Source organism: Polaromonas sp. YR568 (assembly GCF_943372955.1).
In the GTDB taxonomy this organism is placed as follows: domain Bacteria; phylum Pseudomonadota; class Gammaproteobacteria; order Burkholderiales; family Burkholderiaceae_C; genus Polaromonas.
This window is the reverse complement of the sequence record NZ_CALSAL010000003.1, coordinates 226,222-282,885: the sequence shown is the minus strand read 5'-3', so window position 1 is coordinate 282,885 and position 56,664 is coordinate 226,222. Positions and strand designations below refer to the sequence as shown.

At 63.4% G+C, this 56,664-nt stretch carries 51 protein-coding genes and 1 tRNA gene (2 of these 52 cut by a window edge); 20 read left to right on the top strand and 32 right to left on the bottom strand.

Annotated features, from left to right (window positions below; genetic code table 11):
• From AAG793_RS11550 to AAG793_RS11515, 8 genes are all read right to left on the bottom strand, one after another.
• Nucleotides 1-633, bottom strand: the 5' portion of a protein-coding gene (locus AAG793_RS11550) for a tRNA-dihydrouridine synthase (RefSeq protein WP_341908358.1). The gene continues 438 nt to the left of window position 1, outside the view; the window shows 633 of its 1,071 coding nt (coding positions 1-633); it begins with the start codon at nt 631-633; the stop codon falls past the left edge of the window.
• A gap of 155 nt (nt 634-788) precedes the next feature.
• The gene (locus tag AAG793_RS11545) at nt 789-2,009 is read right to left on the bottom strand and encodes a class I SAM-dependent methyltransferase (RefSeq protein ID WP_341908356.1); all 1,221 of its coding nucleotides are present in this window, start codon (nt 2,007-2,009) and stop codon (nt 789-791) included.
• 81 nt (nt 2,010-2,090) lie between these two features.
• Nucleotides 2,091-2,789: a hypothetical protein gene (locus AAG793_RS11540; protein WP_341908354.1), complete on the bottom strand. Its 699-nt coding sequence runs from the start codon at nt 2,787-2,789 to the stop codon at nt 2,091-2,093.
• A gap of 665 nt (nt 2,790-3,454) precedes the next feature.
• Nucleotides 3,455-3,889 (bottom strand): hypothetical protein, encoded by a 435-nt coding sequence (locus tag AAG793_RS11535; protein WP_341908352.1) that lies wholly within the window; start codon nt 3,887-3,889, stop codon nt 3,455-3,457.
• Between the two features lie 121 nt (nt 3,890-4,010).
• On the bottom strand, nt 4,011-5,408 hold the full coding sequence (locus AAG793_RS11530) for an efflux transporter outer membrane subunit (protein ID WP_341908350.1): 1,398 nt from the start codon (nt 5,406-5,408) through the stop codon (nt 4,011-4,013).
• A 27-nt stretch (nt 5,409-5,435) separates the two neighbouring features.
• The gene (locus tag AAG793_RS11525) at nt 5,436-8,663 is read right to left on the bottom strand and encodes an efflux RND transporter permease subunit (protein ID WP_341908348.1); all 3,228 of its coding nucleotides are present in this window, start codon (nt 8,661-8,663) and stop codon (nt 5,436-5,438) included.
• A 29-nt stretch (nt 8,664-8,692) separates the two neighbouring features.
• Complete coding sequence (locus AAG793_RS11520; RefSeq protein ID WP_341908346.1) at nt 8,693-9,937, bottom strand: efflux RND transporter periplasmic adaptor subunit; 1,245 nt, start codon at nt 9,935-9,937, stop codon at nt 8,693-8,695.
• Between the two features lie 25 nt (nt 9,938-9,962).
• Nucleotides 9,963-10,895, bottom strand: coding sequence for an alpha/beta hydrolase (locus AAG793_RS11515; protein WP_341908344.1), 933 nt, complete (start codon nt 10,893-10,895; stop codon nt 9,963-9,965).
• A gap of 347 nt (nt 10,896-11,242) precedes the next feature.
• Between AAG793_RS11515 and AAG793_RS11510 the strand changes: the two genes are divergently transcribed.
• Nucleotides 11,243-12,283: a LysR family transcriptional regulator gene (locus AAG793_RS11510; RefSeq protein WP_341908342.1), complete on the top strand. Its 1,041-nt coding sequence runs from the start codon at nt 11,243-11,245 to the stop codon at nt 12,281-12,283.
• On the opposite strand, the gene AAG793_RS11505 is transcribed toward AAG793_RS11510, so the two are convergent.
• On the bottom strand, nt 12,269-13,213 hold the full coding sequence (locus AAG793_RS11505; RefSeq protein WP_341908340.1) for a DUF808 domain-containing protein: 945 nt from the start codon (nt 13,211-13,213) through the stop codon (nt 12,269-12,271). The genes AAG793_RS11510 and AAG793_RS11505 overlap by 15 nt on opposite strands.
• A gap of 127 nt (nt 13,214-13,340) precedes the next feature.
• Nucleotides 13,341-13,685, bottom strand: a complete 345-nt coding sequence (locus tag AAG793_RS11500) for a hypothetical protein (RefSeq protein WP_341908339.1) — start codon at nt 13,683-13,685, stop codon at nt 13,341-13,343.
• 246 nt (nt 13,686-13,931) lie between these two features.
• Here AAG793_RS11500 and AAG793_RS11495 point away from each other — a divergent pair, with 246 nt between their 5' ends.
• Nucleotides 13,932-14,096 (top strand): hypothetical protein, encoded by a 165-nt coding sequence (locus tag AAG793_RS11495; protein ID WP_341908337.1) that lies wholly within the window; start codon nt 13,932-13,934, stop codon nt 14,094-14,096.
• A gap of 642 nt (nt 14,097-14,738) precedes the next feature.
• Here AAG793_RS11495 and purH read toward each other — a convergent pair.
• From purH to dusB, 3 genes are all read right to left on the bottom strand, one after another.
• A complete protein-coding gene (gene purH, locus AAG793_RS11490) occupies nt 14,739-16,316 on the bottom strand; it encodes a bifunctional phosphoribosylaminoimidazolecarboxamide formyltransferase/IMP cyclohydrolase (protein ID WP_341908429.1) in 1,578 nt (525 codons plus the stop codon).
• A 105-nt stretch (nt 16,317-16,421) separates the two neighbouring features.
• Complete coding sequence (locus AAG793_RS11485) at nt 16,422-16,658, bottom strand: Fis family transcriptional regulator (protein WP_341908335.1); 237 nt, start codon at nt 16,656-16,658, stop codon at nt 16,422-16,424.
• On the bottom strand, nt 16,655-17,722 hold the full coding sequence (gene dusB, locus AAG793_RS11480; protein ID WP_341908333.1) for a tRNA dihydrouridine synthase DusB: 1,068 nt from the start codon (nt 17,720-17,722) through the stop codon (nt 16,655-16,657). The genes AAG793_RS11485 and dusB overlap by 4 nt, the downstream gene beginning before the upstream one ends.
• A gap of 156 nt (nt 17,723-17,878) precedes the next feature.
• Here dusB and AAG793_RS11475 point away from each other — a divergent pair, with 156 nt between their 5' ends.
• Nucleotides 17,879-18,364, top strand: a complete 486-nt coding sequence (locus AAG793_RS11475; RefSeq protein WP_341908331.1) for a YqaA family protein — start codon at nt 17,879-17,881, stop codon at nt 18,362-18,364.
• A gap of 22 nt (nt 18,365-18,386) precedes the next feature.
• Here the strand turns inward: AAG793_RS11475 and AAG793_RS11470 are convergent, their stop codons facing one another.
• The 3 genes from AAG793_RS11470 to AAG793_RS11460 form a co-directional block, all read right to left on the bottom strand.
• Nucleotides 18,387-19,133 carry an rRNA pseudouridine synthase gene (locus AAG793_RS11470; protein WP_341908329.1) on the bottom strand — a complete coding sequence of 249 codons (747 nt, stop codon included), beginning with the start codon at nt 19,131-19,133 and terminating at the stop codon, nt 18,387-18,389.
• A gap of 119 nt (nt 19,134-19,252) precedes the next feature.
• Nucleotides 19,253-20,344, bottom strand: coding sequence for a redox-regulated ATPase YchF (gene ychF / locus AAG793_RS11465; RefSeq protein ID WP_341908327.1), 1,092 nt, complete (start codon nt 20,342-20,344; stop codon nt 19,253-19,255).
• Between the two features lie 89 nt (nt 20,345-20,433).
• A complete protein-coding gene (locus tag AAG793_RS11460) occupies nt 20,434-21,318 on the bottom strand; it encodes an MOSC N-terminal beta barrel domain-containing protein (protein WP_341908325.1) in 885 nt (294 codons plus the stop codon).
• A gap of 129 nt (nt 21,319-21,447) precedes the next feature.
• Between AAG793_RS11460 and AAG793_RS11455 the strand changes: the two genes are divergently transcribed.
• The 7 genes from AAG793_RS11455 (at nt 21,448) to miaB (ending at nt 28,322) form a co-directional block, all read left to right on the top strand.
• Nucleotides 21,448-22,581, top strand: a complete 1,134-nt coding sequence (locus AAG793_RS11455) for an FAD-dependent monooxygenase (RefSeq protein WP_341908323.1) — start codon at nt 21,448-21,450, stop codon at nt 22,579-22,581.
• Between the two features lie 149 nt (nt 22,582-22,730).
• Entirely contained in the window at nt 22,731-23,429 is a 699-nt protein-coding gene (locus tag AAG793_RS11450; protein WP_341908426.1) for a DsbC family protein, read from the top strand.
• A gap of 21 nt (nt 23,430-23,450) precedes the next feature.
• Complete coding sequence (locus AAG793_RS11445; protein ID WP_341908321.1) at nt 23,451-25,307, top strand: peptidase M61; 1,857 nt, start codon at nt 23,451-23,453, stop codon at nt 25,305-25,307.
• Between the two features lie 72 nt (nt 25,308-25,379).
• On the top strand, nt 25,380-26,168 hold the full coding sequence (locus AAG793_RS11440; protein WP_341908319.1) for an enoyl-CoA hydratase: 789 nt from the start codon (nt 25,380-25,382) through the stop codon (nt 26,166-26,168).
• 50 nt (nt 26,169-26,218) lie between these two features.
• A tRNA-Met gene (locus AAG793_RS11435) sits at nt 26,219-26,295 on the top strand.
• A gap of 115 nt (nt 26,296-26,410) precedes the next feature.
• Entirely contained in the window at nt 26,411-26,878 is a 468-nt protein-coding gene (locus AAG793_RS11430) for a hypothetical protein (protein ID WP_341908317.1), read from the top strand.
• Between the two features lie 100 nt (nt 26,879-26,978).
• Entirely contained in the window at nt 26,979-28,322 is a 1,344-nt protein-coding gene (gene miaB / locus AAG793_RS11425; protein WP_341908315.1) for a tRNA (N6-isopentenyl adenosine(37)-C2)-methylthiotransferase MiaB, read from the top strand.
• 45 nt (nt 28,323-28,367) lie between these two features.
• Here the strand turns inward: miaB and AAG793_RS11420 are convergent, their stop codons facing one another.
• Entirely contained in the window at nt 28,368-29,063 is a 696-nt protein-coding gene (locus tag AAG793_RS11420) for an RraA family protein (RefSeq protein ID WP_341908314.1), read from the bottom strand.
• 28 nt (nt 29,064-29,091) lie between these two features.
• Entirely contained in the window at nt 29,092-30,069 is a 978-nt protein-coding gene (locus AAG793_RS11415) for a tripartite tricarboxylate transporter substrate binding protein (protein ID WP_341908312.1), read from the bottom strand.
• Nucleotides 30,070-30,144: 75 nt separating this feature from the next.
• Here AAG793_RS11415 and AAG793_RS11410 point away from each other — a divergent pair, with 75 nt between their 5' ends.
• On the top strand, nt 30,145-30,903 hold the full coding sequence (locus tag AAG793_RS11410; RefSeq protein WP_341908309.1) for a GntR family transcriptional regulator: 759 nt from the start codon (nt 30,145-30,147) through the stop codon (nt 30,901-30,903).
• 45 nt (nt 30,904-30,948) lie between these two features.
• Here the strand turns inward: AAG793_RS11410 and ffh are convergent, their stop codons facing one another.
• Nucleotides 30,949-32,307, bottom strand: a complete 1,359-nt coding sequence (gene ffh, locus AAG793_RS11405; RefSeq protein WP_341908307.1) for a signal recognition particle protein — start codon at nt 32,305-32,307, stop codon at nt 30,949-30,951.
• Nucleotides 32,308-32,444: 137 nt separating this feature from the next.
• On the opposite strand from ffh, the gene ccsA reads away from it, so the two are divergent.
• The 8 genes from ccsA to AAG793_RS11365 all read left to right on the top strand — a co-directional run bounded on the left by ccsA (nt 32,445) and on the right by AAG793_RS11365 (nt 42,824).
• The gene (ccsA, locus tag AAG793_RS11400) at nt 32,445-33,245 is read left to right on the top strand and encodes a cytochrome c biogenesis protein CcsA (protein ID WP_341908306.1); all 801 of its coding nucleotides are present in this window, start codon (nt 32,445-32,447) and stop codon (nt 33,243-33,245) included.
• Nucleotides 33,242-33,481: a PP0621 family protein gene (locus AAG793_RS11395; RefSeq protein ID WP_341908304.1), complete on the top strand. Its 240-nt coding sequence runs from the start codon at nt 33,242-33,244 to the stop codon at nt 33,479-33,481. The genes ccsA and AAG793_RS11395 overlap by 4 nt, the downstream gene beginning before the upstream one ends.
• Nucleotides 33,482-35,194: an ATP-binding protein gene (locus AAG793_RS11390; protein WP_341908302.1), complete on the top strand. Its 1,713-nt coding sequence runs from the start codon at nt 33,482-33,484 to the stop codon at nt 35,192-35,194.
• 10 nt (nt 35,195-35,204) lie between these two features.
• Nucleotides 35,205-36,692 (top strand): sigma-54 dependent transcriptional regulator, encoded by a 1,488-nt coding sequence (locus AAG793_RS11385; protein WP_341908300.1) that lies wholly within the window; start codon nt 35,205-35,207, stop codon nt 36,690-36,692.
• Nucleotides 36,679-37,290, top strand: coding sequence for a 1,6-anhydro-N-acetylmuramyl-L-alanine amidase AmpD (ampD, locus tag AAG793_RS11380; protein ID WP_341908298.1), 612 nt, complete (start codon nt 36,679-36,681; stop codon nt 37,288-37,290). The genes AAG793_RS11385 and ampD overlap by 14 nt, the downstream gene beginning before the upstream one ends.
• A gap of 562 nt (nt 37,291-37,852) precedes the next feature.
• The gene (locus AAG793_RS11375; protein WP_341908296.1) at nt 37,853-40,762 is read left to right on the top strand and encodes a ribonucleoside-diphosphate reductase subunit alpha; all 2,910 of its coding nucleotides are present in this window, start codon (nt 37,853-37,855) and stop codon (nt 40,760-40,762) included.
• A gap of 167 nt (nt 40,763-40,929) precedes the next feature.
• Nucleotides 40,930-42,165 carry a ribonucleotide-diphosphate reductase subunit beta gene (locus tag AAG793_RS11370; protein WP_341908294.1) on the top strand — a complete coding sequence of 412 codons (1,236 nt, stop codon included), beginning with the start codon at nt 40,930-40,932 and terminating at the stop codon, nt 42,163-42,165.
• A 221-nt stretch (nt 42,166-42,386) separates the two neighbouring features.
• Nucleotides 42,387-42,824: a histone H1-like DNA-binding protein gene (locus AAG793_RS11365; protein ID WP_341908292.1), complete on the top strand. Its 438-nt coding sequence runs from the start codon at nt 42,387-42,389 to the stop codon at nt 42,822-42,824.
• Nucleotides 42,825-42,920: 96 nt separating this feature from the next.
• Here the strand turns inward: AAG793_RS11365 and AAG793_RS11360 are convergent, their stop codons facing one another.
• From AAG793_RS11360 to AAG793_RS11330, 7 genes are all read right to left on the bottom strand, one after another.
• Nucleotides 42,921-43,823 (bottom strand): carbohydrate kinase family protein, encoded by a 903-nt coding sequence (locus AAG793_RS11360; RefSeq protein ID WP_341908290.1) that lies wholly within the window; start codon nt 43,821-43,823, stop codon nt 42,921-42,923.
• Nucleotides 43,824-43,851: 28 nt separating this feature from the next.
• Nucleotides 43,852-45,042 (bottom strand): DUF3426 domain-containing protein, encoded by a 1,191-nt coding sequence (locus AAG793_RS11355; protein WP_341908288.1) that lies wholly within the window; start codon nt 45,040-45,042, stop codon nt 43,852-43,854.
• A gap of 99 nt (nt 45,043-45,141) precedes the next feature.
• Nucleotides 45,142-46,116, bottom strand: coding sequence for a 50S ribosomal protein L11 methyltransferase (locus AAG793_RS11350; protein ID WP_341908286.1), 975 nt, complete (start codon nt 46,114-46,116; stop codon nt 45,142-45,144).
• 88 nt (nt 46,117-46,204) lie between these two features.
• Nucleotides 46,205-47,554: an acetyl-CoA carboxylase biotin carboxylase subunit gene (accC, locus tag AAG793_RS11345; protein WP_341908284.1), complete on the bottom strand. Its 1,350-nt coding sequence runs from the start codon at nt 47,552-47,554 to the stop codon at nt 46,205-46,207.
• Between the two features lie 15 nt (nt 47,555-47,569).
• Nucleotides 47,570-48,025 (bottom strand): acetyl-CoA carboxylase biotin carboxyl carrier protein, encoded by a 456-nt coding sequence (gene accB / locus AAG793_RS11340; RefSeq protein WP_341908282.1) that lies wholly within the window; start codon nt 48,023-48,025, stop codon nt 47,570-47,572.
• A 309-nt stretch (nt 48,026-48,334) separates the two neighbouring features.
• The gene (locus AAG793_RS11335; RefSeq protein ID WP_341908279.1) at nt 48,335-48,880 is read right to left on the bottom strand and encodes a TlpA disulfide reductase family protein; all 546 of its coding nucleotides are present in this window, start codon (nt 48,878-48,880) and stop codon (nt 48,335-48,337) included.
• A 1-nt stretch (nt 48,881) separates the two neighbouring features.
• Complete coding sequence (locus AAG793_RS11330) at nt 48,882-49,493, bottom strand: hypothetical protein (RefSeq protein ID WP_341908277.1); 612 nt, start codon at nt 49,491-49,493, stop codon at nt 48,882-48,884.
• A 154-nt stretch (nt 49,494-49,647) separates the two neighbouring features.
• Between AAG793_RS11330 and mpl the strand changes: the two genes are divergently transcribed.
• Nucleotides 49,648-51,087: a UDP-N-acetylmuramate:L-alanyl-gamma-D-glutamyl-meso-diaminopimelate ligase gene (gene mpl / locus AAG793_RS11325; RefSeq protein WP_341908274.1), complete on the top strand. Its 1,440-nt coding sequence runs from the start codon at nt 49,648-49,650 to the stop codon at nt 51,085-51,087.
• Between the two features lie 36 nt (nt 51,088-51,123).
• Here mpl and AAG793_RS11320 read toward each other — a convergent pair whose 3' ends face one another.
• From AAG793_RS11320 to rodA, 6 genes are all read right to left on the bottom strand, one after another.
• Complete coding sequence (locus tag AAG793_RS11320; RefSeq protein WP_341908272.1) at nt 51,124-51,435, bottom strand: hypothetical protein; 312 nt, start codon at nt 51,433-51,435, stop codon at nt 51,124-51,126.
• Between the two features lie 100 nt (nt 51,436-51,535).
• Nucleotides 51,536-52,660, bottom strand: coding sequence for a 3-deoxy-7-phosphoheptulonate synthase (locus AAG793_RS11315; RefSeq protein ID WP_341908270.1), 1,125 nt, complete (start codon nt 52,658-52,660; stop codon nt 51,536-51,538).
• A 263-nt stretch (nt 52,661-52,923) separates the two neighbouring features.
• Nucleotides 52,924-54,447, bottom strand: a complete 1,524-nt coding sequence (tldD, locus tag AAG793_RS11310) for a metalloprotease TldD (protein WP_341908268.1) — start codon at nt 54,445-54,447, stop codon at nt 52,924-52,926.
• Nucleotides 54,448-54,517: 70 nt separating this feature from the next.
• On the bottom strand, nt 54,518-54,850 hold the full coding sequence (locus tag AAG793_RS11305; protein ID WP_341908266.1) for a YegP family protein: 333 nt from the start codon (nt 54,848-54,850) through the stop codon (nt 54,518-54,520).
• Between the two features lie 142 nt (nt 54,851-54,992).
• Complete coding sequence (locus tag AAG793_RS11300) at nt 54,993-55,865, bottom strand: NAD(P)-dependent oxidoreductase (protein WP_341908265.1); 873 nt, start codon at nt 55,863-55,865, stop codon at nt 54,993-54,995.
• Nucleotides 55,862-56,664, bottom strand: the 3' portion of a protein-coding gene (rodA, locus tag AAG793_RS11295) for a rod shape-determining protein RodA (protein ID WP_341908263.1). It continues 352 nt past the right edge of the window; only the last 803 of its 1,155 coding nucleotides appear in the window; the start codon falls outside the window, past its right edge — the gene reads right to left on this strand; its stop codon occupies nt 55,862-55,864. Before rodA ends, AAG793_RS11300 begins: the two co-directional genes overlap by 4 nt.

Sequence of the window (56,664 nt, the reverse complement as noted above, 5' to 3'; positions counted from 1 at the left end):
CACCGTCCAGATCTCGCCATTGGCCACCACCGGAATCTTCACCACCGCACGGATGTCGGCAATGCGCTCCCAGTAGGCTGGAGGTCGGTAGGCCTGCGCCTTGGTACGGGCGTGTACCACCAGCTCATCGGCACCACCGCCGGCAATCGCCAGCGCACATTCTTCGGCACGCGAGTCGTCGTGGTAACCCAGACGCATCTTGGCCGACACCGGCATGTGCGCAGGCACGGCGTGGCGCACTGCGCCCACAATGGCGGCCAGCGTGTCCGGGTGATCGAGCAGCATCGCCCCACCGCCGTGGCGGTTCACCACCGCCGCCGGGCAGCCAAAGTTGAGGTCAATGCCCGCAGGCCCCAGCGCCGCCAGCCGCGCGGCGTTCTCAGCCATGCACACCGGATCAGACCCCAGCAGTTGCGCACGTACCGGCACTCCGGCAAAGGTGCGGCCGCCGTTGTGCAGCTCGGGCACGATGCGGGTGAACACGCGGTCTGGCAGCAACTGGTTGGTGATACGGATGAACTCCGACACGCAGCGGTCAATGCCGCCGACCCGCGTGAGGATGTCGCGCAGCACGAAGTCCAGCAGGCCCTCCATCGGGGCGAGCAGGACGGTGGGGCGTGATTCGGTTTGCATCAAACTAGGCAATGGACTTGATGAGCGGTCCTTGCACGTGCCATGCACTCATCACCACACCGTTCGCGCTGAGGTATCGAAGCGCTGGCCCTTGCGCATTTGCCCTTCGATACCTCAGGGCGAACGGGGTGAGATGGAAGCTTCATGGAATCAAGTCACTCAACCGCAGCCAAGCGCCACAGCGACGTCACCTCTGCCGCACGCGCCGCATGCAGGGCATCGCTCGCATCGGCCACCTTGGGGTGATGCGGCTGCGCGTCCAGCCGGTCCACCACACGCAGGCCGGCAGCATCGATGGCGGCCATCAGCCAGGCTCGCGTGCGCAGGCCCAGGTGCTCGGCAAAGTCCGACAGGATCAGCCAGCCCTCGCCTTTGGGCTCCAGGTGCGCGGCCAGACCGTTGAGGAAACCCAGCAGCATGCGGCTGTCTTCGTCGTACACCGCGTGCTCCACTGGCGAGCCGGGGCGCGCCGGCAGCCAGGGCGGGTTGCAGACGATGATGTGCGCCTTGCCTTCGGGGAACAGGTTGGCCTCGCGCACCTCCACCTGAGGAAAGCCGAGGCGTTTGAGGTTGTCACGCGCACAGGCCAACGCACGCGGGTCCTGGTCAGTCGCCACCACGCGCTGCACACCGCCGCGCAGGGCCAGCACGGCGGCCAGCACGCCGGTGCCGGTGCCGATGTCAAAACCCGTCATGTCGGTCTGGCCTTCAGGCACCGGCGCCTGCGCCACCAGATCGATGTATTCACCGCGCACGGGAGAAAACACGCCGTAATGCGGGTGAATGCGGTTGTGCGGGCCGTCTTCACCCAGCGCCGGAATCGGCACCCCCTTGCGGCGCCATTCGTGCGCGCTGATAAAGCCCATCAGTTCGCGCAGCGAGGCCACCGAAGGGCCTGCGCCATCGCCGTCGCTCTTCACCGAACCCCAGGCTTCTGCGCAGGCCTTTTTTGCATCAGGTGCGCGGCGCAGCGGGATGCTGTAGTCCGCATCAAAAGGAATCAGCACCATGCCCAGCACCCGGGCGCGATGCGCCTGGGCTTGGCGGTGCAGGTGAAAGGCTTCGGGGAAAACGGGCGCCGGTGCGGCAGGGGTTGCGCTGGCCTTGCCGGGCTCACCCGCTTTCGCATCCTTGACCCGCTTTTCGCGCTTCGGCTTGGCCGGCTTGTCCACCCGGCGGGCCAATGCCTGCAGCAAAAGGCGCGCGTTCTGGAAGTCACCGCGCCAGAGCAGCCCGGTGCCTTCGCAGGCCAGCCGGTAGGCCGTGTCGGCCGCCATGCTGTCGTCGGCAATCACCACCCGCTTGGGCGGCGGCGCCCCCCGCTCAGAGCGCCAGCGCGCAGAACGCGCCTCGCCGTCCTCCTCCCAATGCAGCATGGCAGGGGCGGAGGGAGTCGGGGCGGGGGCAACAGGTGAAACAGTCATGAAGGGCAAACACGAGGAAGAAAGCCGACTGTTTTAACAGATGTGCCCCCGCCAGGCCTCCAGCTCGCGCGCTGTGAGCGTGTATTCCGTCCGGTAGACGGCTTGCGTGACGTTCCGGGCGCCATGTGCCCCCAGCAGGCGTGTGCTCAGGGCGCCCTCGGCCAGGGCCTCGATGCTGCTCTGGCTGTACCCGGTGACCAGCACTGCCATGCCAAAGCTCGCATCGGCACCCCGAATGCGCTGCTCGTTGGTTATCGGCGGTGCGGCAGCCGCTTGCAGCAGATGAGCGCCGCCCAGCCCAAGCTGCATGGCGAGCGGCGGAAGCACCTCTTTGTTGAGCCACCGCACCAGACCGGGCTTTGAATCTGCGTCGGCATCAAAGCGGATCAGCAGGCCTGTGTGGCCCATGCCAACGCCGTAGCTAGCCTCGACGGCGCACAGCCCTCTGACCATGCCCCGATAAGACGGCATGATCTTCGAAGTCCAAGGAGACGGGTTATTCAGGCGCTGCAGGTAAGCATCCGAGACCAGCGTAGCCAGACTCTCGACCTCGTACATCACGAAATACCTGGGCTGGCCCTGAAGAGCCACCCAGCGTGAGCCACGGAGAAAGCCCGGGATGGCAAGTCTCTCAGGCAAATGCTCGTGCGTATGCCAGTCGTCATGCTCCATGATCGTGTCGGGCACGATGTCGAAAGACAGCAGCATGGTGGCTTTACCGAGGAGGGGCATTTTTTCTTACAAAGCTAGCAGTAGTACGCGCTCATCACAGTTTAGCCACGCTCGAACAGTAACCAACGACCGTACCAGCGATCAACCTCCTCAGCGGCGAAGGCACCCTTTATAAATGCATAAGCGCCTAACCTGTGTAGCACGTGTACTCGATGACCGAAAACTTTCCACCCCTCACCGTAAGGAAAAGCTCTGTGGGACCAATCTGACTGATGTTCCAAACACCATCACTCACTCGGGGCTTGCCAAGAGGGGAAAAGAACTTTGACGCCTTCATGTCGACACGTAGAGGTCCTGTTACCTGCCATTGTGGTGCAGTCACCCGAATACTACTCAGCATGTACGGACGTCCATTTGAAAAAGTAATGACGACTACTACGAGCCCATCGAATCTGAGCTCACGGACCGTGGTTTTGTAATCTCCCCAGTCTGCGGTCTCCAGAATCTGCTCCGACTCAAGCGGCGCGAACTGCCTCAACTTCGAAAATTCCCGAGGAATCGCAGCTGCATACGGTCCCACGTCGCAGTCGAACTCTTCGACAATCACCTTGCTATCGGGCGACTCCACAGGCGCGCAAGCGGATATCAGCCAAAGAAATGTGATCGGAATCAGGTAGCGACGCATATGCACTTGACGTAAAACTGCCAGAGCTACAACTCGGTCGTTATTTTGGGCTGTTTGCGCTACTCATCACACCATCACATTTGTTGGTAAATTGCGATATGAGCGCAAATCGCTCGGCTTCGGCGTTCAGAGATACAACCTTCTCCATGAACGCCACGAAATCACCCCGACCAACTTCAAAAAACGCTTTCGCCAGGCGCGTATCCGCCAGCTCCGGGCCGTCAATTGACGTGACCTCTTCGGTCGCAGAAACAAGATAAGCAATCGACTTATTCTGTGCGCGCTGGCGTTGCGACTGGTCTGGAGTGGTAGCACCGACTTCCTTAGCGAAATGGTGGCATGAGTACAGCAGTCGGATTCGAGACACTTTATCCCTAGTGAGGTTGTCCTGAGCCGGAACGGTGGGCGTTGCAAACGCGATAAAAAGGAAACAGACGATACGAAACGAGCAAGAGGTCGGATTGAGAACTGTCATACTTTTGTGAGCGTAAGGAATATTCGTATTTGCGAATCTTCTCAATGGAGCCAACTTCAGCGTACCAGCCCCGGCAGCATGGCACGAGGTAAAAATTCCCCAGCCACGCCACCGAAGCGCTCTAAGCCCAACCCCCACCCAGCGCCCGAATCAGCCCCACTGTCGCCAGATACTGCGCCGTCTTGACCTGCAGCGCCTGGCGGCGGTTTCGGAGTTCGCTGCGCTGGGCGTCCAGCAGTTCGAGTTGGCTGACGTAGCCGTTGCGGTAACGCGAATCAGACAGCAGCGTGGCGCGGGTGGCCGATGCGACTGAGCGGGACTGGGCCTCGGACTGCTCGGCCAGCAGGCGCAGGGCCGAAAGCTGGTCTTCCACGTCCTTGAAGGCGACGAGGATTTGCTCGCGGTAGTTGGCAAGGGCCACGTCCATCTCACCACTGGCGTTTTGCACACCGGCCTCGCGGCGGCCTCCGTCGAACAGCGGCAATGAAAGCAAAGCACTTATGCCCCAGACGCCGGTGGATGCCTTGAACAAGTCACTCAGCTGCGGCGCGGCAGAGCCGCCGTTGGCGGTGAGCGCGAAGGTGGGGAACCACGCAGCCTTGGCCACGCCGACGCGGGCCTGTGCGGCTTGCAGGGTGCTTTGTGCGGCCGACACATCGGGTCGGCGCACCAGTACCGTGCTGGGTACGCCGGCTGGAATGACCGGTAGCGCGGTGGCCCACTCGGTGGGTGCCACCTGAAAGTTGCTGGCCACCTCGCCCACCAGTACGGCCAGCGCGTGTTCCAGTTGGGCCCGGCGGCGATCGAGGGCCAGCGCATCGGATTCGGTCACGGCCACTTCTGTGCGCACGCGGGCCACGTCAAGCTCGGCCACGTCGCCTTCCTTGAAGCGGATTTCTGTCAGGCGCAGCGTGTTGCGGTAGGCCTGCAGGGTGTCACGCACCAGCGTGCGCTCGGCATCCAGTGCGCGCAGATTCAGATAAGTCTGTGCCACATCAGCCTGCACCAGCAGCCGGGTGCTGCGCAGCAAGGCCTCGCGCGAGTCAGCATCGAGCGATGCCGCGCTGGAGGCGAGCGAGAGCTTGCCCAACAGGTCAATCTCGTACGAGAAGTTGGCCCGGGCGCTGACTTCCGTGGCGGCCACATTGCCGGTGGTGCTGTTTTTCTGGCGCACGGCGCCAGCACTCAGGCCCACTTGCGGCAGGCGGTCGGCGTTGGTGGCGCCGGCAATGGCGCGGGCCTGCCGGAGCCGGCCTGCGGCCACCTGAATGCTGTTGTTGTTGCGGCCGGCCTGCTCGACCAGCTGGTCGAGTACCGGATCGGCAAACGCCTTCCACCATGTGCCTTGTGCCTGTGGTTGGGCTGCGGCGGTGGCAATAGGCGCACCTTCCTTGAAGGCGGCTGGTATGGCGGGCAATGCGTTGCCGTCGATGGAAGCGCTGGTGGCGCAACCGGCCAGCACCAGGGCCGCCAGCAGGGGCAGCAGCGCAGTGCGTGGCTTGTACGGTGTGTGGTTCATGGTGAACTCCTGTAACTTTGAATCTGTTTACTCATGTAGCTTGAGGGGCGCAGCGGGTTGGGCATGCGGCGCACCGCCACCGGCAAAGCCCTCAACGTGCGGCACCTCGCCATGCAGCTTGAGCGTACGGTTGCCCGTGAGGCGGCGCAGCACCACATAGAACACCGGCGTGAGGAACAAACCAAACGCGGTAACGCCAATCATTCCGAAGAACACGGCCACGCCCATGGCGTGCCGCATCTCGGCGCCTGCACCGGTCGAGAGCACCAGCGGCAGCACACCCATCACGAAAGCCAGCGAGGTCATCAGGATGGGGCGCAGGCGCAGGCGGGCGGCTTCCATGGCCGCCTGCAGCGGTGTACGGCCGGCAAACTCCAGCTCGCGCGCAAACTCCACGATCAGGATGGCGTTCTTCGCCGACAGCCCCACCAGCACAATCAAGCCGATCTGAGTGAAGATGTTGTTGTCACCCCCGGTGAACTTCACGCCCAGCATGGCGGCCAGCAGGCCCATGGGCACGATGAGCACGATGGCAATCGGCAGCGTCAGGCTTTCGTACTGCGCGGCCAGCACCAGGAACACCAGCAGCAGCGCCAGCGGGAACACCCACATCGCCGAGTTGCCAGCAATGATTTCCTGGTACGTGAGGTCCGTCCATTCGTAGCTGATGCCGGGCGGCAGCGTTTCAGCGGCGATGCGGGCCACCGCGTCTTGCGCCTGGCCAGACGAATAGCCCGGTGCAGCGCCACCGTTGATGTCGGCCGACAGAAAGCCGTTGTAGCGCATGGCACGCTCCGGGCCGAAGCTGGGGGTGACCTTCATCAGCGCGGAGAGCGGGACCATCTCGCCGGTGTTGGAACGCACCTTGAGCTGGCCGATGTCTTCCGCCCGCGCGCGGTAAGGCGCGTCGGCCTGCACACGGACCGAGTAGGTGCGGCCAAACTTGTTGAAGTCGTTGGCGTACAGACTGCCCAGATAGATCTGCATCGTGTCAAACACATCGGTGATTGGCACGCCGAGCTGGCGCGCCTTGGTGCGGTCGATGTCGGCATAGAGCTGTGGCACGTTCACCTGAAAGCTCGAAAACAGCCCCGTCAGCTCCGGCGCCTGATAGGCCTTGGCCATGAAGGCCTTGGTGGCGGCGTCGAGCGCTTCGTAGCCGAGCGATGCGCGGTCTTCCAGCTGCAGCTTGAAGCCGCCGGTGGTGCCCAGGCCCTGCACCGGGGGCGGCGGGAACATGGCAATGAAGGCTTCTTCAATGCCGCCAAACTGAGCATTCAGCTGACCCGCGATGGCGCCTGCGCTCAGGTCTTTGGTGGTGCGCTCTTCAAAAGGCTTGAGCGACACAAACACAATGCCGGAGTTCGAGCTGTTGGTGAACCCGTTGATTGACAGACCCGGAAAGGCAATCGCGTGTTCCACACCGGGCTGCTTCAGTGCGATGTCGCCAATGCGGCGGATCACGTCTTCAGTGCGGTCCAGCGTGGCGCCGTCGGGCAGCTGCGCGAAGCCAATCAGGTACTGCTTGTCCTGCCCCGGTACAAAGCCGCTGGGTACGGCCTTGAACAGGCCCGCCGTGGCCAGCACCAGCACGCCATAAACACCCAGCATGATGGCCTTGCGCGAGATGGCACGTTGCATGCCGTGGCTGTAACGCTCGGAGGCGCGGCCAAAGAAACGGTTGAAGGCGCCGAAGAAGCGGCCGAACAGCTTGTCCATGCCGCGGGTGAGTGCGTCTTTCGGTGCATCGTGGCTCTTGAGCAGCAGCGCAGCCAGTGCCGGTGAAAGCGTCAGCGAGTTGATGGCCGAGATCACGGTCGAAATCGCAATCGTCAGCGCGAACTGCTTGTAGAACTGCCCCGAAAGCCCGGTGATGAAGGCCAGCGGCACGAACACCGCAATCAGCACCAGCGCAATCGCGATGATGGGGCCCGACACCTCGCGCATGGCGCGGTAGGTGGCTTCGCGTGGACTCAGGCCCGCCTCGATGTTGCGCTCCACATTCTCGACCACCACGATGGCGTCGTCCACCACGATACCGATGGCCAGCACCAGCCCGAACAGGCTGAGCGCGTTGATGGAAAAGCCGAACAGGTGCATCACGGCAAAGGTGCCGACCACTGACACAGGCACCGCCAGCAACGGAATGATGGAGGCGCGCCAGGTCTGCAGGAACAGGATCACCACCAGCACTACCAGCGCCACGGCTTCAAAAAGCGTCGTCACCACCGCCTGAATGGATGCGCGTACGAACTGTGTGGTGTCGTACACGATGGAGTAATCCACGCCTTCAGGCATGTTTTTCTTGAGCTCGCTCATCACGGCCTGCACATCGTCAGAAATCTGGATGGCGTTGGAGCCCGGTGCCGCAAACACCGGAATGGCGACCGCCTGCTTGTTGTCGAGCAGCGAGCGCAGCGCGTAGTCAGACGCACCCAGCTCCAGCCGCGCGATGTCGCGCAGGCGGGTGACGGCGCCGCCACGTTCAGTCTTGACGATGATGTCGCCGAACTCTTCCTCGTTCTGCAAACGCCCCTGGGCGTTGATGGACAGCTGCAGGTCCACGCCCGGCAAGCCGGGCGATGCACCCACCACGCCGGCTGCGGCCTGGATGTTCTGCTCGCGGATGGCGCGCACCACGTCACCGGCAGACAGGCCGCGCTCTGCGACCTTTTGCGGGTCGAGCCAGACGCGCATGGAATAGTCACCCGAGCCGAACAGCTGCACCTGGCCCACGCCGTTGATGCGGGCCAGACGGTCCTTGACATTGAGCACACCGTAGTTGCGCAGGTAGGTCATGTCGTAGCGGTCGTTCGGCGACAGCAGGTGCACCACCATCGTGAGGTCGGGCGAGCTCTTGATGGTGGTGATGCCCAGGCGCCGCACCTCTTCAGGCAGGCGCGGCTCGGCCTGCGAGACGCGGTTCTGCACCAGCTGCTGGGCCTTGTCGGGGTCAGTGCCAAGCTTGAAGGTGACGTTGAGCGTCATGATGCCGTCGGTGGTGGCCTGGCTGCTCATGTAGAGCATGCCGTCCACGCCGTTGATGGCCTCTTCGATAGGCGTGGCCACGGTTTCGGCAATCACCTTGGGATTCGCGCCGGGGTAGTTGGCGCGCACCACCACGGTGGGCGGCACGACGTCGGGGTATTCGGCAATCGGCAGCGAGCGCAGCGCGATCAGTCCGGCGATGAACATGAGCAGCGAGAGCACGCCGGCAAAAATCGGCCGGTCGATGAAGAATTTGGAGAGATTCATGATGGTGTCATTTCAGTGTCTGGGCGTGCTCAGGACTTGGCCGCGACCTTGACGGCCTTGCCACCCAGCTCGGTCTTAGCCGACATCTCGACCATTTGCGGCGCCACCAGCGCACCAGGGCGCACGCGCTGCAGTCCGTTGACCACAATGCGTTCGTTGGCCTGCAAGCCACTCTTGACCACGCGCAGGCCATTGATGGCAGCACCCAGCGTGACCTCGCGGTACTCCGCCTTGTTGTCAGCGCCGACCACCAGCACAAACTTCTTGCTCTGGTCGGTGCCCACCGCACGCTCGTTGATCAGCAGCGCCTCGGTCTTGGTGGCCTGGCCCATGCGGACGCGCGCGAACTGACCGGGCATGAGTTGGCCGTCCTTGTTGTCGAACACGGCGCGGGCCCGCACGGTGCCGCTTCTCGCATCGACCTGGTTGTCAACCAGTTGCAGCCGGCCTTCAAACGGGGTGTCGGTGCTGGCGGCCGTGCCCATCTGTACCGGAATGCGTTCGAGCTTTCGCGCGCCGCCATCTTTACCGATATCTTTGCCAACATCCTGCAGCGCTCTGGCAATGGTCTGTTCGTCGGCGTCAAAGCTCGCATAAATCGGGCTCACCGAGACCAGGGTGGTCAGCACCGCTGCACCGGGCCCGGCGGCCACCAGATTGCCCACCGTCACCTCCAGCCGGCCCACGCGGCCCGCCACCGGCGCACGCACCTGGGTATAGCCGAGGTTCAGGCGGGCGCTTTGCAGGGCAGCCTGTGCAGCGCGCAGGTTGGCATCGGCTTCGCGCTGGCCGTTGCCGCGCTCGTCGAACTCGCGTTTGGAGATGGCCTGCTCGCTCCACAGGCGCTGCGAGCGCTCGAACTCGCCTTTGGCCTGAGTGACGCGGGCCTGCGCGGCGGCCACCTGGGCTTCGGCACGGTCCACCTCGGCGGCGTAAGGCGCCGGGTCGATGGTGAGCAGCAGGTCACCCTTCTTCACCAGCGCGCCTTCGCGGAAATGCGCCGCCTGCACCGCACCCGAGACGCGGGAGCGGATATCGACCCGCTCCACGGCTTCGAGCCGGCCCGAGAACTCGTCCCACGCCGCAACTTCACTTTGCACCACGGTGGCGACCGAGACCGGCGTGGCGGCAGGCGCGCCCCCTCCGGGCTGGGCCTGGCTTGTCGTGGTACCAAAAATCGCTATCGCACCACCACCGGCCACCACCAGCGCGGCGACCACGGCAATCAACAGGCGACGCTTAGTGGTTGGCGTCTGTAATGGAATCGTTGTCATCTGGAACTCCCTTGAAAAAACAAACTTACGAAATGGATGAAGGAACTGAAGAAGAAGCGGACGAGAAAGCTGGCGCCGCTTGTTCGGGCGTAGCCGCCATGGCTGCGAAAAATGTGCGGAACTGCTGGCGCAATTCGCCGGCCCAGGCTGGCGAGCCGCCTTTTATGCGCTGCGCGTCGGCATAGCGGCCGGGCCAGCCGGTGGGGGCAGCCAGCACCGCCTGTTGCACTGCCAGACCAGCGGCCCGCAAGCGCGCGGCGTAGGCCAGGGTTTCATCGCGCAGCGGGTCGTCCTGCGCCGTCACCAGCAAGGCTGGTGGCAGGCCTGTCAGGCGGCGCACCGTGCCCGGTGCTGCGTAGGGGTGGCCGGCATCGGCGGCGCTGGGCAGGTACTGGCGCCAGCCATTGGCCCACACGCACTCGGCCGCGCGGGCCTGCGCACAGGCCTCACGCAGCGAGGCGGTGGCCACACAGGCGTCGAGCATGGGCGACAGGAGAATCTGGCCCGAAAGCGGCACCTCCTGCCGGTCTCGCGCCATCAGCGCGATGGCAGCAGCAAGGTTGCCGCCCGCCTCTTCCCCCGCCACGACCATCGGCGCGCCGGGGCCAGCCAGCTTGTGCCTGACCTTCCAGGCCCACTGCAGCGCGGCGTAGCCGGTGTCGACGGCCTGGGGAAACGGGTGCGCCGGGGCCAACGGGTAATCCACCGACATCACCACCGCACCCGCCTGGGCCAGCAACTGCGCCACCCCTGCCCCGCTGTCGAGCGAGCCGCCGTTGAAGGTGCCGCCGTGGAAATGCAGCACCAGCGGCAGCGTGCCGCCTGACGGGCGACGGCCGTGAAAGCGTACATCCAGCGCGCGCTGCAAGGCGATCTGGATTTGTTTGTCCAGGCGCGGCACCACCGCGTCGGGCAGGACGGCCGGGTGAGCGCTTGGGCTGGAAGGACGGCTTTTCATGGGCGGTTTTCTGGGGCTGGCGATGGATGCTTGATCTTTGTTGCGGCGCAGCAGAAGATATCGGTTACGCCTCATTTAATAAATAGCCGTTTCGCTCATTCTTTATTTCACCTGTGAAACAATCATGGGCTTCGCGGGTTGGCACCGCAGAAAGTCGCTGCGGGCCAATCGCAGGCGAGTCTCAGGTTTGCCATGAGGGCAAGGTCAAGGGCGCACCGGCCATGCCCTGACAGCGCAAAGGGTTTCTGGAAGGTAAGGGGAGGAACAAGCCCCACGATTCAGGCGCCGTGGTTCAGGCCGCGCGGTTCCACGCAGATCGCAAAGATCCAATCAGTCAGGGAGTTTTCATGGACAAGTTTTCAGCCATGCAGGCGTTTGTTCGGGTGGTGGAGGCGGGCACCTTCAGCAAGGCCGCCGAATCGATGGCCATGCCCAAACCCACCATCACTCGGCTGATCCAGACACTTGAAAAGGAGCTGGACACCAAGCTGCTGAACCGCACCACGCGCAAGGTCACCGTCACGGCCGATGGCGCGGCCTATTACGAGCGCGCCAGCCAGTTGCTCAGCGAGATGGATGAGCTGGAGGCGAGCATGTCGCGCGCCAAAGCCAGCCCGCGCGGCCGGCTCAAGGTGGACATTCCGGCATCGCTCGGGCTGGCGGTCATCATCCCCGCGCTGCCGGATTTCTATGCGCGCTACCCCGACATCCAGCTGGAGCTGGGCGTGACGGACAGGCCCATCGACATCCTGGCGGAGAACGTCGATTGCGTGATCCGCGGCGGCGATCTGGTGGACCAGTCGATGGTGGCGCGACGGCTGGGCGAGTTCTATCTGATGACCTGCGCTTCACCGGCCTACCTGGCGCGGCACGGCACTCCCCAACATCCACGCGAGCTGGCCGAAAGCCACCGCATGATCCGCTACATGTCGCCGCGCAACGGCAAGCTCTACCCCATGGTGCTGCACAAGGATGGCGAGACCATTGAGGTCGAGGGCTACCACCTGCTGGCGGTGAACGATTCCAATGCCGGCGTGACCGCCGGGCTGGCCGGGCTGGGTGTGCTGCACACAGTGACGTTTCTGGTGCAGCACCACATCAGCAACGGCACGCTGGAGCCGCTGTTCCCCGGCTGGTGCAGCGAAGCCAAGCCGATCTATCTGGTGTACCCGCCGAATCGCCACCTGAGCAACAAGGTGCGCGTGTTTGTGGACTGGATTGTGGAGCTGTTCGCGCGGCACGAACTGATTCAGCAGATGTGCAGTTTGCCGAAGGCAGAGCCGGCCACAACACCGTCAGCTGCGGAGCAAGCGCAGACCGCGAAAACGGTGAAACGCCCGGCAGCAGCACCGGCGGCCTCACCCGTTCGGAGCTCAGTGGCGGCTTGAAGGCAGAAGCTTGCGGCCCCAGGTCCACAGCAGCAGAACCAGGGCGCCGGTGAGAATGCCGACCACCGCGTCCATCAGCAAAGGCAACACCGCACCGATCAGCGCGCCGCCCGCCATGCCATCGGCGCGGGCCACCAGCGCCTCGATGCCGTGGTGCAGCCATGGCACCCCGTGCGTGAGAATGCCGCCGCCCACCAGAAACATCGCTGCCGTGCCCAGCACCGAGAGCGCCTTCATTAACCAGGGGGCGACCCACAAAATGCCGTCGCCCAGCCGTTGCAACAAGGCGTTCAAGCCGCCGGAACCGGGGCGCTGGCTGAGGTAAAGCCCCGCGTCGTCAAGTTTGACAATGCCCGCCACCAGGCCATACACCCCGACCGTCATCACCAGCGCCATGCCGGACACCACTGCCGCCTGGGTGACGAAGGGACTGTCCTGCACCGTGCCCAGCGTGATGGCGATGATTTCTGCCGACAGGATGAAGTCGGTGCGCACGGCGCCTTTGATCTTGTCTTTTTCAACCGCCACCAGATCCACCGCCGGATCGGCCAGCGCCTTGACCAGCGCTTCGTGCTCAGCGGCACGCTCGTCGGCGCTGTGCATGAAGCGGTGCGCCAGCTTTTCGAAACCCTCGAAACACAGGAAGGCGCCACCGATCATCAGCAGGGGCGTCACCGCCCACGGAATGAAGACGCTGATGAGCAGGGCCGCAGGGACCAGAATCGCCTTGTTGATGAAGGAGCCTCGGGCCACCGCCCAGACCACGGGCAGCTCACGCTCGGCCTTGACGCCCGCGACCTGCTGCGCATTGAGCGCAAGGTCATCACCGAGCACGCCGGCGGTTTTCTTGGCCGCAACCTTGGACAGGACGGCCACATCGTCCAGCACCGTGGCGATGTCATCAATGAGTGCAAGAAGGCTGCTGGCCATGGGGTGGTGACGCGGAGTGCGGCAAAGTGGGGATGGGCTTGACTGTAACGAATGCGGATCAACCTGCCGCCCCCCCGGCCACCGCTCGGGCCAGTCAGCAGCAGGTTGGTGGCGAGTTAACGGTGGGTTAACGGCTGGTGAGGCGGCCAAGCACAAAGCCCAGCGCCACGGCAATGCCGACCGCTTCCATCGGACGCTCCTGCACCCATGAGCGCGACGTCTCCAGCGCTTTGGAAGGCGCCTCTGCCACCCAGCGCGTCTGGTCCGACCACTTGTCGGCCGCGCGGCTTGCGCCCATGGCCAGCTTGTCAACGGTCTGGTGGGCCACGGTGGAGACACGCTCCACCGCTGCGCGCGCGGGGTCGGCCACCTTCTCGATGCCGTCATGCAGGCTCACACCGGCTGAATCGACACCACGCTTGATGGCGCCATCGGCGTGCATTGAATTGCTGTCTGTAGAGAGTTTGTCCATGAGAGATCCTTGGTTGACGGAGGGAAACGCCTGGAGTGCTCACCGCGAAACTGCGCGGAGAGGCTGGCGACGAGGGCCTGTTCAGACCTGTTTCCACTGTAAAAGTCCCACCCGCCCGGCGCTGTGCGCCACCACACTGCCTGCCTGTAGGACAAGGCACGGCATCGGCTGACAACAAGATGCACCGAATGCTCCGACGCAGGCCCGTGCCCCTGCCGCAACATCAGGGACCCAAGGAGAAATCTCATGCCTCATTCACCCACGCGTATCCAAAACGCAACCCACAAACCGCACCGTATTCCGGTGCAGGAGCCTTCAGAGGATGGCGATCCGCTGGAGTTGCCGATTGAGCCGGATGAAGGAGTGCCGGTGATTCCGGATGATGATCGGGTGGTGAATGTGCCTTCGTGAGTTTTTTGTGTTGGATGAGAGTTCGTAGGCCTGAGGCCGGGGTGGCCCGACGGCCAGTCACTTTCTTTTGCTCCGCCAAAAGAAAGTAACCCAAATTCACGCAGTGGGGATTCGCTCACTTCGCAACGCGAAGTTACGCGAATACCAAAAGGCGACCCTGGTGCCTGCGTCCCTTCGCTGCGCTACGGGCAACCTGCGGTGCTCGGTCCAGGCGGGGTCTGGCTAAACTCGCTTCGCTCAGACAACGCCAGCCCTGATCCGCCTGAACCTCCGCTCCTCGGCGCATTCACAAGGGTTGGAGGCAGGAAAACAGAATACAAATACCGAACCCGACAAGGACACGCCATGGCGTGTCCTTGTTTGTATTGGTTTTGGGTGTTGGGGTATCCGTTCCCGCTTGCCCCGTGTGGCTGGGCCGAGCAGCGCAGATGGAGGCGGAGGGTCAGGCCGCACTTGTTTGAGCCAAAGGCGAGTTGTGCGGACTGCCGCCGTAATCGAGCAGCACAGGTTGCCCGTAGCGAAGCGGAGGGACCCATACTTCGGGTCGCCTTCTCTTTGCTTACTTTCTCTCGGCGAAGCAAGAGAAAGTGAGTCGCCCGCCGGGGCGAGTCCCAGCCTCAGGCCTCAGCAGAAAACCAGCACTCAATGCCTGAAATGCCGAACCCCACTCAACACCATCACCACCCCCCGCTCATCCGCCGCAGCAATCACCTCATCATCCCGCATGCTCCCGCCGGGCTGGATCACACAGGTCGCGCCGGCGTCCACCACCACGTCCAGACCATCGCGGAACGGGAAAAATGCGTCGCTGGCCACCGCAGAGCCCTGCAGCGTGAGGCCGGCGTTGGCGGCCTTGATGGAAGCGATACGGGCCGAGTCGATGCGGCTCATCTGACCTGCGCCCACGCCCAGCGTCATGCCCCCGGCACAGAACACGATGGCGTTGGACTTGACGTACTTCGCCACCTTCCACGCGAACAGCAGGTCCTGCAACTGCGCTGGGGTCGGCTGCAGCTTGCTGACCACCTTGATGTCGGCCAGGGCCAGTTCGTGGTTGTCGGCCGTCTGCATCAGCAGGCCTGAGCCCACGCGTTTGACGTCCATCAGGTTGCGACCCTGCTTCCACGCAGTGTCCCCACCGGGCGGCAAGTCAATCTGCAGAATGCGCACATTGACCTTGCTCTTGAACACCTCCAGCGCTTCGGGTGTGAAGGCAGGCGCCATCAGCACTTCGACAAACTGTTTGGAAATCTGCTGGGCAGCCTTCTCGTCGAGCGTGCAGTTCAGCGCGATGATGCCGCCGAAGGCCGAGGTGGGGTCGGTCTTGAAGGCCTTGCCGTAGGCTTCCAGCGCGTCGGCGCCCACCGCCACGCCGCAGGGGTTGGCGTGCTTCACGATGACGCAAGCCGGTGTTTCAAAACTCTTCACGCATTCCCACGCGGCATCGGCGTCGGCGATGTTGTTGTAGCTCAGTTCCTTGCCCTGCAGTTGTTTGGCCATCACCAACGAACCGGGGGCTGGGTACAGATCACGGTAAAGCGCCGCCTGCTGGTGCGAGTTCTCGCCGTAGCGCAGGTCCTGTACCCTCACGAAGCGGCCATTGGCCTGGCCGGGGAACAGGCTGTGGCTGCCATCGTCCTGGATGCCTGAGAGGTAATCGCTGATCGCGCCGTCGTACTGGCTGATGCGGTTGAAGGCCGCCACGGACAGGGCGAATTTGGTTTTGTCGGTCAGCTTGCCCAATGCCTTGAGTTCATCGAGTACCACAGCGTACTGGGTGGCATCGGTGAGCACGCCCACGTCCTTCCAGTTCTTGGCGGCCGAGCGCACCATGGCCGGGCCACCGATATCGATGTTCTCGATGGCGTCTTCCAAGGTGCAGCCGGGCTTGGCCACCGTGGCCTCAAAGGGGTAGAGGTTGACCACCAGCAAGTCGATGGTGTCGATCTGATGCGCCTTGAGTGCGGCCATGTGCTCGGGCACATCGCGGCGGGCCAGCAGGCCGCCGTGCACTTTGGGGTGCAGTGTCTTGACGCGGCCATCGAGCATTTCGGGGAAGCCCGTCAGCTCGGCCACCTCGGTCACCGGCAACCTAGCATCAGCCAGCAGCTTGGCGGTGCCACCAGTGGAGATGAGCTTGATGCCCAGCGCGTGCAGGGCCTGCGCGAATTCGAGGATGCCAGTCTTGTCCGAGACGGAGATGAGTGCGTTCATGGTGATGTGGATGATGTTCTGTAGGTTCTTGAAAACAGCAGGCCCGGACAAGCCGGGCCGGGAGAAAAGGAAAACGGGAAGGGACTGGCAATACGCGAGCGGCTCACCCGCTTATTTAAGCAGCTTGTGCTCCACCAGCTTCTTGCGCAGGGTATTGCGGTTCAAGCCCAGCCATTCGGCGGCACGCGACTGGTTCTGCTCGGCGTGCTGCATGACCACTTCCAGCAGGGGCTTTTCAACCACGCGTACCATCATTTCGTACATGCCGTCGGGCTCGGTGCCGCGCAGGTCCTTGAAATAGCCCTCAAGACTGGTGCGTACGCACTCTTCGATGTGTTTCTTGCTCATGCAGACGCCTCTTCCTTGTCTTCATTGTTGTTGTATTCGGACACAACACAGTGTGCCCCGCCCTCGCTGGCTGGAATGCGGTCCATGCGCGCGCCCAGAGCTTCGAAAAAATCATTCACCGCCTGCAGCTGCGCGGAGCCATCTTCAATGAGGTTCATGCGTGCCCGGAAATCCTCACCACCGGGCAGTGACCGCACATACCAGCCAATGTGCTTGCGGGCTGTCCGCACGCCGGTGAATTCGCCATACAGCGCATAGTGGTCGAGCAGGTGGTCCATCAGCAGGCGCTGGACTTCCGCCACCAGAGGCGGCGCAAGATGCGTGCCCGTGGCGAGGAAGTGCGCGATCTCGCGGAAGATCCACGGCCGGCCCTGTGCGGCGCGGCCAATCATCACCGCATCAGCACCAGTGCAGGCCAGCACCTCGTGTGCTTTTTCGGGGCTGTCGATGTCACCATTGGCAACCACCGGGATGCGCAGCGCGGCCTTGACGGCGGCAATCGTGTCGTATTCGGCCACGCCCTTGTAGCCCTGCTCGCGCGTGCGGCCATGCACCGTGACCATCTGCACGCCCGCGCTCTCGAAGGCGCGCGCCAGCGTGAGGGCGTTCTTGTGGCTCTGGCACCAGCCGGTGCGCATCTTGAGGGTGACGGGTACGCCGTGCGGTACGCAGGCGGCCACCACCGCCTCCACAATCTGCAGGGCGAGCGGCTCGTCCTGCATCAGTGCAGAGCCCGCCCACTTGTTGCATACCTTCTTGGCCGGGCAGCCCATGTTGATGTCGATGATCTGAGCGCCACGGTCCACGTTGTAGGCAGCAGCGTCGGCCATCATCTGTGCGTCGGTGCCGGCGATCTGCACCGCAATCGGTGCCACCTCGCCCTCGTGGTTCGCGCGGCGCGAAGTCTTCAGGCTGTTCCACAGGTCACGGCGGGAGGTCACCATCTCGCTGACCGCATAACCCGCACCGAGCTTTTTGCAAAGCTGGCGGAAGGGCCGGTCCGTCACACCGGCCATGGGCGCGACAAACACATTGTTTGCCAGAGCGTAGGGGCCGATGTTCATGGAAAGGGGCAAGTGCAGGTTGCTGAAAAAGAAGGCACGATTGTAGCTGCCCAAAATTTCAGCAATTGAAAAGCAGCGCCCCCCCTGCGCCAGCCAGGACAGCGTGGCGGCTGACAGCGTTGGCACCACGCCCTGCCTATACTCGAACCACACACCATGGAAGACTGGATTCGTCAACTCATCGAACTGCTGGCACTGCCCCAATTCGGCTTGAGCACGGTGTTCGTGGTGTCTTTCATTTCAGCCACCTTGCTGCCGCTCGGCTCGGAGCCGGTGGTGTTTGGTCTGGTCAAACTCAACCCGGCGATGTTCTGGCCGGCCGTGCTGGTGGCGACTGCCGGTAACACGCTGGGTGGCGCACTGGACTGGTGGCTGGGTTACGGCGCGCACAAGGTGGCCGACAAATACCATCCCTCGTCCCACCATGGCCGCGCACTGCGCTGGCTGGAAAAGCTGGGGCCAAAGGCCTGCCTGCTGGCCTGGCTGCCGGCGGTGGGCGACCCGCTGTGCGCAGTAGCCGGCTGGCTGAAGCTTCCGTTCTGGCCCTGCCTCTTCTACATGGCCATCGGCAAGTTCCTGCGCTATGTCGTGATGACGGGCAGTCTGATCTGGGCTTTTCCGGGGGTGATGGGTGCGATTTAGTCCGGCTGTCTCGAACAGGCCGTCAGAAGCGCTCTTCCGGTAACAGGTAGCGCCACTGCCCCGGCGGCAACTGCCCCATCGGCACCCGGCCGATGCGGATGCGCTTCATGGCCGTCACCGTGAGCCCCATGCTCTCGCACAGATAAGCCAGTTGACCCGGCAACTCACCTTTCAGCGCAAAGCGCAACCGGTTCTCGCTCTGCCAGCTGGCCTTGACCGGCGGCAGCGGCCGACCTTCAAAGGTGAAGCCGTGGTCGGCGCGGTTCACGCGCTCCAGCCCGCCGGGCTTCGCCGTCCCCGTCACCTCGACCAGCACCTCGTGCTCCAGCAGATGCGCGTCTTCCTTCAGCTTGCGCGCCACCCGCCAGTCCTGGGTGCACACCACCAGACCACTGGCCGCAGTGGCCAGCGGCGTGACCAGTTCGGTGGCGGTGAAATGTTTTTTCAGTACGCGAATACCGGAGCGGTCATTCGCCCACTGGCTGGCTGGCACCAGCAGTTCGCGAAGCGCCCGCTCGTGATCGTGTTGTCCGTCCGCTTGTGCGGCAACACCCGCCGGCTTGTGCAGCAGCAGCGTCACCGGCGTGATGGCCAGCAGACTGGCCGCAGGGTCCAGCACCACGGCTTGGTCGAGCACGCGGAACTGCGGCTCTTCAACGGTCACACCATCCACCGTGACCCAGCCACCTTCGATGTACTGCTCGGCCTCACGACGCGAGCAGTTGAGCATCGCGGCCAAGACCTTGGCAAGGCGGACGGGCTCTGTCACGCCGCCCACCTCATTCTTCCGAATGCCGTCGTCGAACCGGCTAAGCCGGTCGACAGACGGCGTCCCCTGCAAGGGGAGGATGGGCTACACGAAGTGAGCCCAGGCAGGGGTGTACCCATTCAACTGCTAAAGAGGAAATTCATCACATCGCCATCCTTGACGACGTACTCCTTACCTTCGCTACGCATCTTGCCGGCGTCTTTCGCGCCCTGCTCGCCCTTGTAGGCGATGAAGTCGTCAAACGCGATGGTCTGGGCGCGGATGTAGCCTTTTTCGAAATCGGTGTGGATCACGCCTGCTGCCTGCGGGCCGGTGTCGCCAACATGAATGGTCCACGCGCGCACTTCTTTCACGCCGGCGGTGAAGTAAGTCTGCAGGCCCAGCAACTTGTAGGCGGCAAGGATCAAGCGGTTCAGGCCGGGTTCGTCCTGGCCGATTTCGGCGAGGAACATCTTTTTGTCTTCCTCGTCCATGTCGGCCATCTCGGCTTCCATCTTGGCGCAGATGGCCACCACCGGGGCCTTCTGGGCGGTGGCGTAGGCCTTGAGCTTGTCGAGCAGGGGGTTGTTATCGAAGCCGTCTTCGGCCACGTTGGCGACAAACATCGCCGGCTTGGCGGTGATGAGGAAAAACTGCTGAAGCAGCGGCAACTCTTCCTTGCTGAAGTCCACCGTACGCACCGGCTTGCCCTCGTTGAGTGCCGCCTGGCATTTCTCCAGGATGGCCACCAGCTTGATCGATTCCTTGTCTCCCGAACGCGCGGTCTTGGTGACGCGGTGCAGGGCTTTTTCCACTGCGGCCAGATCGGCCAGGCACAGCTCGGTCTGGATCACTTCAATGTCGGAAATCGGGTCGACCTTGCCGGCGACGTGGATCACGTTGTCGTCTTCAAAGCAGCGCACCACATTCACGGTAGCGTCGGTCTCGCGGATGTGGGCCAGGAACTTGTTGCCAAGCCCTTCACCCGTGCTGGCACCGGCAACCAGACCGGCAATGTCCACAAACTCGACGATGGCCGGCACGATGCGCTCGGGCCCGACAATGGCGGCCAGCTGAGCCAGACGCGGATCGGGCACCTCCACCACGCCCACATTGGGCTCGATGGTGCAGAAAGGGTAGTTTTCGGCCGCAATACCCGCTTTGGTCAACGCATTGAACAGGGTGGATTTACCGACGTTGGGCAAGCCGACGATGCCGCACTTCAAACTCATGGGGAAACCTTCAAAACAAGGGATGGAAGTGTATTCGATGCCCGAAAAACACCGTCCGGCGTACGCGCGGCGAAACCCGGCGAGTTCGGTCAGGCGAATGTGTAGTTCGCACCCACCGCTTGCCCCACACGAAGCAGGTGGTCGTCCTCGTGCAACCGGATGGCATTCATGCCAAAGGTCACCGCACCGCCCACGCGGGCATCCTGCCGGTACGACTGCAGCATGTCGCCGACTTCCGGACTGCTGATGGCGGTGACGGGATCAATGTTGGGGATGGGGCAGCGCGGGCAGGGCTTGACGGGCTTGAGCAGGGCCTCACCCTGCTCGGTGGTGATGCGGAAGGCATCGAGACGGTCTTCATCATGCGGATTCATAGGGGCGTAGCCTGCCGCGTCACCCAGAACCACATTGGGCCGAAAGCGCTCCATGCCCACCGGCGGGTGACCGGCGGCCATCAGCTTCCCGTTGAGCTGGTTCAGCGACGCCTCGCTGGTCACCAGCAGCGAAAAGCCGTCACTGAACTGGTTCAGCGCCTTGATGTCCCCCGTCCACTCGGGGCTGCTCACGCGCGGATGGTCGGGGTCAAAGCGTACCAGTCGGCAGGGTGTGCCGAGGAAGTCGGTGAACCACTGGGCGGCAATCGCGCCCATGTCGAAGGCCTCCACCTCGTCGTCCCACACCCGCACGCGCACTGGCTCCTCGACCTCGTCCAGCGCCACATGCAGGGCCAGCATGCCAGGTGCGCGCAGCACCATGTCGTACTGCCGCAGTTGCGGCTGTACCAGCGCCATGCGGGGCAACTCGCGCTGGGTGAGGAACTCGCCCTTGCTGTCCACCACCATCCAGGCGCGGTCAAATTCCAGGCCGGTTTCAGTCAGGATGGCCTGTTGCACAGCCACTCCAGCACATGACTTGACCGGGTAAACGTAAAGATGGGAAATCACGGCGCGGACATCGGGGGCCGCGGAAGTCATGGGTTCAGTCACTTTTCAATCCTGTGGGTGCGGACATTCGGTTGGCGGCATACGCCTGCAGCGCAAAACCCCTCCAGCCCAAGGTTTTGCGTCGAGGCACCGATTTTGCACCGCCTTCTAAAATGAGGGATGTCCAAATACTTCGATGTGTGCATCCGTGGCGACGGCGTGGTGGGTCGCACGCTGGCACTGCTGCTGGCCCAGCAGCGCCTGCGGGTCGCGCTGGTGGCAGCGCCAGCGGCGCCCACGCCAGAGGGACAAGCCCCGGTGGACGTGCGGGCCTATGCGCTCAACAAGGCGTCGCGCGAATTGCTGCAGGGCCTGCGGGCCTGGCCAGACAGTACTGGGGCCGCGGCAGCCGTGACGCCGGTACAGCAGATGCGGGTCTGGGGCGACGACGGCGGACAACTCGATTTCACTGCCGCCGATGCCGGCCACGAGTCGCTCGCGTGGATTGTCGATGTGCCCGCGCTGGAGCATCGACTGGCCGAGGCGGTGCGCTATGCCCCGCAGATCGAGACACTGGACGCGCCGGCAAAAGCCGCCCTCACGGTGGTGTGCGAAGGCAAAAAAAGCAGCAGCCGAGCCGAATTCGGCGTGCACTGGACCAGCAAGCCCTATGCGCAGAAGGCGATTGCCGCCCGGCTGGCGTCCGACCTGCCCCACCGGGGCATCGCGCGGCAGTGGTTTTCAGGCGGTGCTGTGCTGGCCTTGCTGCCCTTGGGTGGCAATGGCGGGAACTCTGTGGCGCTGGTGTGGTCTGTCTCCATGGAACGTGCCGCTCAACTTGAACAACTCACCGACGATGACTTCTGCCGCGAACTGCAATTGGCCTGCAAAGAGGAAACCAGCGAGGAGACCAGCGCCTTGCGCCTGATCAGCCCCCGCAGCAGCTGGCCCCTGTCATTGGCCACCGCCGACCACTGGGTCGGGCCGCGCTGGGCTTTGGCCGGCGATGCCGCGCACACGGTGCACCCGCTAGCGGGGCAGGGCCTGAACCTGGGCCTGGCCGATGTGGCCAGCCTGGCGGGGGTGCTCGCCGGGCGCGAGTACTGGCGCGAGCTGGGCGACGAGCGCCTGCTGCGCCGCTACGAGCGTGCCCGCAAGGCCGATGTGGCCGCCATGGGCGCCGTCACCGATGGTCTGCATGGACTGTTTGCCCAGCCCGACAGCCGCTGGCAGGCACTGCGCAACTGGGGCATGAAAGGTTTTGCCCGCAGCGGATTCCTGAAGAACTGGGTGGCGCGCCAGGCAGCGGGCTGAGTGCCGCCGTACAAACACGCCGCTGCACACACCATCACCGACCCAACCCACCACCGTACCGCATCACCGAACCACCTGGACACCCCATGACATCGCATTCCTTCTCTCTGATCACGCCCGTGTTCCGCCGCCTTGCCTTGCTGGGCTTGATGGCCTGCGCGTTCGCGGGCGCATCGTCTGGTGCCCTGGCCCAGGAAGCCACCATTCGCAAGAATCTGGCGGAGCGGCTGCCGGTCTTCTCGAAGATCGAGGAAGTCAGCAAGACCCCGATGAACGGTCTCTATGAAGTGCGCGTCAACGAGAGCGATATTTTCTACACCGATGCCGAAGGCAACTTCCTGATCCAGGGCAACCTGATCGACGTGCGCGCCAAACGCAACCTGACCGAAGAGCGCATCGAAAAGCTCAGCGCGATTGACTTCGACGCCCTGCCGGTGAAGGACGCCTTCACCATCGTCCGCGGCAACGGCAAACGCAAGATGGCAGTATTTGAAGACCCCAACTGCGGTTACTGCAAACGGTTTGAGCGCGACCTGCAGAAGATCAACGACGTCACCATCCACCTGTTCCTGCTGCCGATCCTGAGCGCCGATTCGACCGAAAAGTCGAAGAACATCTGGTGTGCCAAAGACAAGCAGAAGGCCTGGTCTGACTGGATGGTGCGTGACCAGACGCCCCCCAAAGCCAGCTGTGACGCCACCGCACTGGACCGCAACATTGAAATGGCGCGCAAGTACAAAATCACCGGCACGCCCACCATCTTTTTCGCCAACGGGTCACGCGTTCCGGGTGCCATCAACGCGCAAGAGGTCGAAAAGCTTCTGGCCACCAGTGCCAAGGCACAGTGAGCGAACAGGCGGCCCGACCCCATGCCACGAACGCCCCTGCCCAAGGCAAGCACCGCTTCAGCCCCCCCTGCTCCGGCCAGCACGGCACCGGTTCACCACCGCGTTGAGCCTGCAGATCTCCACGCCCACCTCTTTCGCGTCACCCTGACGATTCGGGAGCCCGCGGCATCGCAGCGCGTTGCCTTGCCGGTGTGGATTCCGGGCAGCTATCTGGTTCGCGAGTTTTCCCGGCATCTGCAGCACCTCGAAGCCCGGCAGGGCACGCGCACATCGCTCGCGGTGAACCAGCTCGACAAATGCAGCTGGCAGGTGGAATGCACACCCGGCAAGCCGCTGGTGCTGCGCTACGAGGTCTATGCCAACGACAACTCGGTTCGCGCCGCATGGCTGGACGCGCAGCGCGGCTTCTTCAACGGCACCAGCCTGTGCCTGAAGGTCGAAGGCCAGCTGGATGTGGCGCACAGCCTGGAACTCGTGGCGCCCAAAGTAACGCCCGCCTGGTCCGCCGCCACGGCGCTGACGCCAGCGCGAGTTGACCGTCAGGGTTTTGGCCTCTACACCGCAGCGAATTACACCGAGCTGGTGGACTGCCCGGTCGAGATGGGCACCTTCTGGAGCGGCACCTTCACTGCACGCGGTGTGCCCCACCGCTTCGTGGTGGCTGGCGCACCGCCCTCAATGGACGGCGCCCGTCTGCTGGCCGACACGCAGAAAATCTGCGAGACCGAAATCCGCTTCTGGCACGGCAACCGCAAACCGCCTTTTGGTCGTTACCTTTTCATGCTGAACGCGGTGGATGACGGCTACGGCGGTCTGGAGCACAGCAACTCGACAGCCCTCATCTGCAACCGCAAGGACCTGCCCCGCGTGGGCGAAGCCCGGCCACCCGAGGGCTACACCACGCTGCGCGGCCTGATCAGCCATGAGTATTTCCACACCTGGAACGTCAAGCGCCTGCGGCCTGCCGAGTTCGCGCAGTACCAGTACGACTGTGAGAACTACACCCGCCTGCTGTGGTTTTTTGAAGGCTTCACCAGCTACTACGACGACCTGCTGCTGCGCCGCGCCGGCCTGATCGACAACGCCGGCTACCTCAAGCTGATCAATAAGACCATCAACCAGGTGATGCAGACGCCGGGCCGACTGGTGCAGTCGGTGGCCGAGGCCAGCTTCGACGCCTGGGTCAAGTACTACCGGCAGGACGAGAACACCCCCAACGCCACGGTGAGCTACTACACCAAAGGCGCACTGATCGCGATGTGTTTTGACCTCACGCTGCGGGCAGAAGCTACCCAGCGCAAGGACAGCCCCACAGGGGCCACGCTGGACGACGTGATGCGGGCCCTCTGGCAGCGCTGCAAGGCCGGTCCCATGCACGAGAGCGACTTTGCCGCCGCACTGGAAGACGCCGGTGGCCGACCCTTCTCAAACGAGCTGGCGCAGTGGGTCCACGGCCGCGGCGAGCTGCCTCTGCAAGGCCTGTTGGAACAGCACGGTGTGGCAGTGCACCAGGACCCTGCGCAACTGGCGCACCGGCTCGGCGTGCGCGTGAGCGAGGCCCAGGGGGTTCACATCAAGCAGGTGCTGCGCGGCGGCGCAGCCGAGGCCGCGGGATTTGCACCGGGCGACGAATGGCTGGGCGTCGAGCCCGTGCCGCAGGGCGCAGCCAAACGCACTGCTCCACTGTCCGGCTGGCGCATGAGCCGACTGGACGACCTCACGCTGTATGCTGGCTCGGCCCGCAAGGTGGTGGCCCTGGTGTCGCGCGACAAGCGCCTGCTGCGGCTGGAGCTGGCCATGCCGCCGGCGCTGACCACCTGGCGCCTGGCCGTCAAGGATGCCACGCTGATGGACCGCTGGCTCGCACCCACGCCCTAGGCATGCAGTCCGCGAGGCCAGGGCCCACGAAGCCCGTGGCATGATTCCGCCTGAATCATCCGAGGAGCACGCATGCACTACGAAACCATCACCACCCGCACCGAAGGCCCTGAAACACGCGGCGTCGGCATCATCACCCTGAATCGGCCCAAGCAGCTCAATGCGCTCAACGACCAGTTGATGGACGAGCTGGGCGCCGCCCTCAAGGCCTTTGACGCCGACAATCGCATCGGCTGCATCATCCTGACTGGCAGCGAGAAGGCGTTTGCCGCCGGCGCCGATATCGGCGTAATGGCCCAGTACGGCTTTGCAGACGTCTACAAGCAAGACTTCATCACCCGCAACTGGGAAGCGGTGCGCAGCGTGCGCAAGCCGGTGATTGCCGCAGTCAGCGGCTTTGCGCTTGGCGGCGGCTGCGAGCTGGCGATGATGTGCGACTTCATCATCGCGGCGGACAACGCCCGCTTTGGCCAGCCGGAGATCAAGCTCGGCATCATTCCAGGCGCCGGCGGCACGCAGCGCCTGCCGCGCGCCGTGGGCAAGTCCAAGGCCATGGACATGACCCTCACCGCCCGCATGATGGATGCCACCGAGGCGGAACGCGCCAGCCTCGTCAGCCGTGTGGTGCCGCTGGACAAGCTGATGGACGAGGCGCTGGGTGCGGCGCTCGTCATCTGCAGCTACGGCGAAGTGGCCGTGATGGCGGCCAAGGAGGCGGTCAACCGCGCTTTCGAGAGCAGTCTGAGCGATGGCGTGATGTTCGAGCGGCGCCTCTTCCACGCGACTTTTGCCACCGCCGACCAGAAAGAAGGCATGGACGCCTTTCTGAACAAGCGCCCGCCCGTGTTCACCCACCGTTGAACCCCGGCGCCGGCGCAGGGGCTTGCAACTGGCTATAATACTGCTCAGCCGGTGATATAGCTCAGTTGGTTAGAGCGCAGCATTCATAATGCTGATGTCGGTGGTTCAAATCCACCTATCACCACCACTGATTCCCCCGGAATGGCGCGCCATTCCGCAGACAGGCCAAAAGAAGGCCACCGAGCCTCGGAAGCCCTGCTCCCGGGGCTTTTTTGTGAACTGACAGCCTCTGGACAAACACCATGAACCGCTGCAACGCACGTACCCTGCCCGCCCTTCTGGCCCCGCTGCTGATCGCCACGCTCGGTCTGCTCCAGGCGGTGGCCCATGCCCAGACAGACGCACAAGCCGACCCGGCCGCCAAGCGGCGCTTCCCGACCGCCTCGCTGCGCGGCGAGATGGTGGTGACTGCCCCGCCGGAAATCCTGATGGACGACCGGCCAGACCGCCTGTCGCCCGGCGCCCGCATCCGCGACACCGAAAACCGCATGGTGGTCTCGGGCGCGCTGGCCAACCGGCGCGTGGTGGTCAACTACGTGCGCGACCACATGGGGCAGGTCAGCGAGGCCTGGATTCTGACGCCCGAAGAAGCGCGCGAAAGACGCCGCGGGCTGTTCGACATCATCACCAACTACAACACGAACAGCACGCCGGCGCATCCCGACGACGGCAAGACGCCCTACGACCAGTTGCCTGCGTACGGCAAGTAAGCGCACGCCAGCTTCGGTATCCGGCAAGGCGCCGGACCCCTCGCCTGAAACGACATTCCGCCGCACCGCCGCGGCCACCCCACCTTCTGCATTGCAAGCCATGAGTAAAAAAGTCTTCATCAAAACCTTCGGCTGCCAGATGAACGAGTACGACTCGGACAAGATGTCCGACGTGCTCAACGCGGCACAGGGCTACGAGCCCACACAGGATGTGGAAGAGGCCGACCTGATTCTCTTCAACACCTGCTCGGTGCGCGAAAAGGCGCAGGAGAAGGTGTTCAGCGACCTGGGCCGCGTCAAGCACCTGAAGGAAAAAGGCGTGCTCATCGGCGTTGGCGGCTGCGTAGCCAGCCAGGAGGGTGCAGCCATCATCCAGCGCGCACCGTATGTGGATGTGGTGTTTGGTCCGCAGACGCTGCACCGCCTGCCGCAGCTGCTGGCCAGCCGCGCAAGCCAGGGCAAGCCGCAGGTGGACATCAGCTTTCCGGAGATCGAGAAATTCGACCACTTGCCAGCCGCTCGTGTCGACGGCGCCAGCGCCTTCGTGAGCATCATGGAAGGTTGCTCCAAATACTGCAGCTACTGCGTGGTGCCCTACACCCGGGGCGAAGAGGTCTCACGCCCGTTTGATGACGTGCTGGTGGAAGTGGCGGGCCTGGCTGATCAGGGCGTCAAGGAAGTCACGCTGCTGGGGCAGAACGTCAACGCCTACCGCGGTCCGATGGGCGACACCGCTGAAATGGCGGACTTCGCCACGCTGCTGGACTATGTTTCGGACATCCCCGGCATTGAGCGCATCCGCTATGTGACCAGCCACCCCAACGAATTCACCCAGAGCCTGATCGACGCCTACGCACGACTGCCCAAGCTGGTGAACCACCTGCACCTGCCGGTGCAGCATGGTTCAGACCGCATCCTGATGGCGATGAAGCGTGGCTACACCGCCATGGAATACAAGAGCACGGTGCGCAAGCTGCGCGCCATCCGCCCCGATCTGGCGATGAGCAGTGACTTCATCGTCGGCTTTCCCGGCGAGACCGAAGACGACTTCGACCGCATGATGCGGCTGGTGGACGACATCGGCTTTGACACGTCATTCAGCTTCATCTACAGCCCGCGGCCCGGCACACCAGCAGCTGCGCTGCACGACGACACGCCACATGCCGTCAAGCTCAAACGGCTGCAGCGCCTTCAGGCGGCGATTGACCAGAGCGTCACCGCCATCAGTGCCAGCCGGCTGGGCACGGTGCAACGGGTGCTGGTGGAAGGTGCGGCACGCAAATCCACCAACGCGCTGTTCGGCCGCACCGAGTGCAACCGCGCCGTGGTGTTTGATGGCCCGGCGCGACTGGTCGGCCAGCTGGTCGATGTGAAGATCACCGATGCGCCGATGCGCTCGCTGCGCGGCGAAGTCATCACCCGGGAAGTGGCGACCGCCGCCTGAACGCCGGGGCGCCAGGGCGCCAGTCAGCGCCGCAGCGGGGCCGGCTCAGGCCGCTGTTTTCTTGCCGGACGGGTCGTAGTCCGGGCTCTGCAGATGGTGGTAGCTGTGCTGGCTGCGGGCCTCGTCCATGCGCATGCCTTCACGGATGCGGTCGCGGATCGCGTTTTCCTTCGCAGTGATCTCTTCCGCATAGGTCAGCACGGTTTCCTGCATGGACTTTGGAATCACCACCACGCCGTCGGCATCGCCGCGCAGCAGGTCGCCCGGGTACACCGTGACGCCGCCAATCTGCACTGGCACCTGCAGCCCGGCCAGCTGAATGCGACCCTTGCCAGTGCGCATCCAGTTGCCGCGGCTGTAGATCGGGTAGTTCAGCTCGCTGCACAGGGCCACATCGCGGTTGATGCCGTCAATCACCGTGCCAGCCATCTTTCGCTGGTGGGCCATTTCGGTGAGGATGTTGCCCCAGGTGCCGACGTCGTCGCGGCCCCGGTTGTCGATCACGATCACGCTGCCTGTCGGCACGTCGTCGATGAAGTCCCCCACATGGCCTTCTTCACCGACTCCAGGGGGACGGTACAGCACGGTGTAGGCATGGCCTGCCATGCGGAACTTGCGGTCGCAGGGCGCGATCTTGTAGCACTGGCCGGCGATGCCGGCACGGTCCAGCGCATCGCTGAGGGCGGCGCAGTCGAGCTTGAGCGCGCGGGCGATGTAGGAAGCGGAAAGGTCCTGGGTCATGGCATCAGTCTTCGGGTCACTTGTCATGTCAGTCAGCACGGATGTTGGAGGTCTTGATGACCTTGGACCAGTAGTCGATGTCCTTGCGCACCACGCTGTCGAGCTGAGGCGGCGTCATGTAGCGGATCTCGACACCAGCGGCTTCGGCAGACGTGCGCACCTGCGGCGACTGCAGGGCCACTTTCACGGCATCGGTCAGTTTGTTGACCACGGCTGGCGGCGTGCCCATGGGTGCAAACAGGGCCACCCACGCTTCGAGCTCAAAGCCGGGGAAGCCGGCCTCGGCTGCGGTCGGCACATCAGGCATCTGCGGCAGGCGCTTGGGCGCGGCCACGGCCAGTGCGCGCACCTTGCCCGACTGCACAAAACCCAGCAGCGATGGCGGTGTGGCCACCGTCATCTGCACATTGCCAGCCACCACGTCCAGCATGGCGGGCCCGGCGCCGCGGTAAGGGATGTGCGTGATGAAAAGCTTGTTCTGCTGCTTGAAGAGTTCCACGCCGACATGCGGCACCGAGCCGTTGCCGGAGGTGGCGTAGTTCAGCTTGCCGGGATTAGCGCGGGCGTAGTCCACCAGTTCACGCAGGTTCTTCGCAGGCACCGAGGGATGCACCGCCAGCACATGGGGCGACACCACCAGCATGCCCACCGGCGTGAAGTCACGCACCGGGTCCCAGCTCAGATTGGCGTACATCGACGGGTTGCCAACGTGGAACATCGAGTAGCCGACCAGCAGGTTGTAGCCGTCCGGCGCAGAGCGGGCCACCGCCGTGGCCGCGATGTTGCCACCGGCACCGGCCTTGTTGTCGATCACCACCGGCTGACCCAGCGTCTGCGCCATCGACGGCAGCACCATGCGGGCGACGGTGTCCAGAATGCCGCCGGGTGGCACGGGCACCGTCAGCGTGACGGGGCGTGAAGGGTAAGGCGCCTGCGCCCAGCCTGCGCCCACCAGGCCCAACCAGCCGGTCAGGCACAGCGCGAGAGCGCTCAGTGGATGTTTCATGAAGTTGTCTCCTTTGTATGATGACGAGATTCAATAACTAAAATATCAGTTAGCGCCTTTAATATATCAAATGGCATGTCTGACACATCGCTCAATCTGACAAACCCCTCGCTCGCAAGGGACGGCGGCACATCCAGCTTGCCGGAGCGCATTCGCGCCGAGTTGCTGCACGACATCGAAAGCGGCGTATTGACCCCGGGCTGCGCCGTGGACGAGAAAAAGATCGCAGACCGCTTCGGTGTGTCGCGCACGCCCGTGCGGGAGGCGCTGCTGATGCTGGCGGCCCAGCATCTGGTGCGCATCGTGGCGCGCTCAGGCATTCACGTGCATGCGCCCGAACCGGCCGAGCTGGTGAGCATGCTGGAGGCCTTGTCAGAGCAGGAGGCGGTGGTCGCGCGCCTGTGCGCGCTGCGCATGAACCCCGCGCAGCGGCAGGCACTGCAACGCGCCTGCACCGCCACCGAAGACGCGGCGCGCAACGCAGACCGCCACGGTTACGAACGCGCCAACACGCAATTCCATGAAGCGCTCTACGACGGCTGCGGTAACGCGGTGGTGGTGGAGGCAGTGCGTCAGCTGCGGCTGCGACTGGCCGCCTTCCGGCGAAGGGTGCGGGACCAGCCAGGGCGACTGCAGTCATCAGCCGCCGAGCACCGGCAAATCACTGACTGTCTGCTGGCCAACGATCCCGAAAACGCAGCCCACGCAATGCGTGAACATATTCTGGCCAAGGGCCGTGGTTATGCCGACCTGCTGCTGGCGCCACCGGCTGCATCCTCGTCACCGCAATCATTCCATTCGCCGCAAAAAGCTGCGGGTGGGCGCAGGGCTTGAACTGAAGAACCTGATGGGCTGAAAGGCGGAGCGGCGGAGGGAGCCTCAGAACTTGGGCATGCCCTTCATGCCGCCCATGCGCTTCATCATTTTCATCATGCCGCCGCCCTTCATCTTCTTCATCATGCCCTGCATCTGCTCGAACTCGTTGAGCAGGCGGTTGACTTCCTGAACCTGCACACCCGATCCAGCCGCGATGCGGCGCTTGCGGGTGGCCTTGATCAGTTCGGGCTTGCGGCGCTCCAGCGGCGTCATGCTCTGGATGATGCCTTCCTTGCGCTTGATGTCGCGCTCGGCCTTGTCCATGTCGACCTGGCCGGCTTTGGCAGCCATCTGCGCCGGCAGCTTGTCGAGCAGGCTGGACAGCCCGCCCATGTTTTTCATCTGCTGCAGTTGGCCGAGAAAATCGTTGAGATCAAAGCCGTCGCCCGACTTGATCTTGGCCGCCAGCTTCTGTGCCGCCGCCACATCCACACCGGCGGCCACCTGCTCGACCAACGCGACGATGTCGCCCATGCCCAGGATGCGACCCGCATGGCGCTCGGCGTCGAACACCTCCAGCCCGTCGATTTTCTCGCTGGTGCCCGAGAACTTGATAGGCGCACCGGTAATCTGCCGCACGCTCAGCGCCGCGCCGCCGCGTGAGTCGCCATCGGTCTTGGTCAGGATGATGCCGGTCAGCGGCAGCGCTTCCTTGAAGGCCTTGGCCGTGTTCACCGCATCCTGGCCCTGCATCGCGTCGACCACGAACAGCGTCTCGACCGGCTTCAGGATCGCATGCAGTTCCTTGATCTCGGCCATCAGGGCTTCGTCAATCGCCAGCCGGCCTGCGGTGTCGACCAGCAGCACGTCGAAGAAATGTTTGCGCGCGTAGTCGATCGCCGCGCGGGCGATGTCGGCAGGCTTCTGCTCTGGCGTGCTCGGGAACCATTCGGCACCGGCCTGCGCGGTCACGGTCTTGAGCTGCTCAATGGCTGCTGGCCGGTATACGTCGCCCGACACCGTCAGCACTTTTTTCTTGCGCTTTTCGATCAGGTGCTTGGCCAGCTTGGCGGTGGTGGTGGTTTTACCCGCGCCCTGCAGGCCAGCCATCAGGATCACCGCCGGCGGCTGGGCCGCCAGGTTGATGTCGCTCACGCCCTCGCCCATGGTCGCCGCCAGCTCGCGGTTGACGATGCCCACCAGCGCCTGGCCCGGCGACAGTGAACCCATCACCTCCTGGCCCAGCGCCTTCTCCTTGACGCGGGCGATGAAGTCGCGCACCACCGGCAGGGCGACGTCCGCCTCCAGCAGTGCCATGCGCACCTCGCGCATCATGTCCTGTACATTGGATTCGGTGATGCGGGCCTGGCCGCGCATCTCCTTGACGAGGCGGGACAACTTGTCGGTGAGGGCTGAAGCCATGGAAGGGGTCCGAACGCAGGAACTGCAAAAAGGAGAAAAGGCCGCGCACCTGTGGGTGCGGCGCACGGTGTGCCGACGGATCGACATCGTCGCCCGTCGGGCCCGTGGAAAGCCGGGCGACGCGCTAAACTGTCGTCATGATTTTAGCTTCGAGCAATGGGTGGGGTCTGGCCATGGCCATGGGCGCCGTGGCAGCGTATGCAGTGCTGGCCGTGGCCGCACCGAGGCTGCCAACCCTCACGGTGCGCAGCCTGCTGGGCGTGGCCTGGTTGCTGCATGCGTTAACGCTTGCTGAAGGGCTGCTGGGCTCACCGCCACGTTTCGGCTTTGCACCCTCGCTGTCGGTCACGGTCTGGCTGGTGGTCACGGTCAATGCGATTGAAAGCCGGCTCTATCCCAAGCTGCAGGCGCACTGGTCGCTCGCCGGACTGGGCAGTGCCGCCGTGGTACTGGCGCTGATTTTCCCCGGCTCGACCTACCACATGATCGCCTCGCCGTGGCTACCGCTGCACTGGGCGCTGGGCATCGCCTCCTACGGTTTGTTCGCCGCAGCCGTGGTTCATGCCTGGCTGATGGGTCGCTCGGAAAAAGCCATGCGCCTGGCGACTGAGGGCCAGGAAGGCGTGCCCTTGCTCACGCTGGAACGGCTGACCTTCCGCTTCGTCGAAGCCGGCTTCGTGCTGTTGTCTGCCACGCTACTGGTGGGCTGGCTGTTTGCAGAAGCGCTGTACGGTCCCAAGCTGACTGGCATGTGGAACCACAAGACCATCTTCTCGGTGCTGGCCTGGCTCACCTTCGCCGGCCTGCTGATTGGCCGGGCCCGCATGGGCTGGCGCGGCCGCAAGGCGGTGCGGGTGCTGTATCTGGGCTCCGGCCTGCTGCTGTTGGGTTACGCAGGTTCGCGCTTTGTCCTGGAAGTGATTCTGGGGCGCCCATGAAGTACATCCTGATCTTTGGGCTCGTGCTGCTCGTGGCCTGGCTGTGGCGACGCCATCGGATGCAGGGAAAGTCAGATGCCTCCGGCAAACCCTCTGCGCCGACCCCGGCCCGGGGCATCACGCCCATGGTGGAATGCGGGCTCTGCAAGGTTCACTTGCCGCAATCCGAAGCCATCCCGGGTGCATCAGGCGCCCTTTATTGCAGTGAAGCACATCGCCGCCAGTCCGGGGGCTGAATGAGCGACGCTTCCCGCTGGTTCGGTGTGAGTGACGGCGGCTCCGCCGCCTGGGTCAACGAACCGGATGCCGGCTCCTTCGGCCGCCTGTGGCGCGTCTTCATGACCGCCCGCGTGGCGATTGCAACGGTGCTCGTGCTGCTTCAGGCCTTTGTCTATGCGCTGGGCAGTACCGTCAACCAGCTGTCGATTGCCGTGTGCATCGGTTATCTGGTGGCCACGCTGGCTGTCCGTGTGTGGTTCAGCCCGCGGCCGCCTGGCCGCACCTTCGACGCCCAGTGGCTGTCCAGCATCGGCGTGGACGTGCTGGTCTTTTCCGCGCTGAACTACCTGCAGGCCGGCGGCATCAACTACACGCCGCTGTTTGCCTTGCCGGTGTTGCTGTCGTCCGTGCTGGGCCCCATCCTGCTGGCTTTTGGTACCGCCGCCAGCGTGACCCTGCTGCTGCTGGGTGACGCGTGGTGGAGTTCGCTGCAGACCACCGGCGACAGCAGCGCGCGCTTTCTGCAGTCGGGCCTGAGTGGATCGGGGTTCTTTCTGGTGGCCCTGCTGGCCAACCAGCTGTCGATGCGCCTGGCCCGCGAAGAGCAGCGCGCACAGCGCAGCCAGTCGGCCGCACGCATGCAGACGCAGGTCAACGAGCTGGTGATTGAGGCGCTGTCCGACGGCGTGCTGGTGGTGGACATGAATGGCGTGGTCCGGTCGGCCAATCCGGCCGCCCGGCGATTGCTGACCACCGGCGAGGCGGTCCGGGCAGCCCCCTTCATCCTCGCGACCGACGCGGCATGGCAACCACTGGCCGAGCTGGCACACCTGACATTTGCCGCGCAATGCGAGCAACAGGAAGACATCCGGCTGGAGCATCCCGGTGGCACCGGCCGCCGGCTGCATGTACGCACCCGCCTGGCCATTTCACACGACGCCTCGCAGGAAAGCCTGTGCGTGATGTTTCTGGAGGACCTGCGCGAGATGGAAGCGCGCATCCGCACCGAAAAGCTGGCAGCCATGGGCCGCATGTCGGCTGCAGTGGCGCACGAGATCCGCAACCCGCTGGCGGCCATCTCGCAGGCCAATGCCCTTCTGGAGGAAGACCTCCACGATGCCGGCCAGCGCCAGCTCACCACCATGGTGCGGCAGAACGCGCAGCGTCTGGCCAGAATCGTCGACGAGGTGCTGAACATATCGCGGGTGCAGGGACAGATTCCCCCGGCCCACACCGTCTCGCTGGCGCTGGACGACGCGGTGCAGCGCATTGCGAGCGACTGGGCGGTACAAACCTCGGCCGGTCGCCGCCTGCGGGTCAGCACCACCGCGCCGGATGTGTTTGTGCAGTTTGAGATCGATCACCTGCGGCGCGTGATGATCAACCTGCTGGACAACGCACTGCGCTACGCCAGCGCCGCGCCCGATGCGATGGAAGTCACCACACAGGTCACCGGCCCCGACCAGGCGCGACTCTCGGTCTGGAGCGATGGCCAGCCGCTGGAGAGCTCGGTACAAACCCACCTGTTCGAGCCTTTTTTCTCGTCGGAAAGCCGCTCCAGCGGTCTGGGTCTGTATATTTGCAGGGAGCTGTGCGAGCGGCATGGCGCCACCATCGGCTACCAGCGCGTCGCGCGCGCCGCGACAGAAGGCAACGAATTTTTCATCATGCTGAGAACCACTCCCCGCCCCGCCGACGCGCCCCTGCTGTTCGACTCCCTGCCTGCCTGACCCCTTCACCATGACACAGACGGCCCCCGCAACGACCGCTGCACGCATCCTGGTCATTGACGATGAACCGGATTTGCGCACGCTCTATGAGCTGACGCTGCTGCGCGAGGGCTATCAGGTCGAGGCTGCAGCCGATCTGCTGCAGGCGCGCGAACAGATCAAGGCGCATCGCTTCGACGCCGTCATCACCGACATGCGCCTGCCGGACGGACTCGGTCTGGAATTGCTGCGTGAACTGGTGCTGCAGCAGCGTCCTGAGCGCTGCGTGGTCATCACTGCGCATGGCTCGGCAGAGAACGCGGTGGAGGCCCTGAAGGCCGGTGCCTTTGATTACCTCACCAAACCGGTGGATCTCAAACAGTTCCGCAGCGTGGTGGCTTCTGCCGTTCAGGGAGGACGCGCCCAGTTGCCCGCAGCCCGTGCCGACAAGCCGGCTGCAGCGGACACAGCGGCGGCCCTCGCAGCCCACGGTAAAAAGCCGGAAGACGCATCGGCCATCCTGCAGCGGCTGGTAGGCGAATCGGCGCCGATGCGCGCTGTGAAGGCCCGCATCATGAAAGTCGCCGGCAGCATGGCACCGGTGCTGATTCAGGGGGAGTCGGGCACCGGCAAGGAACTGGTCGCCCGGGCTGTCCACGACTGTAGCCACCGAGCAGCCGGCCCTTTCGTGGCCGTCAACTGCAGCGCCATTCCAGAGAACCTGCTTGAAGCCGAGTTCTTCGGTGCCCGCAAAGGTGCCTACACCGGGTCCACCCAGGACCGTCAGGGTTACTTTCAGGCCGCCAAGGGGGGCACGCTGTTTCTCGACGAGATCGGGGACCTGCCACTGGCCATGCAGTCCAAGCTGCTGCGCGCCATCCAGGAGCGCACCGTGCGCCCGCTGGGGTCGCCGCAGGAAGACGTGGTGGACGTCCGCATCGTCAGCGCCACGCACAAGGACCTGGCCGCCGCCGTGTCGTCTGGCGAGTTCCGCCAGGACCTTTTTTACCGCCTCAACGTGATCGAGATCCGCGTGCCGGCCCTGCGTGACCGACGCGAGGACCTGCCCGCACTGTGCCAGGCACTGCTCACGCGCATCTGCCAGGAGTCGGGCTTTGAGGTGCCGGTGCTGGACGACAGCGTGATGGCCCAGTTGCGGCTGCGCCCGTTTGACGGCAATGTGCGCGAGCTGGAAAACACCCTGCACCGCGCGGTGGCACTGGGTGAGGGCAGTGAACTGCATTTTGATGCGCCAACCAGTTCGCGGGTGCCTCCATCGGCCGCAGCACCGGCCATCCTGCCCGACAACCTGCAGGATTTTCTGGATGAGCAGGAGCGCGCCATCCTCTCGAAGGTGCTGCAGGAAACCGGGTTCAACCGCACGGCCGCAGCGGCGCGACTGGGCATGAGCCTGCGGCAGATCCGCTACCGCATTTCCCGGCTGAACATCATCACACCCGGGCATGAGGACCTGACTCCGCCGTCGGAAGACGACGCCGCTGACCATGCCGGCACCTGAAACCGCTTCGAGCGGAATTCCACACCACACCCCTGCGCTCTGGCAGGGCGGCTGGTACCGGTTTGCGCGCGTGCTGGAGTCCCCGAACAAGGGGCTGCGCCCGGCAGGGGCGCTGATTGACCTGATCGTCATCCACTCCATCAGCCTGCCGCCGGGAGAGTTCGGCAACGGCCAGGTTCAGCGGCTGTTCACCAACACGCTGGACTGGGATGCGCACCCCTACTTCCAGGGCATACGGGGACTGCAGGTGTCGTCCCACTTTTTCATCTCGCGCGAAGGCGCCCTGTGGCAGTTTGTCAGCTGTGACGAGCGGGCCTGGCACGCGGGCGAGTCGAGCTACCGCGGCCGCACGCAGTGCAACGACGACTCCATCGGCATTGAACTCGAAGGTCTGGAAGGCAACCCCTTTGAAGCGGCACAGTACGAAACCCTGAGCGGCCTCTGCGCCTCGCTGGTGCAAGCTTACCCAGTGACCCATATTGCCGGGCATGAGCACATCGCACCGGGCCGCAAGCACGACCCCGGCGCCGGCTTTGACTGGCCTTTGCTTCGGCAGTCACTGGCTCTACCGCCTCAGTGTTTTCCCTCAACTGCGTGAGGCGTTGAACACGTCTGCGACGTTGACGCGCAGGTCTGCCGCGATGCCACGCCAGCGCCACGCACCGAGGTTATTTTTACCCGCCCAGCATTGACGGGCGCTGCCACCGAAAAATGCGCCGAAACGCGCGCCATTGCGTTGTGTGCGCCTGAGAACGCCGATGCAGCAAGGCTTTCAGGCCACCTCACAACCGGCTCACCCAAACGCGCTGATGGCCCCTGTCAGGCGACTAAAAAAGACCCGGTCGCAGCGAACGGGCGTCTTCGGGCGATACACTACCGGTAGTGGCTTGTGTTCCCCCCACACCCTAGGTATAGTGTCTAAGCCCTAAATGGTTTGCAGTGACCCAAGCACCCGTCCAGGGCCACTGCAGCAAGGAACGAAGACCTGTCAAGACACCCGAGAAAGACCGCACATCAGCTGACCGCCACAGCAGACCACCGGAACCTGCCCCTGTATTGATTGCACCGTTTACGACACCGTTTGACCGCACAGTTTGACCGCACCGTTCGACACACCAGCCGCCCGCCACGACCCCATAAAACAAAGCAAAGAGGAAGCCATGCAAACACACCAACACGCCGAGCCCGCCAGCCCCATGACCATGGCCAGCCAGACTGCGACCGGCACTACCCACGTACAGAGCAACCCGCTGTCCCACTACCAGATCATTCGCCGCAACGGCGGTGTCGTGCCTTTCGAGCCGAACAAGATCGCCGTGGCCATGATGAAAGCCTTCCTGGCCGTGCACGGCACCCAGGGCGCGGCATCAGCCAGCGTGCGCGAAACCGTCGATGGCCTGACGCAGGCCGTGATCCGCGCGCTGGTGCGTTCGCGCCCCGGCGGCGGCACCTTCCACATTGAAGACGTGCAGGACCAGGTGGAACTGGGCCTGATGCGCGGCGGCCACCACGAGATCGCCCGCGCCTATGTGCTGTACCGCGAAAAGCGCACGCAGGAACGTGCGCGCCAGCCGCAGACCCAGGCACCGGAAACCCCGATGCTGCACGTCACGGACCGTGGCAACCGCATCGCGCTGGATGTGCGCAAGCTGCAGGCCCTGATTGAGGCCTCATGCGCCAACCTGGGCGCCGACGTCAAGCCTGACCCGATCGTGGCCGAGACCATGCGCAACCTGTATGACGGCGTGCCGATCGACGAGGTCTACAAGGCCTCCATCCTGGCTGCGCGCACGCTGATCGAAAAAGACCCTGATTACACCTACGCCACAGCGCGCCTGCTGATGCACACCATCCGCAAAGAAGTGCTGGGCGAAGAAGTCAATCAGGAAGACATGGCTGTGCGCTATGCCGAGTACTTCCCGCAGTTCATCGCCAAGGGCGTGCAGAACGAACTGCTCGACGAGAAGCTGCAGCAGTTTGACCTGGCCCGCCTGGGCGCCGCACTCAAGCCCGAGCGCGACCTGAAGTTCGACTACCTCGGCCTGCAGACCCTGTTTGACCGCTACTTCCTGCACGTGCGCAAGCAGCGCATCGAGCTGCCACAGGCTTTCTTCATGCGCGTGGCCATGGGCCTGTCGCTCAACGAGATCGACCGCGAAGCTCGCGCCATCGAGTTCTACGAAGTCCTGTCGTCCTTCGACTTCATGTCGAGCACGCCCACCCTGTTCAACGCCGGCACACTGCGCTCGCAGCTGTCTTCCTGCTATCTCACCACGGTGGCCGACGACCTGGGCGGCATCTACGACGCCATCAAAGAAAACGCCCTGCTCTCCAAATTTGCAGGCGGCCTGGGCAACGACTGGACACCGGTGCGTGCGCTCGGCGCCCACATCAAGGGTACCAACGGCGAATCGCAGGGCGTCGTGCCTTTCCTGAAAGTCGTCAACGACACGGCTGTGGCCGTCAACCAGGGCGGCAAGCGCAAGGGCGCTGTCTGCGCCTACCTGGAGACCTGGCACCTCGACATTGAGGAGTTCCTGGAGTTGCGCAAAAACACCGGCGACGACCGCCGTCGCACGCACGACATGAACACCGCCAACTGGATTCCCGACCTGTTCATGCGCCGCGTGATGGAAAAAGGCAGCTGGACGCTGTTCTCGCCTTCCGACACGCCCGACCTGCACGACAAGTTCGGCAAGGAGTTCGAGAAGATCTACACCGCCTACGAAGCCAAGGCCGAGCGCGGCGAGATCAAGCCATCCCGCAAGGTCCAGGCGACCGACATGTGGCGCAAGATGCTGTCGATGCTGTTTGAAACCGGCCACCCCTGGATCACCTTCAAGGACGCCTGCAACGTGCGCTCGCCACAGCAGCATGCCGGCGTGGTGCACTCGTCCAACCTGTGCACCGAGATCACGCTCAACACCAGCGACACCGAAACCGCAGTCTGCAACCTCGGGTCTGTGAACCTGGTGCAGCACCTGAAAGACGGCGCACTGGATCACGACAAGCTCAAGAAGACGATCACCACTGCCATGCGCATGCTGGACAACGTGATCGACATCAACTACTACGCCGTCAAGAAGGCCCGCGACTCCAACATGCGCCACCGTCCGGTCGGCTTGGGCATCATGGGTTTCCAGGACTGTCTGTACGAGCTGCGCGTGCCCTACGCCTCGCAGGAAGCCGTCGAGTTCGCCGACAAGTCCATGGAAGCCGTCTGCTACCACGCCTACTGGGCCTCCACCGAGCTGGCCAAGGAACGCGGCCAGTACGCCAGCTACAAGGGCTCGCTCTGGGACAAGGGCATCCTGCCACTGGACACGCTGGACATGCTGGCCGAGCAACGCGGCGGCTATGTGGAAGTGGATCGCTCGTCCACTATGGACTGGGAAGCGCTGCGCCAGAAGATTGCCAAAGACGGCATGCGCAACTCCAACTGCGTGGCCATCGCCCCGACCGCAACCATCTCCAACATCATCGGTGTGGACGCCTGCATCGAGCCCTGCTTCGGCAACCTCTCGGTCAAGTCCAACCTGTCCGGCGAGTTCACCGTGATCAACCACTACCTGGTGCGCGACCTCAAGCGCCTCGGACTGTGGGACGACGTGATGGTGGTAGACCTCAAGCACTTTGACGGTTCACTGCGCCCCATCGACCGCATTCCGCAGGACATCAAGGGCCTGTACGCCACGGCGTTTGAAGTGGAGACCACCTGGATTGTGGAAGCTGCGGCGCGTCGCCAGAAGTGGATTGACCAAGCCCAGTCGCTCAACATCTACATGGCTGGCGCGTCGGGCAAGAAGCTCGACGACACCTACAAGCTCGCATGGCTGCGTGGCCTCAAGACCACTTACTACCTGCGCACGCAGAGCGCCACGCACGCGGAGAAATCCACTGTGACCGCAGGCAAGCTGAACGCCGTGTCGTCCGGCTCGGCTGCATCGGGTGGTGGCGTGAGTGCACTCGATGCCGCAGCGGCAGCAGCGCAAATGCAGATGAGCACCACCGCTGCGACCGACATCAAGTTCTGTGCGATCGACGATCCTGGCTGCGAGGCTTGCCAGTGATGCAGACATCGACAAGTATCGAATTGCGCGATGAAATTCATTGCTCAGTTCGTTGTGAAGTCGATGCGAATTCGATGCAATAGAGCAACACAATTTTGCAGCGATGTGAATGAACACTTTTCATTTTGTATCGCTGCTTTCATAATCCCAAAGTATTGGAAACCTCTATGTTGACCTGGGACGAAGAAGTCACACCATCGTTGCAAAACCCTCTTGCCAGCGGCATGCCTGCCAGCCGCTCGATGGAACTTCCGCCTCTTTCTTCTGCGCAGTCACCTCAGCCTCAAGTCCGCATGCTGGACGATGGCGCGTTCACTGCAGCACCGGCAAAAGTGGCAGCTCCTGCCGCTCAACCCGCAGGCACTACCACCACACCGCCCACCGCACTGCGCGTCAAAGCCTCTGACAAACGCATCATCAACGGCCAGACCGACGTCAACCAGCTGGTGCCGTTCAAGTACAAGTGGGCCTGGGAAAAGTACCTCGCCACCTGCGCCAACCACTGGATGCCGCAGGAAGTGAACATGACGCGCGATATCGCGCTGTGGAAAGACCCGAACGGCCTGACCGAAGACGAACGACGTCTGGTCAAGCGCAACCTCGGCTTCTTCGTGACTGCCGACTCGCTGGCCGCCAACAACATCGTGCTGGGCACCTACCGCCACATCACGGCGCCCGAGTGCCGTCAGTTCCTGTTGCGCCAAGCCTTCGAGGAGGCCATTCACACCCACGCCTACCAGTACATCACCGAATCGCTGGGCCTGGATGAGAGCGAGATCTTCAACGCCTACAACGAAGTCCAGTCCATCAAGGACAAGGACCAGTTCCTGATCCCGTTCATCGCGGTGATCTCCGACCCCAACTTCAAGACCGGCACGCCGGAAGCCGACCAGACCCTGCTCAAGTCGCTGATCGTGTTTGCCTGCCTGATGGAGGGCCTGTTCTTCTACGTCGGCTTCACGCAGATTCTCGCGCTGGGTCGCCAGAACAAGATGACCGGCGCTGCCGAGCAGTACCAGTACATCCTGCGCGATGAGTCCATGCACTGCAACTTCGGCATCGACCTGATCAACCAGCTCAAGCTGGAGAACCCGCACCTCTGGACGGCGGAGTTCAAGGCAGAGATCAAGGCGCTGTTCCTGAAAGCCGTTGAACTGGAATACCGTTATGCCGAAGACACCATGCCGCGCGGCGTGCTGGGTCTCAACGCTTCGATGTTCAAAGGCTACCTGCGCTACATCGCGAACCGCCGCGCCACGCAGATCGGACTTGAAACACTCTTCCCGAACGAGGAGAATCCGTTCCCGTGGATGAGCGAAATGATTGACCTGAAAAAAGAGCGCAACTTTTTCGAAACCCGCGTCATTGAGTACCAGTCCGGTGGTGCCCTGTCGTGGGACTGACCGGCTGATGCATCGATCAGTCAGCGCCGACGAGACAAGCAAGACATAAAGACAATGATTTCTAGAATTGCAAAAGCCAATGACGTTACCGCAGAGTGCGCGCTGGGTTTTGCTCCTGTGTTCGTGGTGCTGGGCCCGGTTCTCCGTGAGCCCAACACCGTGAATCGCTTTACGTACTCCAAACGTGAAGTGCTCTTTGCAACGTGATCAAGGAGAAAACTATGGCAACTGCGAAAAAACCTGCGGCTAAAAAAGCTGCTCCGAAGAAAGCGCCGGCTAAAAAAGTAGCGGCAAAGAAGGCTCCTGCGAAAAAAGCAGCAGCTAAAAAAGCTCCGGCCAAAAAAGCGCCAGCGAAAAAAGTAGCAGCCAAGAAGCCTGCTGCGAAAAAAGCGCCAGCGAAAAAAGTAGCGGCCAAAAAGCCAGCTGCGAAGAAAGCCGCCGCGAAAAAGCCAGCTGCGAAGAAAGTAGCGAAGAAAGCTGCTGCCAAAAAGCCAGCAGCGAAAAAGCCTGCAGCCAAGAAAGCAGCGAAAAAGCCCGCTGCGAAGAAAGCCGCGAAAAAACCTGCTGCCAAAGCACCCGCTGCTGCGGCTGCCCCTGCGGCTCAGACCACTCTGAACCCGCAAGCTGCCTGGCCGTTTCCTACAGCCAGCAAGCCCTAAGCAGTAAGGTATTTCTGCTGAAGCCCGGCGTCGCAAGATGTCGGGCTTTTTTCATGGGGCGAACGGCTTCGCATGCCATCCCCCGCGCCATCATCGTCAGCCCTCGATCATTGCCGCATCAATGGTGTAGTTCTGACCGCCCCGGCTGGCAATCTTCAGGGCGCCGACCTTGTTGCCCAGCGCAGCGCAGCGCGCCAGCGACCAGCCCCGCTCCAGGCCGAAGAGCAGTGCGCCGCGGAAGGCGTCGCCACAACCTGTCGGGTCAACCACCACGTCAGCCTTGACGGGCGGCACCACGGTTTTCTCACCGCCCACCCACACCTCGCAGCCTTCAGCACCCAGCGTCACCACCAGGCCCTGCACGCGGGTCGACAGCTCTGCGCAGGAAAGACCTGTGCGGTCGCACAGCATGCGGGCTTCGTAATCGTTCACCGTGACCCAAGTCGCCAGGTCCACGAAATGGGTCAGCTCCGCCCCATCAAACATCGGCAAGCCCTGGCCCGGGTCAAAGACAAATGGAATACCCGCCGCCTTGAACTGCTCCGCATGCTGCAGCATGGCATCGCGGCCGTCCGGCGAGATGATGCCGATGGCGATGTCCTTGCGGGCCTCGATGCGGGTGAGGTGGGCCTGCATCATCGCGCCGGGATGAAAGGCGGTGATCTGGTTGTTGTCACGGTCGGTCATGATCATCGCCTGCGCGGTGTAGGTGTCACCCACCTGCCGGACAAACTCGGTGCTGATGCCGAGCCCCTTCATGCGCTCGACGTACTCTGCACCATCGCTGCCGACAGTAGCCATCGGCAGCGGCTGGCCGCCAAGCTGTTGCAGGCTGTAGGCGATGTTGCCGGCACAGCCGCCGAACTCGCGGCGCAGGGCCGGGACCAGAAAGGACACATTCAGGATGTGCAACTGGTCCGGCAGGATCTGCTCGGCGAAGCGCCCCTCGAAACTCATGATGGTGTCAAAAGCCAGGGATCCACAAATTACAGCAGCCATTCAGGTTCTCAATTCAGTCAGGTTGGGGTCAAGGGTAAAAGGCAAGAATGCGATAGCCGGCCACACGCAAAGCGTTGGGGGTGGGTGCCGAATCGGATGACGCTGTCGCCGCAGGCACCAGGCCGTCTCTGTCCACCTTCAGTGCCACCACGCCCGATACCTCGGCGCGTGCGGCAAGCACTGCGGTCATCACACCGAACTCGGCCGGGCCGAGCACGCGGCGCAGGATCGCCTGGTCCTGGTTGTCTGTCAGCGTCAGTTCCAGCGATGGCATCTCCAACACGGTGGTGCCGGTGTTCTTGAGCGTGAAGCTCAGGCGGTAGGTGTCTGCGCCGATGCGGTTGAAGGTCGAGCTGTCGATCACCAGCGACTCGATCTGGCGCGGCGACCGGATCTGGCACTGGAGCGGGCCGCACAGGGCTTGTATCACCGGCAGCAGTTGCGGGTGTGTGACGGCCAGGGTGTCGCGGTTCTGGATCAGCACCTGCAGCGCCAGCACGGCCATCAACACCAGTGAGACACCACCGAGAGCGACCTTGACCAGTGGCTTTTGCCAAAATGCCTTGCGCCGCGCATCCCGCACAAAAGACACATCCTCTGGCAAAACCGAGTCGGCGGGGACGGCATCGGCAGGCAGGCTGGACTCGCCGAAGAGCGAACTGTCCCCTCGCCCACTGCCGCTCGCCTGAAAACGCCCGGGCGTGGAGTCCCACGCATCCGACGGCTTCACAGCGAAGTCTTCGTCAGCCGGGAAAATGTCTCTGCGGGTTGGCTGTCGCGCTGGATCGCGGGCCTGTCGCCAGAGGTCTGCATCCGGGTCGTCGCTGCTGTCGCTATCCTGGATGTTGTCCTCGAGGTTATCCTTGATGACGTACTTGACGCTGTCTATCGACGGCGTCATGGGCATTGGCAACGGTGTTTCGGGCAATGGTGATGCCACCGGATGAACCGGGGAAGCCATGTGGTCCTGCCCACCTCGAGGGACCGGCTCATCATCTGGCGTACGCTCCGCTGCGCGCAGTGGCAATGGCTCCGCCTCAGGGGCATCGGGACTGGCGGCAGGTGCTGAACCGGGCAGTTCGCGCGGAAGCAGGTACGCCGTCGCATCAAACACCTCTGCGCATTGGCCGCATCGCACCCAGCCCTGCGAGACTTTGAGTTGATCGGCCACGACTTTGAACATCGTGCCGCAAGCGGGGCAGCGCGTAATGAGGCTCATCTAGCGCCGTATTGTAGGGGCCGTTACCAACGGTCACCGGTGGTTACGGTGTCTGGAAACATCGCTGGCGGAGGGGCGTGCCCGCCGTCCAGGGGCCGCTCAGAAGCGGGCGGTCATCAGAATCCAGCCCTCTTGCGCATCGTGCACGGTGAGCTGGCAATACGGCGCGTAAGCCGCCTTCAATTCATCGGCCTGCCGGTCCAGAATGCCCGCCAGCACGAGGTTCCCGCCTTTTTCCACATGGGCGCACAGCAACGGCGCCAGCACCTTGAGCGGGGTGGCCAGGATGTTGGCCAGCACCGTCTGGTACTGGCCGTGGGCCTTGTCGGGCAAGCCGGCATGCAAGGTGACATGGTTCGCCTCGGCGTTGGCCAGCGTGGACTCCACCGCTGCCGGGTCAATGTCCACCGCGTCAATGTCGCTGGCACCGAACTTCGCTGCACCAATCGCCAAGATGCCGGAGCCACAGCCATAGTCCAGCACGCGACCCAGATCATTTGCCGAAGCCGTCGAACGCAGCGAAGGGCCGCCCCGAGCAAGTTCAGCCCCCTCGGGGGGCAGGGAGGACACGTCAGTGCCGAGCGTGGGGGCACCATTTTTTGCGATCCAGCGCAGACACATCCGCGTTGTCGGGTGTGTGCCGGTGCCGAAAGCGAGGCCCGGGTCAAGCCGGATGACCTGTTTGGCCTCGGCCGGCAGCTCATGCCAGGTCGGCACGATCCAGAACTCCGGCGTGATGTCGACCGGTGCGAACTGTGACTGCGTGAGGCGCACCCAGTCCTGATCCGGCACGGGCTGCACCGCGACCACGCGGCATTCGGCAAAAAAATCCTGCAGGGAAAGCAGTTGCGCCGCGTTGCGCGCCTGCTCCTCCGTCTGGAACAGCGACACGACCCGGGAGCGCTCCCAGCCGGCCTTGGGCGGCGGCATCCCCGGCTCGCCAAACAGCGCCTGCTCGGCAGGCGTCTGCGCGTCGGCATCTTCCACCGAGACACTCAGGGCATCCAGCGCGTCCAGTGCATCACTGAGCGTTTCCACCTCATCGACAGGCGCCAGCAAAATCAGTTCAAACATCGTTTATCGCCTCACGGAAAACTGCACGCCTAAGCCAGTGGGCAGTCTGTTCAAGCAGGAGCCGCGGGACGTGAGCAGGCAGTAGTGGCTAACGGTCCCGTTTTGACAGCCACTCTTCCAGGTAATGGATGTTCGTTCCGCCATCCATGAACTTCGCGTCCACCATCAACTCGCGGTGCAGCGGAATGTTGGTGTTGATGCCTTCGACCACGGTTTCGGCCAAAGCCGTGCTCATGCGGGCCAGCGCCTGTTCGCGGGTGTCGCCGTGAACGATGATCTTGCCGATCATGGAGTCGTAATTGGGCGGCACGAAATAGTTGGCATAGATGTGCGAATCCACGCGCACGCCCGGGCCGCCCGGCGTGTGCCAGGTGGTGATGCGACCCGGCGACGGCACAAACTTGTACGGGTCTTCTGCATTGATACGGCACTCGATCGCGTGGCCCTTGATCTGGATGTCGCGCTGGGCAAAAGGCAGCTTGTAGCCAGCAGCCACCATGATCTGGGTGCGGACGATATCTACACCGGTGATCCACTCTGTCACCGGGTGCTCGACCTGCACGCGGGTGTTCATTTCGATGAAATAGAACTCGCCGTTCTCGTAGAGGAACTCGAAGGTACCCGCACCGCGGTAGCCGATCTTCTTCACCGCCGCCACGCAACGCTCGCCGATGCGTTCGATCAGCTTGCGAGGAATGCCGGGTGCCGGGCCTTCCTCGATGACCTTCTGGTGGCGGCGCTGCATGGAGCAATCGCGCTCGCCGAGCCAGACCGCATTTTTATGCTGGTCAGCCAGAATCTGGATTTCGATGTGCCGGGGGTTCTGCAGGAATTTCTCCATGTAGACCTCCGGGTTGCCAAACGCAGCACCGGCTTCCGCCTTGGTGGTCTGCACCGCATGCAGCAAGGCCGCCTCGGTATGCACCACCCGCATGCCACGGCCGCCACCGCCGCCAGCGGCCTTGATGATGACCGGGTAACCGACCTGCTTGGCGGTGCGCTTGATCAGCACAGGGTCGTCCGGCAGTGCACCTTCCGAGCCAGGAACGCAGGGCACGCCCGCCTTGATCATGGTCTGCTTGGCCGACACCTTGTCACCCATGATGCGGATGGATTCTGGCGTTGGGCCGATGAACTTGAAGCCGCTCTTTTCCACCCGCTCGGCAAAGTCGGCGTTTTCACTCAGGAAACCGTAGCCGGGGTGGATGGCCTCGGCGTCGGTGACTTCCGCCGCCGAAATGATGGCTGGCATGTTGAGGTAGCTGTGGGACGACGGTGCCGGGCCGATGCAGACGGATTCGTCCGCCAGCTTGATGTATTTGGCCTCGCGGTCAGCCTCGGAGTAGACCATGACGGCCTTGACACCGAGTTCACGGCAGGCGCGCTGGATACGCAGGGCGATTTCGCCGCGGTTGGCGATCAGTATCTTTTTAAACATGGGGCAGGCGCCCGCTCATTCAATGATGAAAAGAGGCTGGCCGTACTCAACGGCCTGGCCGTTTTCCGACAGGATCTTGGTCACGGTGCCGGACTTGTCGGCCTCGATCTCGTTGAGGATCTTCATGGCCTCGATGATGCAGATCGTCTCGCCTTCCTTGACCACGCTGCCCAGTTCGACGAATGGCTTCGCACCGGGGCTGGCGGAGCGGTAGAACGTTCCCACCATGGGTGACTTCACGGCATGGCCGACAGCGGCGGCGGGCGCGGCTTCGGCGGCGACTGGGGCGGCTGCAACCACAGGCGCGGGGGCAGCCGGTGCGGCCGCGGCGACTGCGGGCTGCTGCATCACAATGGGGGCACCGCTGGACTTGACGATGCGTACCTTGCCTTCTGCCTCGGTGATTTCGAGTTCAGATACATTGGACTCTGACACGAGGTCGATCAGTGTCTTGAGCTTTCTCAGATCCATGGGTTCTCTCCAACGACGGTCCCTGTGGGCAGCGTGAACCCGCTGCACCACGTCCTGACAGGGCGGAAGGAATGAGGCTGGCACCATCTTCCTTCTTTTTTGATTTACTTTTTGCTTTTGCGCTCTACAGCGCTCATCAGCAAACCATCACGCAGACCAGCCACGACGGCCGCCCCGCGAAAGGGCAGAGTGTACATCATGCCCAAGGGCTGTAAACACCCTTCAAACCATCTGAAAAAATCATCAGAACAGGAAAATGGCCGCTATTGACGGAATTTAATTGCTTTTTAGCAGCAGATAAAAATCAAACTATCTGAGCTGCACCCAGGCTGCCAGATCCTCCGGGCTGACTTTGCCCGTTTTGCGGTGCAGCAGCTCGCCTGAACGGCCAAACACGGCAGAAAAGGGCAATCCACCCGAAAGATTGCCCAGCGACTTGCTCAACTCGGTGCCGCTCAAGCCCGCCATGCCGACCGGAAAGCTGAGCGGCTTGCTTTTCAGCCAGTTGCGCACCGCACTGGGCTGGTCGACGGCCAAGCCCAGCACGGCAACGCCCTGGGCCTGATTTTGCCGGTAAAAACTGTCCAGCAAGGGCAGCTCTTCGATGCACGGCGGGCACCAGGTCGCCCAGAAATTGACCAGCAACAGCTTGCCCTGAAAGCTGCTCATCGCCAGATTGGCGCCGTCCGGAGTGTCGAAGTTGAGCGCCCAGAAGGCCTGGCTGGCGGCATCGGGTCGCCCGGTTGCTGCGGCGGCGGGCACGTCGTGCGGGCGGAATTTCCACCACGCCACCGAGGCACCGGCCAAGCCAGCCGCCAGGGCCGTGCCGCCGTACAGCATGTTTCTGCGATTCACATCAGGCTCCAGTTTTTCCGTGTTCTTGCGTAAGTAATTTTTGCACGGCCGCCAGATCGCCCCGGGGTGTACGGCCTTTGGCATCGGGTCGGAGAGCGCCGCGCAAGTCGTCGTGGTCGTACACCATCAAGTGCACACCCACGGTTTCATTGAGCGGCTTGCACAGGCTGCGCAGGCTGAGCGCTTCCACCTGATCGCCCGTGAACCCGGTCACCGTGCGCGGCTCGTAGTCCACGTTGTGCTCAATCAGGGCGATTTCAGCCGACTTCGGGTCGTCGCAAAACAGCTGGATATAAATGTCAGACAGCCGGGTGGCCGTGCCATGCCAGACGGCGCCGCCGAGATAGGGGCGAAATTGCGCCAGCCGCTCCATCCAGACCAGGGCGAGTTCGCGCAGGGCAGCCAGTTCCACCGGCTGGGTGTCTGCACAAAACACGGAGATGTACTCACGCACCGCATCTTCTACCAGGTCATTGCCAGGCAGTTCGGTCCTGGGCGGCAAGCCCATCTGCTTGAGAGCGCGGCGCTTGGCCGGGCCGTACTCCAGCCCCTCTTCCACCACCATGGCAGCTGCGGTGGCCGCAATTTCGGCGCTGAGGGTGGAGGTGGTCATGAATAAGGACAAGAAGTGAGCGCCGGGGCGGTCGCTGCACAAGCCGCTCATTGTGCCCAAGTCGGGAACGCCTGCCGGCTCTGGGGGCAAGGGTGTGCAGGTCGGTGTGTAGGCCTGTGCTTTGACATATCAGGCCCTGCCTAGAATGCAGGCCATGCACATACATATATTAGGCATCTGCGGCACCTTCATGGGCGGCCTGGCGGCGCTGGCCCGCGAATCCGGCCACAAAGTCACCGGCTGTGACACCGGCGTCTACCCACCCATGAGCGACCAGCTGCGCGCGCTGGGCATCGAGCTGGTCGAGGGCTATGGCGCCGACCAGATGGCGTTTGCGCCCGATGTGTTCGTGATCGGCAACGTGGTCTCCCGCGCCCGCCTGCCGGACGGCATGCCCAAGTACCCCTTGATGGAGGCGATTCTCGACAGCGGCCTGCCTTACACCAGCGGCCCGCAATGGCTGTCAGGCCACGTGTTGCACCACCCCACCCATCACCCGACCGGGCCGCGCCATGTGCTGGCCGTGGCCGGCACCCACGGCAAGACCACCACCACCGCCATGCTGACCTGGATTCTGGAGTGCGCCGGCATGAAACCGGGCTTCCTGGTCGGTGGCGTGCCGCTCAACTTCGGCGTCTCGGCCCGGCTGGGCGAGGGCAACACCTTTGTGATTGAGGCCGATGAGTACGACACCGCCTTTTTCGACAAACGCAGCAAATTCGTGCACTACCGCCCGCGCACCGCCCTGCTGAACAATCTGGAGTTTGACCACGCCGACATTTTTGATGACCTCGCGGCCATCGAGCGGCAGTTCCATCATCTGGTGCGGACCGTGCCCTCACGCGGCCGGGTGGTGATCAATGCGACCGAGGACAGCCTGCAGCGTGTGCTTGAAAAAGGCTGCTGGAGTGAGCAGACACTCTTCGGCACCCATTCACGCAACCAGACCGGCTTCACCGCACACGGCGAGCCGCACGACTTCCAGGTGCTCAAGGCAGGCGAGCCGGTGGCGCGGGTGCAGTGGACCCTCAGCGGCGTGCATAACCAGCTCAATGCTCTCGCCGCCATGGCTGCAGCCGAGCATGTGGGCGTGAGCCCGGCGGCTGCCGCCGAGGCGCTCGCCAGCTTCCAGAACGTCAAGCGCCGCATGGAAGTACGCGGCGTGGTTCGCAAAAACAGTGATGACGGCAACGGCGAGATCACGGTATATGACGACTTTGCGCACCACCCCACCGCCATCCAGACCACCGTCGACGGCTTGCGCCGCCAGCTCAACAGCAGTGGCCGGCAGGACGACCGCATCCTGGCGATCTTCGAGCCACGCAGCAACACCATGAAGCTGGGCACGATGACCGCGCAGCTGCCCGACAGCCTCGCACAGGCCGACCTGGCTTTCTGCCACAGCGGCGGACTGGACTGGGATGCGCGCGCCGCATTGGCACCGATGGGCGCACGGGCGCAGGTCGCAAGCACGATTGACGAACTGGTCGCGCAGGTTTCAGCGGTGGCAAGGGCGGGCGACCATTTGCTGTGCATGAGCAACGGCGGGTTTGGCGGCATTCACGCCCGGCTGTTGCAGGCGCTGAAGCCCTGACCAGCCGGCGGCCCGGGGGCCAGTGGCCGGCAGGCGTCAGTAGCTGATGCTCAAGCCCGGCACATCCACATGCACCACCGGCTTGCCCAAGGCGGCACTGGCCGCGCGGGCAAACTCCATCGCCCATTTCGGGTCGGAAAATCGGTCCAGGCCTCCAGCCTGAGCCACCACCACGACCTTGTCGGCCGTCAACAGCTTGCCGGTGGGGCGCAGCGGCTCGCATCCCATCTGGGTGAACTGGTCGTCCAGCCACCAGCGTGCCACGTCGTGCGGCATGGGCTGCACTTCGTTGAGGTCGAGCCGCACCGGAGGGCTGCCCTTGAAGGTCACACTGACTTCACTGCGCATGGCGGGCTCCTGAGTTCATGAGCCCCATGGTGAGCCGAGGGGTAAGGAGCAGCAATTCGCGGAAACCCGCAAACCTGCTCCGCCCGGCCGGCGCTCCAGATTACTTCTTCGCGCGCCGGGCCAGCACCGCCTGTGACAGCGCTTCCAGCACATCCAGCGACGGCTCCCAGCCCAGGCAGGCATCGGTGATGCTCTTGCCGTATTCCAAGGCGCTCGCGTCGTCTTTGCCGGGGGTGAACTTTTGTGCCCCCGCGTTGAGGTGGCTTTCCACCATCAGGCCGAACACCTGCTTCGAACCACCCGCCACCTGACCAGCGATATCGCGCGCCACGTCGAGCTGTTTCTCGTGCTGCTTGGAGCTGTTGGCGTGGCTGCAGTCCACCATCAGCGTGGCCGGCAGTTTCGACGCTTCAAGCTCCTTGCAAGCCGCAGTCACACTGGCAGCGTCGTAGTTCGGCGTCTTGCCGCCGCGCAGGATGACATGGCAGTCCTTGTTGCCGTTGGTCTGCACGATGGCGACCTGGCCGTTCTTGTGCACCGACAGGAAGTGGTGGCCGCGCGCGGCCGCCTGAATCGCGTCGGTGGCAATGCGGATGTTGCCGTCGGTGCCGTTCTTGAAGCCGATCGGTGCCGACAGGCCCGAAGCCAGCTCACGATGCACCTGGCTTTCGGTGGTGCGCGCGCCAATCGCACCCCAGGAGATCAGGTCACCGATGTACTGCGGCGAAATCACATCGAGAAACTCGCTGCCGGCGGGCAGACCCATGCGATTGATGTCGATCAGCAACTGGCGCGCAATGCGCAGGCCTTCGTCGATGCGGTAGGTTTCATCGAGGTAGGGGTCGTTGATGAGGCCCTTCCAGCCGACAGTGGTGCGCGGCTTTTCGAAGTACACCCGCATGACGATTTCCAGCGTGCCTTCGTACTTCTTGCGCTGCTCCAGCAGTTTGCGGGCGTATTCCAGCGCCGCATTCGGGTCATGAATGGAGCACGGGCCAATCACCACCAGCAGGCGGTCGTCCTTGCCGGCAATGATCTGGTGGATGGCCTTGCGCGTCTTGCTGATCAGCGATTCGATGGCGGTGCCCCGGATCGGGAAGAAGCGGATGAGGTGTTCGGGAGGGGGAAGCACGGTGATGTCCTTGATGCGTTCGTCGTCGGTCTGGCTGGTCTTCTCGACGTTCGCATACCAGCTGTCGCTGGGGGAGGTGGCTTTGGCATTCATCGCAGGCTTCCTTTTCTGGCGTTTGTTGTGTTCAGTGATGTCGTTGGGTTCGGAGAATTCGCAAATGGAGAAATCGGCAGGGGCAAAAAAAAAACCGCCGGAGCCCGGCGGTTTCTGGAGATTTGCTGCGTGACTTCAGGGTTACGCAAAGATCTCTCTACCGCCGGTGGCGCTTGAGAACCAAAAGTAACCAAAATAAAACTTCGCAGCTGTCATGGTTCGAAATGTAGCACAGGTCTTTGACAGAGCCGTCAAGAGGACGGTCAGGCGGTTCCGCCGACCGTGAGACCATCAATGCGCAGGGTCGGCTGACCGACGCCCACCGGCACGCTCTGGCCTTCCTTGCCGCAGGTGCCCACACCGCTGTCGAGCTGCATGTCGTTGCCCATCATCGTGACCCGCGTCAGCGCGTCGGGGCCGTTACCCACGATGGTGGCGCCTTTCACGGGGTAAAGAATCTTGCCGTTCTCGACCCAGAAGGCCTCACTGGCCGAAAACACGAACTTTCCGGAGGTGATGTCAACCTGCCCGCCGCCAAAGTTGGTGGCGTACAGGCCCTTCTTGATGCTGGCGACGATTTCCTCGGGCTGCTTGTCGCCATCCAGCATGTAGGTGTTGGTCATGCGCGGCATCGGCACATGGGCGTAGCTCTCGCGGCGACCATTGCCGGTGGGCTTGACCTTCATCAGTCGGGCATTCAGCGAATCCTGGATATAACCCTTCAGGATGCCGTCCTCGATCAGCACATTGCGCTGGCTGGCATGGCCCTCGTCGTCGACATTGAGCGAGCCACGGCGGTCGGCGATGGTGCCGTCATCCAGAACCGTGACGCCCTTCGCTGCCACACGCTGGCCGATTTTTCCGGAGAAGGCGCTCGAGCCCTTGCGGTTGAAGTCGCCTTCCAGCCCGTGACCAATGGCCTCATGCAACAAGATGCCGGGCCAGCCGGAGCCGAGCACCACCGTCATTTCGCCGGCGGGCGCCGGGCGCGCTTCGAGGTTGGTCAGCGCGGCCTTCACCGCGTCGTTGACGTATTCGGCGATCTGCGCATCATCGAAATAAGCTAGGCCGAAACGACCACCGCCGCCGCCGGAGCCGACTTCGCGCCGGCCCTTCTGCTCGGCAATCACCGTGACGCTCAGGCGCACCAGCGGGCGCACATCGGCCGCCAGCGTACCGTCGGCGCGCGCCACCATCACCACGTCGTATTCACTGGCCAGGCCCGCCATCACCTGCACGATGCGCGGGTCTTTGGCCTTGGCAAACTTTTCCACTTTCTCCAGCAACTTGACCTTGGCGGTGCTGTCCAGCGTGGCAATCGGGTCCAGGTCCTGGTAGAGCGAGCGGCTGCTGGCGATTTTCTGCGCTGGCGTCTTGACGCGACCAGCCCGACCCACTGCCGAGATGCTGCGCACCGTGCGGGCTGCGTCGAGCAGTGAGGCTTCAGAAATATCGTCGGAATAGGCGAACGCGGTTTTCTCGCCGCTGACGGCACGCACACCCACGCCTTGGTCGATGCTGAAAGAGCCCGTTTTCACGATGCCCTCTTCCAGACTCCAGCCTTCGCTGCGGGTGTACTGGAAGTAGAGGTCGGCGTCGTCGACGCCGTAGGACGTGATTTCGCCCAACGCGCGGCGCAGATGCGATTCGGTCAGACCAAACGGCGCCAGCAGCAGTTTCTGCGCGATCTCCAGCCGCCCCGCAGTGGACTGCGTCGTGGGGCGCACCGTCGAGGAGGTCGTCGAGGCGTTGGTGGCAGAGGCCGCGGAGGAACGAAGTGAGGTCATCCAGCCATTGTAGGCAGTCTGCCCCCGGAGCGCAGACCGCGCGGGACTGACCCTGCCTGTCAGGCAACCATCAACCTGCCTCGACCGTAGAGGCCCCCGGCGCGTTGGTTTTGCAGGACTCAATGCCGTTGTCACGCGCCGAGGTACTGGAGTACATCTCGCTCATGCCAATCACCTGACCGTTGGCCGCTTTCAGGGTGAAGTAGGGCGAGCCATCCTTGCCCACCAAGCGTTCGTAGCGGCTGTCGTCTGCGGCGTTTTTCTTCACCGACTCGATGCCGTTGGTCGCGCTGGCCTTGGTTTCATACATCTCGCTGCCCAGAATCTTCTGTCCGTTGCCGGCCAGCAGCGAGAAAAAGTACTTGTCGTTCTTGGACTTCTTGAGTTCAAACTTGCCTGCCATGGATGCTCCTCGGAGGTGATTGCCGATTGGGGTCGTTGGCGAAACAGCCAACATCAGCCTTTGTACGCGCTGGCAGCCAGAGGCGCAGCAGAAAAACCGTAACAAATGGCGACACGGGGCGCTCGGCGGCCCCGGCGAGCGCTCAGGAACGGCCGCCGAGCAGCTTGAACAGCGCCGCGTCGTCCTCCTCGGCCCATCCGGCCGCATGCGCCTGAGCAAAGGCCGCACTGGCCGGGCCACCCAACAGACTGGCAAAACCGGCTGAACGCGCCATCTCCATGGCAAGGCGCGTGTCTTTCTCCAGCAGCGTGACATGGGCGCGGGGGGCGTAATCGCCAGCCAAGGCGCGCCGCATGCGGTCGATGCCGATCCAGCTCTGCCCGCTGGACTGCTCGATCACATCCAGCGTTTTGGCCAGATCCAGCCCGATGCGCTGGGCCAGCGCCATGGCCTCGGCCGCACCGACCAGATTGATGCCAGCCAGCAGATTGTTGACCAGCTTGGTGCGCGCGCCATCGCCCGGCTTTTCGCTGATGTGGAATACCCTGGAGGACAGCGCCTTGAGCAACTCGCCCGCCGCCGTCACCACCGCCTGCGGCCCGGCCACCATCAGGCTCATGCTGCCGTCGCGCGCGCGGGCAGGGCCGCCCGACATCGGGGCATCGAGCGTGTGCACGCCCTGCTCTGCCAGACGCGCGGCGAAGGCCTCAACATCTTCGGGCGCCAAGGTCGGGCAAAGCAATACCGTGTGGCCCGGTTGCAGCCGCTGGGCCAGACCCCGCGGGCCAAACAGCACCTCGCCAGTCTGCGGTGCATCGACCACGCAGACGATGTGCACCGACGCATTCACAGCCGCTTGAGCAGGCGATTCGAGGACTTCTGCGCCGAGCAACTGCAGCGCTTCAACCTTGGCGAAATCAATATCGCAGACATCCACCGCCCATCCGCGCGCCAGCAGATTGGCGGCCATGCCGCCGCCCATGTTGCCCACGCCGATGACGCTGACGCGGTTCATGATTGAACCAGGCGCTTGGTCTTGGCAACAGACATCAACATGCCGATGGCCACGCCAAGCGTCACCATGGCCGTGCCGCCGTAGCTGATGAAGGGCAAGGGCACGCCCACCACCGGCAGGATGCCGCTGACCATGCCCATGTTCACAAAGGCATAGGTGAAGAAAATCATCGTCAACGCCCCCGCCAGCAGCCGCGCAAACAGCGTGGATGCCTCCAGCGCAATCGCCAGTCCGCGCAGGATCAGGAAGATGAAACCGGCAATCAGCAACAGGTTGCCAATCAGGCCAAACTCTTCGGAGTAGGCGGCAAAAATGAAGTCGGTGGTGCGCTCGGGAATGAATTCCAGATGGGTCTGCGTGCCGGCCATGAACCCCTTGCCCACCAGACCACCGGAGCCGATGGCGATCATGCCCTGGATGATGTGAAAGCCCTTGCCCAGCGGGTCGCGGGTGGGATCCAGCAGCGTGCAGATGCGTTGCTGCTGGTAGTCATGCAGCACCGCCCATCGCACGCCGTCGGCACACAGCTGCGGTTCGTTCCAGATCAGAAGAATGGCACCCACCACGCTGATCAGCACCGGTGGCACGATCAGCTTCCAGCTCAGACCTGCGAAGAAAATCACCGCCAGACCAGCCGCCATCACCAGCAGCGAGGTGCCCAGATCGGGCTGCTTCATGATGAGCCCAACCGGAATGGCCAGCAACAACCCGGCCGCCACGAAATCGAAGGGGCGCAGCTGGCCCTCGCGCTTCTGGAACCACCAGGCCAGCATCAGCGGCAGGGCAATCTTCATCAATT

What these genes read in the sequence shown, in the direction of transcription:
- AAG793_RS11430 (WP_341908317.1), top strand. Translation starts at nt 26,411, where the DNA reads ATGAACCGCTGCAACGCACGTACCCTGCCCGCCCTTCTGGCCCCGCTG.
- AAG793_RS11485 (WP_341908335.1), bottom strand. Translation starts at nt 16,658, where the DNA reads ATGAGCAAGAAACACATCGAAGAGTGCGTACGCACCAGTCTTGAGGGC.
- AAG793_RS11300 (WP_341908265.1), bottom strand. Translation starts at nt 55,865, where the DNA reads ATGAACCGCGTCAGCGTCATCGGCGTGGGCAACATGGGCGGCGGCATG.
- AAG793_RS11455 (WP_341908323.1), top strand. Translation starts at nt 21,448, where the DNA reads ATGTCCAAATACTTCGATGTGTGCATCCGTGGCGACGGCGTGGTGGGT.
- AAG793_RS11505 (WP_341908340.1), bottom strand. Translation starts at nt 13,213, where the DNA reads ATGGCCAGCAGCCTTCTTGCACTCATTGATGACATCGCCACGGTGCTG.
- AAG793_RS11520 (WP_341908346.1), bottom strand. Translation starts at nt 9,937, where the DNA reads ATGACAACGATTCCATTACAGACGCCAACCACTAAGCGTCGCCTGTTG.
- miaB (WP_341908315.1), top strand. Translation starts at nt 26,979, where the DNA reads ATGAGTAAAAAAGTCTTCATCAAAACCTTCGGCTGCCAGATGAACGAG.
- AAG793_RS11315 (WP_341908270.1), bottom strand. Translation starts at nt 52,660, where the DNA reads ATGAATGCCAAAGCCACCTCCCCCAGCGACAGCTGGTATGCGAACGTC.
- AAG793_RS11515 (WP_341908344.1), bottom strand. Translation starts at nt 10,895, where the DNA reads ATGAAAAGCCGTCCTTCCAGCCCAAGCGCTCACCCGGCCGTCCTGCCC.
- AAG793_RS11530 (WP_341908350.1), bottom strand. Translation starts at nt 5,408, where the DNA reads ATGAACCACACACCGTACAAGCCACGCACTGCGCTGCTGCCCCTGCTG.
- ychF (WP_341908327.1), bottom strand. Translation starts at nt 20,344, where the DNA reads ATGAGTTTGAAGTGCGGCATCGTCGGCTTGCCCAACGTCGGTAAATCC.
- AAG793_RS11475 (WP_341908331.1), top strand. Translation starts at nt 17,879, where the DNA reads ATGGAAGACTGGATTCGTCAACTCATCGAACTGCTGGCACTGCCCCAA.
- AAG793_RS11355 (WP_341908288.1), bottom strand. Translation starts at nt 45,042, where the DNA reads ATGAGCCTCATTACGCGCTGCCCCGCTTGCGGCACGATGTTCAAAGTC.
- AAG793_RS11420 (WP_341908314.1), bottom strand. Translation starts at nt 29,063, where the DNA reads ATGACCCAGGACCTTTCCGCTTCCTACATCGCCCGCGCGCTCAAGCTC.
- AAG793_RS11510 (WP_341908342.1), top strand. Translation starts at nt 11,243, where the DNA reads ATGGACAAGTTTTCAGCCATGCAGGCGTTTGTTCGGGTGGTGGAGGCG.
- AAG793_RS11375 (WP_341908296.1), top strand. Translation starts at nt 37,853, where the DNA reads ATGCAAACACACCAACACGCCGAGCCCGCCAGCCCCATGACCATGGCC.
- AAG793_RS11360 (WP_341908290.1), bottom strand. Translation starts at nt 43,823, where the DNA reads ATGGCTGCTGTAATTTGTGGATCCCTGGCTTTTGACACCATCATGAGT.
- AAG793_RS11525 (WP_341908348.1), bottom strand. Translation starts at nt 8,663, where the DNA reads ATGAATCTCTCCAAATTCTTCATCGACCGGCCGATTTTTGCCGGCGTG.
- AAG793_RS11440 (WP_341908319.1), top strand. Translation starts at nt 25,380, where the DNA reads ATGCACTACGAAACCATCACCACCCGCACCGAAGGCCCTGAAACACGC.
- ffh (WP_341908307.1), bottom strand. Translation starts at nt 32,307, where the DNA reads ATGGCTTCAGCCCTCACCGACAAGTTGTCCCGCCTCGTCAAGGAGATG.
- AAG793_RS11330 (WP_341908277.1), bottom strand. Translation starts at nt 49,493, where the DNA reads ATGACCACCTCCACCCTCAGCGCCGAAATTGCGGCCACCGCAGCTGCC.
- dusB (WP_341908333.1), bottom strand. Translation starts at nt 17,722, where the DNA reads ATGAACATCGGCCCCTACGCTCTGGCAAACAATGTGTTTGTCGCGCCC.
- AAG793_RS11545 (WP_341908356.1), bottom strand. Translation starts at nt 2,009, where the DNA reads ATGCTGCATTGGGAGGAGGACGGCGAGGCGCGTTCTGCGCGCTGGCGC.
- tldD (WP_341908268.1), bottom strand. Translation starts at nt 54,447, where the DNA reads ATGACCTCACTTCGTTCCTCCGCGGCCTCTGCCACCAACGCCTCGACG.
- AAG793_RS11320 (WP_341908272.1), bottom strand. Translation starts at nt 51,435, where the DNA reads ATGCGCAGTGAAGTCAGTGTGACCTTCAAGGGCAGCCCTCCGGTGCGG.
- AAG793_RS11415 (WP_341908312.1), bottom strand. Translation starts at nt 30,069, where the DNA reads ATGAAACATCCACTGAGCGCTCTCGCGCTGTGCCTGACCGGCTGGTTG.
- ampD (WP_341908298.1), top strand. Translation starts at nt 36,679, where the DNA reads ATGCCGGCACCTGAAACCGCTTCGAGCGGAATTCCACACCACACCCCT.
- AAG793_RS11385 (WP_341908300.1), top strand. Translation starts at nt 35,205, where the DNA reads ATGACACAGACGGCCCCCGCAACGACCGCTGCACGCATCCTGGTCATT.
- AAG793_RS11395 (WP_341908304.1), top strand. Translation starts at nt 33,242, where the DNA reads ATGAAGTACATCCTGATCTTTGGGCTCGTGCTGCTCGTGGCCTGGCTG.
- AAG793_RS11535 (WP_341908352.1), bottom strand. Translation starts at nt 3,889, where the DNA reads ATGACAGTTCTCAATCCGACCTCTTGCTCGTTTCGTATCGTCTGTTTC.
- AAG793_RS11365 (WP_341908292.1), top strand. Translation starts at nt 42,387, where the DNA reads ATGGCAACTGCGAAAAAACCTGCGGCTAAAAAAGCTGCTCCGAAGAAA.
- mpl (WP_341908274.1), top strand. Translation starts at nt 49,648, where the DNA reads ATGCACATACATATATTAGGCATCTGCGGCACCTTCATGGGCGGCCTG.
- AAG793_RS11305 (WP_341908266.1), bottom strand. Translation starts at nt 54,850, where the DNA reads ATGGCAGGCAAGTTTGAACTCAAGAAGTCCAAGAACGACAAGTACTTT.
- AAG793_RS11495 (WP_341908337.1), top strand. Translation starts at nt 13,932, where the DNA reads ATGCCTCATTCACCCACGCGTATCCAAAACGCAACCCACAAACCGCAC.
- AAG793_RS11460 (WP_341908325.1), bottom strand. Translation starts at nt 21,318, where the DNA reads ATGACTTCCGCGGCCCCCGATGTCCGCGCCGTGATTTCCCATCTTTAC.
- AAG793_RS11445 (WP_341908321.1), top strand. Translation starts at nt 23,451, where the DNA reads ATGCCACGAACGCCCCTGCCCAAGGCAAGCACCGCTTCAGCCCCCCCT.
- AAG793_RS11410 (WP_341908309.1), top strand. Translation starts at nt 30,145, where the DNA reads ATGTCTGACACATCGCTCAATCTGACAAACCCCTCGCTCGCAAGGGAC.
- AAG793_RS11350 (WP_341908286.1), bottom strand. Translation starts at nt 46,116, where the DNA reads ATGTTTGAACTGATTTTGCTGGCGCCTGTCGATGAGGTGGAAACGCTC.
- AAG793_RS11450 (WP_341908426.1), top strand. Translation starts at nt 22,731, where the DNA reads ATGGCCTGCGCGTTCGCGGGCGCATCGTCTGGTGCCCTGGCCCAGGAA.
- accC (WP_341908284.1), bottom strand. Translation starts at nt 47,554, where the DNA reads ATGTTTAAAAAGATACTGATCGCCAACCGCGGCGAAATCGCCCTGCGT.
- AAG793_RS11500 (WP_341908339.1), bottom strand. Translation starts at nt 13,685, where the DNA reads ATGGACAAACTCTCTACAGACAGCAATTCAATGCACGCCGATGGCGCC.
- AAG793_RS11390 (WP_341908302.1), top strand. Translation starts at nt 33,482, where the DNA reads ATGAGCGACGCTTCCCGCTGGTTCGGTGTGAGTGACGGCGGCTCCGCC.
- accB (WP_341908282.1), bottom strand. Translation starts at nt 48,025, where the DNA reads ATGGATCTGAGAAAGCTCAAGACACTGATCGACCTCGTGTCAGAGTCC.
- AAG793_RS11540 (WP_341908354.1), bottom strand. Translation starts at nt 2,789, where the DNA reads ATGCCCCTCCTCGGTAAAGCCACCATGCTGCTGTCTTTCGACATCGTG.
- ccsA (WP_341908306.1), top strand. Translation starts at nt 32,445, where the DNA reads ATGATTTTAGCTTCGAGCAATGGGTGGGGTCTGGCCATGGCCATGGGC.
- AAG793_RS11370 (WP_341908294.1), top strand. Translation starts at nt 40,930, where the DNA reads ATGTTGACCTGGGACGAAGAAGTCACACCATCGTTGCAAAACCCTCTT.